The 57,671-nt window shown below is 43.6% G+C and carries 51 protein-coding genes and 1 other RNA gene (2 of these 52 cut by a window edge); 21 read left to right on the top strand and 31 right to left on the bottom strand.

Features of this window, described 5'->3' with window-relative positions:
* A protein-coding gene (gene recN / locus AB4351_RS07405; protein ID WP_017059862.1) for a DNA repair protein RecN crosses the window boundary here: on the top strand, positions 1-508 show its 3' end. It extends 1,157 nt beyond the left edge of the window; the window shows 508 of its 1,665 coding nt (coding positions 1,158-1,665); the start codon falls outside the window, past its left edge; its stop codon occupies positions 506-508.
* A 167-nt stretch (positions 509-675) separates the two neighbouring features.
* The gene (gene bamE / locus AB4351_RS07400; protein WP_010438918.1) at positions 676-1,035 is read left to right on the top strand and encodes an outer membrane protein assembly factor BamE; all 360 of its coding nucleotides are present in this window, start codon (positions 676-678) and stop codon (positions 1,033-1,035) included.
* A 200-nt stretch (positions 1,036-1,235) separates the two neighbouring features.
* On the opposite strand, the gene AB4351_RS07395 is transcribed toward bamE, so the two are convergent.
* Together AB4351_RS07395 and AB4351_RS07390 are read right to left on the bottom strand one after the other, a co-directional pair.
* Positions 1,236-1,547 carry an RnfH family protein gene (locus AB4351_RS07395; protein WP_004735158.1) on the bottom strand — a complete coding sequence of 104 codons (312 nt, stop codon included), beginning with the start codon at positions 1,545-1,547 and terminating at the stop codon, positions 1,236-1,238.
* A gap of 3 nt (positions 1,548-1,550) precedes the next feature.
* Positions 1,551-1,979 (bottom strand): SRPBCC family protein, encoded by a 429-nt coding sequence (locus tag AB4351_RS07390; RefSeq protein ID WP_017069540.1) that lies wholly within the window; start codon positions 1,977-1,979, stop codon positions 1,551-1,553.
* A 119-nt stretch (positions 1,980-2,098) separates the two neighbouring features.
* Between AB4351_RS07390 and smpB the strand changes: the two genes are divergently transcribed.
* From smpB to AB4351_RS07375, 3 genes are all read left to right on the top strand, one after another.
* On the top strand, positions 2,099-2,584 hold the full coding sequence (gene smpB, locus AB4351_RS07385) for an SsrA-binding protein SmpB (protein ID WP_004735156.1): 486 nt from the start codon (positions 2,099-2,101) through the stop codon (positions 2,582-2,584).
* Between the two features lie 66 nt (positions 2,585-2,650).
* Positions 2,651-3,017: a transfer-messenger RNA gene (ssrA, locus tag AB4351_RS07380) on the top strand.
* 165 nt (positions 3,018-3,182) lie between these two features.
* Positions 3,183-4,427 carry an integrase domain-containing protein gene (locus AB4351_RS07375; protein ID WP_372125529.1) on the top strand — a complete coding sequence of 415 codons (1,245 nt, stop codon included), beginning with the start codon at positions 3,183-3,185 and terminating at the stop codon, positions 4,425-4,427.
* Positions 4,428-4,444: 17 nt separating this feature from the next.
* On the opposite strand, the gene AB4351_RS07370 is transcribed toward AB4351_RS07375, so the two are convergent.
* The 9 genes from AB4351_RS07370 to AB4351_RS07330 all read right to left on the bottom strand — a co-directional run bounded on the left by AB4351_RS07370 (position 4,445) and on the right by AB4351_RS07330 (position 16,264).
* Positions 4,445-5,650 (bottom strand): RelA/SpoT domain-containing protein, encoded by a 1,206-nt coding sequence (locus tag AB4351_RS07370; protein ID WP_372125527.1) that lies wholly within the window; start codon positions 5,648-5,650, stop codon positions 4,445-4,447.
* A complete protein-coding gene (locus tag AB4351_RS07365) occupies positions 5,647-6,114 on the bottom strand; it encodes a Panacea domain-containing protein (RefSeq protein WP_372125525.1) in 468 nt (155 codons plus the stop codon). Before AB4351_RS07365 ends, AB4351_RS07370 begins: the two co-directional genes overlap by 4 nt.
* Positions 6,115-6,287: 173 nt before the next feature.
* Positions 6,288-6,995, bottom strand: coding sequence for a hypothetical protein (locus tag AB4351_RS07360; protein WP_372125523.1), 708 nt, complete (start codon positions 6,993-6,995; stop codon positions 6,288-6,290).
* A gap of 26 nt (positions 6,996-7,021) precedes the next feature.
* Positions 7,022-8,659 (bottom strand): RNA-directed DNA polymerase, encoded by a 1,638-nt coding sequence (locus AB4351_RS07355; RefSeq protein WP_372125521.1) that lies wholly within the window; start codon positions 8,657-8,659, stop codon positions 7,022-7,024.
* A 65-nt stretch (positions 8,660-8,724) separates the two neighbouring features.
* On the bottom strand, positions 8,725-10,083 hold the full coding sequence (locus AB4351_RS07350) for a restriction endonuclease subunit S (protein WP_372125519.1): 1,359 nt from the start codon (positions 10,081-10,083) through the stop codon (positions 8,725-8,727).
* Positions 10,083-11,657 carry an N-6 DNA methylase gene (locus tag AB4351_RS07345; RefSeq protein ID WP_372125517.1) on the bottom strand — a complete coding sequence of 525 codons (1,575 nt, stop codon included), beginning with the start codon at positions 11,655-11,657 and terminating at the stop codon, positions 10,083-10,085. The genes AB4351_RS07350 and AB4351_RS07345 overlap by 1 nt, the downstream gene beginning before the upstream one ends.
* A 180-nt stretch (positions 11,658-11,837) precedes the next feature.
* The gene (gene hsdR, locus AB4351_RS07340) at positions 11,838-15,341 is read right to left on the bottom strand and encodes a type I restriction-modification system endonuclease (protein WP_372125515.1); all 3,504 of its coding nucleotides are present in this window, start codon (positions 15,339-15,341) and stop codon (positions 11,838-11,840) included.
* Positions 15,342-15,562: 221 nt separating this feature from the next.
* On the bottom strand, positions 15,563-16,003 hold the full coding sequence (locus AB4351_RS07335) for an RNase H family protein (protein ID WP_372125513.1): 441 nt from the start codon (positions 16,001-16,003) through the stop codon (positions 15,563-15,565).
* 75 nt (positions 16,004-16,078) lie between these two features.
* The gene (locus AB4351_RS07330; RefSeq protein WP_065103595.1) at positions 16,079-16,264 is read right to left on the bottom strand and encodes an AlpA family transcriptional regulator; all 186 of its coding nucleotides are present in this window, start codon (positions 16,262-16,264) and stop codon (positions 16,079-16,081) included.
* Between the two features lie 148 nt (positions 16,265-16,412).
* Here AB4351_RS07330 and radC point away from each other — a divergent pair, with 148 nt between their 5' ends.
* From radC to AB4351_RS07295, 7 genes are all read left to right on the top strand, one after another.
* Positions 16,413-16,883: a DNA repair protein RadC gene (gene radC / locus AB4351_RS07325; RefSeq protein WP_009846898.1), complete on the top strand. Its 471-nt coding sequence runs from the start codon at positions 16,413-16,415 to the stop codon at positions 16,881-16,883.
* Positions 16,880-17,308 (top strand): DUF2787 domain-containing protein, encoded by a 429-nt coding sequence (locus AB4351_RS07320; protein ID WP_372125512.1) that lies wholly within the window; start codon positions 16,880-16,882, stop codon positions 17,306-17,308. The genes radC and AB4351_RS07320 overlap by 4 nt, the downstream gene beginning before the upstream one ends.
* A gap of 49 nt (positions 17,309-17,357) precedes the next feature.
* The gene (locus tag AB4351_RS07315; RefSeq protein ID WP_372125510.1) at positions 17,358-17,798 is read left to right on the top strand and encodes a DUF2787 domain-containing protein; all 441 of its coding nucleotides are present in this window, start codon (positions 17,358-17,360) and stop codon (positions 17,796-17,798) included.
* A 176-nt stretch (positions 17,799-17,974) separates the two neighbouring features.
* A complete protein-coding gene (locus AB4351_RS07310) occupies positions 17,975-18,226 on the top strand; it encodes a hypothetical protein (protein ID WP_372125508.1) in 252 nt (83 codons plus the stop codon).
* Positions 18,227-18,374: 148 nt separating this feature from the next.
* Complete coding sequence (locus AB4351_RS07305) at positions 18,375-18,710, top strand: hypothetical protein (protein ID WP_372125506.1); 336 nt, start codon at positions 18,375-18,377, stop codon at positions 18,708-18,710.
* Between the two features lie 107 nt (positions 18,711-18,817).
* A complete protein-coding gene (locus AB4351_RS07300) occupies positions 18,818-19,561 on the top strand; it encodes a hypothetical protein (RefSeq protein ID WP_372125504.1) in 744 nt (247 codons plus the stop codon).
* Positions 19,548-20,894, top strand: coding sequence for a hypothetical protein (locus tag AB4351_RS07295; protein ID WP_372125503.1), 1,347 nt, complete (start codon positions 19,548-19,550; stop codon positions 20,892-20,894). The genes AB4351_RS07300 and AB4351_RS07295 overlap by 14 nt, the downstream gene beginning before the upstream one ends.
* A gap of 43 nt (positions 20,895-20,937) precedes the next feature.
* Here the strand turns inward: AB4351_RS07295 and AB4351_RS07290 are convergent, their stop codons facing one another.
* Entirely contained in the window at positions 20,938-21,573 is a 636-nt protein-coding gene (locus tag AB4351_RS07290) for an inovirus Gp2 family protein (RefSeq protein WP_371707811.1), read from the bottom strand.
* 308 nt (positions 21,574-21,881) lie between these two features.
* Positions 21,882-23,387 carry a hypothetical protein gene (locus AB4351_RS07285; RefSeq protein WP_372125501.1) on the bottom strand — a complete coding sequence of 502 codons (1,506 nt, stop codon included), beginning with the start codon at positions 23,385-23,387 and terminating at the stop codon, positions 21,882-21,884.
* A 124-nt stretch (positions 23,388-23,511) separates the two neighbouring features.
* Between AB4351_RS07285 and AB4351_RS07280 the strand changes: the two genes are divergently transcribed.
* Positions 23,512-24,108, top strand: coding sequence for a hypothetical protein (locus AB4351_RS07280; protein ID WP_372125498.1), 597 nt, complete (start codon positions 23,512-23,514; stop codon positions 24,106-24,108).
* 336 nt (positions 24,109-24,444) lie between these two features.
* Positions 24,445-25,362 carry a DUF6236 family protein gene (locus tag AB4351_RS07275; RefSeq protein WP_372125496.1) on the top strand — a complete coding sequence of 306 codons (918 nt, stop codon included), beginning with the start codon at positions 24,445-24,447 and terminating at the stop codon, positions 25,360-25,362.
* On the opposite strand, the gene AB4351_RS07270 is transcribed toward AB4351_RS07275, so the two are convergent.
* The gene (locus AB4351_RS07270) at positions 25,359-25,913 is read right to left on the bottom strand and encodes a recombinase family protein (RefSeq protein ID WP_372125495.1); all 555 of its coding nucleotides are present in this window, start codon (positions 25,911-25,913) and stop codon (positions 25,359-25,361) included. The two genes, AB4351_RS07275 and AB4351_RS07270, sit on opposite strands and share 4 nt — an antisense overlap.
* 398 nt (positions 25,914-26,311) lie before the next feature.
* Between AB4351_RS07270 and yfcC the strand changes: the two genes are divergently transcribed.
* Complete coding sequence (yfcC, locus tag AB4351_RS07265) at positions 26,312-27,790, top strand: putative basic amino acid antiporter YfcC (protein WP_017071864.1); 1,479 nt, start codon at positions 26,312-26,314, stop codon at positions 27,788-27,790.
* 128 nt (positions 27,791-27,918) lie between these two features.
* The gene (locus AB4351_RS07260) at positions 27,919-28,926 is read left to right on the top strand and encodes a succinylglutamate desuccinylase/aspartoacylase family protein (protein WP_017059743.1); all 1,008 of its coding nucleotides are present in this window, start codon (positions 27,919-27,921) and stop codon (positions 28,924-28,926) included.
* Positions 28,927-29,039: 113 nt separating this feature from the next.
* Here the strand turns inward: AB4351_RS07260 and AB4351_RS07255 are convergent, their stop codons facing one another.
* The 7 genes from AB4351_RS07255 to AB4351_RS07225 form a co-directional block, all read right to left on the bottom strand.
* Positions 29,040-30,053 carry a DUF2955 domain-containing protein gene (locus tag AB4351_RS07255; protein ID WP_017059742.1) on the bottom strand — a complete coding sequence of 338 codons (1,014 nt, stop codon included), beginning with the start codon at positions 30,051-30,053 and terminating at the stop codon, positions 29,040-29,042.
* Positions 30,043-31,107, bottom strand: a complete 1,065-nt coding sequence (locus AB4351_RS07250; RefSeq protein ID WP_017059741.1) for an HlyD family secretion protein — start codon at positions 31,105-31,107, stop codon at positions 30,043-30,045. Before AB4351_RS07250 ends, AB4351_RS07255 begins: the two co-directional genes overlap by 11 nt.
* Before the next feature lie 244 nt (positions 31,108-31,351).
* Positions 31,352-33,232: an ATP-dependent zinc protease gene (locus AB4351_RS07245; RefSeq protein WP_372125493.1), complete on the bottom strand. Its 1,881-nt coding sequence runs from the start codon at positions 33,230-33,232 to the stop codon at positions 31,352-31,354.
* 305 nt (positions 33,233-33,537) lie between these two features.
* Complete coding sequence (locus tag AB4351_RS07240) at positions 33,538-34,347, bottom strand: M15 family metallopeptidase (RefSeq protein ID WP_372125492.1); 810 nt, start codon at positions 34,345-34,347, stop codon at positions 33,538-33,540.
* Between the two features lie 81 nt (positions 34,348-34,428).
* The gene (locus AB4351_RS07235; protein WP_017062812.1) at positions 34,429-35,157 is read right to left on the bottom strand and encodes a DUF429 domain-containing protein; all 729 of its coding nucleotides are present in this window, start codon (positions 35,155-35,157) and stop codon (positions 34,429-34,431) included.
* Between the two features lie 236 nt (positions 35,158-35,393).
* Entirely contained in the window at positions 35,394-38,288 is a 2,895-nt protein-coding gene (locus AB4351_RS07230; protein WP_102320385.1) for a DEAD/DEAH box helicase family protein, read from the bottom strand.
* Between the two features lie 7 nt (positions 38,289-38,295).
* Complete coding sequence (locus tag AB4351_RS07225; RefSeq protein ID WP_241910585.1) at positions 38,296-38,871, bottom strand: bifunctional 2-polyprenyl-6-hydroxyphenol methylase/3-demethylubiquinol 3-O-methyltransferase UbiG; 576 nt, start codon at positions 38,869-38,871, stop codon at positions 38,296-38,298.
* A gap of 260 nt (positions 38,872-39,131) precedes the next feature.
* On the opposite strand from AB4351_RS07225, the gene AB4351_RS07220 reads away from it, so the two are divergent.
* From AB4351_RS07220 to AB4351_RS07205, 4 genes are all read left to right on the top strand, one after another.
* A complete protein-coding gene (locus tag AB4351_RS07220) occupies positions 39,132-40,070 on the top strand; it encodes a hypothetical protein (protein ID WP_372125491.1) in 939 nt (312 codons plus the stop codon).
* Positions 40,071-40,266: 196 nt separating this feature from the next.
* Positions 40,267-41,034: a 1-acylglycerol-3-phosphate O-acyltransferase gene (locus tag AB4351_RS07215; RefSeq protein WP_065584647.1), complete on the top strand. Its 768-nt coding sequence runs from the start codon at positions 40,267-40,269 to the stop codon at positions 41,032-41,034.
* Between the two features lie 147 nt (positions 41,035-41,181).
* On the top strand, positions 41,182-42,552 hold the full coding sequence (locus AB4351_RS07210) for an MBL fold metallo-hydrolase (protein ID WP_372110124.1): 1,371 nt from the start codon (positions 41,182-41,184) through the stop codon (positions 42,550-42,552).
* 470 nt (positions 42,553-43,022) lie between these two features.
* Positions 43,023-44,570: a sodium:alanine symporter family protein gene (locus AB4351_RS07205; protein WP_017069529.1), complete on the top strand. Its 1,548-nt coding sequence runs from the start codon at positions 43,023-43,025 to the stop codon at positions 44,568-44,570.
* A 145-nt stretch (positions 44,571-44,715) separates the two neighbouring features.
* Here AB4351_RS07205 and AB4351_RS07200 read toward each other — a convergent pair whose 3' ends face one another.
* The 5 genes from AB4351_RS07200 to guaB all read right to left on the bottom strand — a co-directional run bounded on the left by AB4351_RS07200 (position 44,716) and on the right by guaB (position 53,085).
* Positions 44,716-45,309 carry an acetate uptake transporter gene (locus AB4351_RS07200; protein WP_010440610.1) on the bottom strand — a complete coding sequence of 198 codons (594 nt, stop codon included), beginning with the start codon at positions 45,307-45,309 and terminating at the stop codon, positions 44,716-44,718.
* A gap of 531 nt (positions 45,310-45,840) precedes the next feature.
* The gene (locus tag AB4351_RS07195; protein WP_372125489.1) at positions 45,841-47,391 is read right to left on the bottom strand and encodes a Na+/H+ antiporter NhaC family protein; all 1,551 of its coding nucleotides are present in this window, start codon (positions 47,389-47,391) and stop codon (positions 45,841-45,843) included.
* A 274-nt stretch (positions 47,392-47,665) separates the two neighbouring features.
* Entirely contained in the window at positions 47,666-49,378 is a 1,713-nt protein-coding gene (locus tag AB4351_RS07190; protein ID WP_372125487.1) for a glycoside hydrolase family 19 protein, read from the bottom strand.
* 324 nt (positions 49,379-49,702) lie between these two features.
* Positions 49,703-51,256: a glutamine-hydrolyzing GMP synthase gene (gene guaA, locus AB4351_RS07185; protein ID WP_372125484.1), complete on the bottom strand. Its 1,554-nt coding sequence runs from the start codon at positions 51,254-51,256 to the stop codon at positions 49,703-49,705.
* Positions 51,257-51,621: 365 nt separating this feature from the next.
* Positions 51,622-53,085 (bottom strand): IMP dehydrogenase, encoded by a 1,464-nt coding sequence (gene guaB / locus AB4351_RS07180; protein WP_372125482.1) that lies wholly within the window; start codon positions 53,083-53,085, stop codon positions 51,622-51,624.
* A 244-nt stretch (positions 53,086-53,329) separates the two neighbouring features.
* On the opposite strand from guaB, the gene xseA reads away from it, so the two are divergent.
* Positions 53,330-54,676: an exodeoxyribonuclease VII large subunit gene (xseA, locus tag AB4351_RS07175; RefSeq protein WP_372125480.1), complete on the top strand. Its 1,347-nt coding sequence runs from the start codon at positions 53,330-53,332 to the stop codon at positions 54,674-54,676.
* 93 nt (positions 54,677-54,769) lie between these two features.
* Here the strand turns inward: xseA and ureG are convergent, their stop codons facing one another.
* From ureG to ureC, 5 genes are all read right to left on the bottom strand, one after another.
* Complete coding sequence (gene ureG, locus AB4351_RS07170) at positions 54,770-55,408, bottom strand: urease accessory protein UreG (protein WP_017062498.1); 639 nt, start codon at positions 55,406-55,408, stop codon at positions 54,770-54,772.
* A 46-nt stretch (positions 55,409-55,454) separates the two neighbouring features.
* Entirely contained in the window at positions 55,455-56,135 is a 681-nt protein-coding gene (locus AB4351_RS07165) for an urease accessory protein UreF (protein ID WP_065584651.1), read from the bottom strand.
* A gap of 42 nt (positions 56,136-56,177) precedes the next feature.
* The gene (locus tag AB4351_RS07160) at positions 56,178-56,774 is read right to left on the bottom strand and encodes a HupE/UreJ family protein (protein WP_372125478.1); all 597 of its coding nucleotides are present in this window, start codon (positions 56,772-56,774) and stop codon (positions 56,178-56,180) included.
* A gap of 74 nt (positions 56,775-56,848) precedes the next feature.
* The gene (gene ureE / locus AB4351_RS07155) at positions 56,849-57,301 is read right to left on the bottom strand and encodes an urease accessory protein UreE (protein ID WP_017074134.1); all 453 of its coding nucleotides are present in this window, start codon (positions 57,299-57,301) and stop codon (positions 56,849-56,851) included.
* 131 nt (positions 57,302-57,432) lie between these two features.
* Positions 57,433-57,671, bottom strand: partial view of an urease subunit alpha gene (gene ureC / locus AB4351_RS07150; RefSeq protein WP_017084416.1) — the final stretch only. 1,465 nt of this gene lie beyond the right edge of the window; only the last 239 of its 1,704 coding nucleotides appear in the window; its start codon lies beyond the right edge, outside the window — the gene reads right to left on this strand; the stop codon is at positions 57,433-57,435.

Genomic DNA, 57,671 nt, shown 5'->3' with positions numbered 1-57,671 from the left:
GAGCATGGAAAAAGCGCAGTTTGCCATTGAAGTGAACAACACCAACACACACCCTTCTCCATTGGGTATGGATAACGTGACCTTCATTGTTTCGACCAACCCAGGCCAACCAATGCAGCCGATTGCGAAAGTGGCCTCTGGTGGTGAGTTATCACGAATCTCACTGGCGATTCAGGTGATCACAGCGCAAAAAGTGGATACACCAAGCCTGATTTTCGATGAAGTCGATGTGGGTATCAGTGGACCAACCGCTGCGGTTGTCGGAAAAATGCTACGTAAGCTGGGCGAATCGACACAAGTTATGTGCGTGACTCACTTACCTCAAGTTGCCGGTTGCGGTCACCAACAACTTTTTGTAGCGAAGAACACGAAATCAGGTAAAACCGAGACTCAAATGCACACGCTTGATGAGCAACAACGCGTTTCAGAGCTTGCTCGACTGCTTGGTGGCAGCCAGATTACCGAATCGACGCTTGCCAATGCAAAAGAGTTATTAATCGCAGCATAGGTTACATATTCAGCAACTTTCTGATAATTTACCGAAAATTCTTGGCAATTTTGCAACTTAATTCAAAATTGCCAGTCATAACAAGCTCAAAGCGCAAGGAGCTTTTTACTTCTTGCTGGAGCTTGTTTATTATCAGGCAGTATTTTAGCGAAGAAAGATCTCAAACTATGCGAATTAAAAAGTGGTTAGTTGCAGTTCCACTTGCACTAACAATGTTGACCGGTTGCTCTCTATTAGAGAAGTTGGTTTATCGAATTGACATCAATCAGGGTAACTATGTTGAACAGGAAGCTGTCGATCAGCTCAAGTTTGGCATGACAAAAACACAAGTTCGTTACGTTATGGGCTCACCTATGCTTATCGAAAATGGCTACCCAGATACGTGGTACTACATTTACCACCACACAAAAGGCCATGAAGACTCGATTCAAAAAAATCTTGTTGTTAACTTTGATGCAACGGGCACCTTAGTGACGATCAATGGTGATTTTGAAGCCAGTGATGAATTCTTCGAAAGCCTTCGCTAGCTTTCCAGTCAACAAAGCTCTTAGCCGATAAAGCTATCAGTCGACAAAACTATCCGTCGACAAAGCAAGAATCGCAAAAGCCTGCTAACACGAGCAGGCTTTTTAATATCTGCTAACAAATTAGCTGCGTTGTCTAACCAACAGGTACAAAAAAGCTCGCCAATATAGCGAGCTCTCTTCTTAGTCAAACTGGTTTAGCATTACGATTTAGCCGCTGCTGCTTTCGCTTGCTCAGCACGCTTACGGCGAATCTCTTTTGGATCGGCTAACAGTGCACGGTAGATTTCGATACGGTCTTTATCACGAACCGTCGCATCTAGCTTAACGTTACGGCTGAACACGCCAACCTTATTTTTCGCTAAGTCGATTTCTGGATACAGTTCCAAAACACCAGACTGCGCAATAATCTCTTCAACGGTCGCGTTCTTATTTACCACTAAGGTAAATACACGCTGCTCATGTGGAAGCGCAAACACAACTTCTACGTGGATCATATCTGATTCAATAGTCATGGCTTAGTAAACCTGTTTCGCTCGTTGAGTAAATGCACTGACCATATTGCTTGTCAGTTCATTGAAAATCTTGCCAAATGCCATTTCAATCATTCGACTAGAAAATTCAAACTCTAGTTTAAGTTCAACCTTACATGCTTGGTCGTCTAGAGGAGTGAAATACCAGCCCCCCTCCAGCTTCTTAAACGGGCCATCTACCAGCTCCATCAAGATCTCAGCACCATCCGCTAAGCGGTTCGATGTGGTAAATGTTTTGCTGATACCAGCTTTAGAGACATCAACCGAAGCCACCATAGTTGAATCTGAAGATTCGATCACACGTGAACCAGAACACCCTGGCAAAAACTCGTGATAACGAGCAACATCATTGACCAAGTTGAACATCTGGTCGGCACTAAACGACACTAATGCTGAACGAGTAACCTTTGGCATATAGACTCCTGTTAAAGACAGCGTTACATTAACACAAACTGCAATTTTAATTGTATTGGGCCAGAGCGCAAATAAAAAGGATTCCCCATCTAGGGCGCATTCCGTATAATGAGGCCATTATGGCAAAGAATAAATCAAAATCAAAAGCCGGTAGTAATACCATTGCGCTTAATAAGAAAGCTCGCCACGAATATTTCATCGATGATGAGATAGAAGCGGGGCTTGAGCTACAAGGCTGGGAAGTAAAATCCCTACGTGAAGGCAAAACCAATATCGCAGAAAGCTACGTATACATCCGAGATGGCGAAGCATTCATCAGTGGTATGACGATTACTCCGCTAACTCAAGCGAGTACTCATATCGTGGCGAACCCAACACGCATCCGTAAACTATTAATGTCGAGAAAAGAACTCGACAACCTTATCGGTCGTATTAACCGTGAAGGCATGACGCTTGTCGCAACCGCACTTTACTGGTCTCGCTCTTGGGCGAAGATTAAAGTTGGCGTAGCGAAAGGTAAAAAGCTGCACGATAAACGTACTGATATGAAAGAAAAAGATTGGGCGAGAGATAAAGCACGAATTATGAAGAGTAATTTGCGTTAATTTTAAGCACTTAAACGCACAGTGCTAGACAGGGTAAGCTTTTCTGGTACTATGCAAATAACACTTGGGGCTGATTTAGGATTCGACAGGAATTTTGAAGTCTGAGGTGCATGCCGTGGGGCGGTTGGCCACGTTAAAAGCCGCAAAAAAATAGTCGCAAACGACGAAAACTACGCACTAGCAGCTTAATAACCTGCTCAGAGCTCTCTTACCCTAGCTTCCGCTCGTAAGACGGGGACCAATAAGAGATCAAACCCAAACTAGCTAGCGTGGCTTCTCCCACCTGAGAGGAAAAGCGCGAATTATAATTCAGGTTAGCCTTTAACTAGCGTGTCGGTTCGCAGGTTGCTGGTGAAATTAAAGATCGACTAAGCATGTAGTACCAATGATGAATGATTTTTGGACGCGGGTTCAACTCCCGCCAGCTCCACCAATTCAACATTTAAAGACGTCCCATGACGTCTTTTTTTGTGCCTACCGCAACGTAAAATCAATAACTTAGCGTATTACAGAGTTCCATAGCGTCCCATGACTTCTTTGCATTATGGGTACACAGCAGGGTACACTGATTTTAGATCCCTAATTTGGTGTACCTATTATGGCTAAAATAACTACTAGACTATCCGACAAAGAGATAAAAGCATCTAAACCAAGCGATAAAGAATACAACCTGTTCGATGGTGATGGCTTACGTCTACGAATCAAGCCTAATGGTTCTAAGCACTGGTTACTGAACTACTACAGACCAACGAATGGAAAACGAGCTAACCTCAGCCTTGGCAAGTACCCTAACCTATCTCTTGCAAATGCACGTAAAAAGTCGATGGAAGCAAAAGAGCTGATCGCACAAGGGGTCGACCCGCAAGAACATAAAAAGCAGCAGCTCAATGAACATAAAGCGATCCATGAACATACATTCTTAAACGTTGCACATAAGTGGTTTGAGATAAAAAAGGATTCGGTTACTCCAGACTATGCTGTTGATATTTGGCGTTCACTTGAACTTCATGCATTTCCATCCATCTCAAAGTTCCCTGTCAAAGATATCGATGCTCCCTTAATTATCGAACTTCTCAAACCTATTGAGGCGAAAGGAAGTTTAGAAACGGTCAAGCGTCTATCTCAGCGTTTAAATGAGATAATGAATTACGCTGCAAACTGTGGGCTTGTAAAAGCAAACCCTCTGACTGGTATCCGCGCCGCTTTCAAGAAACCAAAAAAAGAGAATATGGCAGCTCTCAAACCAGCAGAGTTACCAGAGTTAATGGGGGCAATTGCGAATGCCAGCATAAAGCGCACTACACGTTGTTTAATTGAGTGGCAACTTCATACTATGACTCGCCCTAGCGAAGCTTCAGGAGCTCGCTGGTGCGAAATTGATATAGATGAAAAGGTATGGACCATTCCCGCTGAACGAATGAAAAAAAGAAGAGAGCATCGTATTCCGTTAACGGAATCGATGCTTGAATTACTTGAGGTAATAAAACCAATTAGTGGTCATAGAGAATTCGTTTTCCCTTCTGACAGGGACCCTAAAAAACCATGTAATAGCCAAACGGCTAATATGGCGCTTAAACGCATGGGATTTGCAGGAAGGCTTGTTAGTCATGGTCTACGCTCACTTGCTAGCACAACGCTTAATGAGCAAGGTTTTGAAGCTGATATAATAGAGGCAGCTCTGGCGCACGTTGATGATAATCAAGTTCGTAGTGCCTATAACCGTACTGATTACTTAGAACGTAGGAAGCCGATGATGTGTTGGTGGAGTGAGCATATAGACGAAGCCTCAAAAGGCAGTCTCTCAGTCACAGGAACTAAACAACTTAAAATTATTGGTCAATAACCATATGAGAAGATTAGTTAATTAAGCTTCATACCTTCTTGAAGTAACAAAATAAATGAAGCACAGTCACCTAAATAATTGGGGTAAGCTTCTGATAGCTGGCCCATATTCTTAGTGGAGATGAGTAGGGTATTTATCCCAGAATGACTACGGGTCATCTTTTCCGCAGCGTTATAAACCGAAATGGCTTTACTGTAATTGTCGAACTCCTCACTAAAGATAAGCTCCAATGAGTTCTCATTGATCATTAACAAAACATGTTCGGTTACATCATTGCAACAGGCTTCAACTTTCTCAGATAGAATTCTAAAGGTTTGAAGCCTACCTAGCGCATTAATCTCGTCATTTAGCTCACGCAGCCTGATTGAGAATTGATCTTTATCTTCTTGACCTAACTCTATAGCCCCTTCAGCATCAGCTATATAACGACTCATGATTGAGAGAAGCTCTTCCCATTTAATTTGTAGGTCGTCTTTATCTTCATTGGCACTATGAGAATGAGTCTTTATCTTAGTTCCTTCCAAGATATCCACTATTTCAACGGTGGTCGCCCAAAGGTGTTGAAGCCTAGTTCTCAATTGAGCTTCTATGTTAAAACTCTTCCCACTCGCATGATCATATCGATAAATCACATGTAAGCTTCTATAACCACAGTCATTTGGCTTTGGGTTAGTGATGTAATTATCAATATCTTTAATTCTAACTCGCCCTACCTTCTCTACAGTTCCTTGCAATTGAGATATTGCCTGCTCTAACGACATCAAATCAGGGAATATCGCTCGACAGCCACCAATATCATTCATGTTGGTTACACATGTTGCATTCGCTGTATTGCCATCAAGTGATTTACGTTGAAGCTTATCAATTATAGTTTCTAAGCGCTTTAATCGAGTTACTGGCTTAACATCTATACCGAGTTCACGACAACAACGACCAACAAGATAGGCAATAGTATTAAGAGGCTTTTCATGGGCGGCACGGAACTGCTGGATAGTGGCGGTGGCTGACTTAAGATCACCTTCTTTTTTACGAAGTCTTCTACCTGCTTTTTTCACTCCATTATTGGAATAAGAAAAATCTTCAGCTGCACTTTCATCTACCGTACGTTCAAGGAAGTCTTGAAAGTTCAGCTCGTAGTCGTCATGGAAGGTTTTGGATGCTTGTTCAGCAGATGGGGTGTCGTCAATTAGGAAACTGACGACACTTTTTTCTTTATTACTCACAGGCTAGTAGTACGTCCTGATTGTTTAATTTGCGCGTAGTGGGATTGAATTAGATGATCTGGGATCACTTTCTGGTGCGTTCCATCCCATACTTGATGCCACGGGCTACCATCTCGGTGTGTTAGGTCCACCAATTGTGGTCCAGTTAAATGACCAAGTTGAGAAACAACATCCTTCACGATAGATTCGCTTTCAGCATCTAGAACCACATCACCCTGTTCGGTAATGACGTTCGCTCCGTACGACTTAAAACGGAAATACACAGATGGCACTACTGGACCAAACTTCCATGCAAATACGTCATCAACCACTAGAGGGCGTTGAAAATGTGCCAAAGACAGACCATGGCAAACATAAGTTAGTTTCTGTAGCTGCAAATTGGAGAAACATTTACCTTGCTCTTTCGCATGCTTAAGCAAGCTCAATGCAACATCTACAGCGCTGTAGGTATGATAAGTTTTCATTTTATTTATCCAATTTCGTCTAAAAGGTTTACATTTTTCAGTCGATGCAACGAAAATAGTGTAAACCATAGCTGTATTTTAAGACAGTGATTTTATTCGCAGTTAGATGCTCGTTCGCAAAGATTAGTAACATGTTAGGTAAAGATGTTACTACGTTAACTGCTGTTCGATAGCTAGATAAGTTTTGCTCTAGCTGACAATATCGTATTTTGAAGCAGCTCTACTGTTTCAATCACATTCCGTCCACCAGCAACTAAGCGATGTAACTCCTCGAAATTGACTTGTACATATTTATTTTTCCTTGGATTAAAAATAATACCGAATTTCCAAGGCAGAATCTCTGGATTAGACAATGAATATGTGAAGTTAAGCAGCCAGTACAGAAGGGTTTGGCGGTAATCACCCGCTGAAAAATTCTTGCTCGTACATTTCACTTCCACCAAGCAATCGCCAAAACAAAAGTCTCCTTGGCTAGAAGATATCCACTCCAGTCCAGCAATAGATGGGGAAATGGTGATCTCTTTTCCCTTTGCCAGCTCACCCAGTCCCAACACTAAATTACTTGCAACTAATTGAATTAACCCTCTGTCTTTATCAGTTAACTGACTAGGTGTTTGAGCATCAAAAAAGCGAGACTGCCTTTTTAAGGCCACATCTAGATAATCCCCCTCAATCAACTCCTCTCCTCGGAGTAAAAACTCGGCTCTAGCACAGGCTATCTCATAAAGCATAGCCGGACTTAAACTCATCTTGCTGAGTTCGACCTCTGAAACTGCTTCTATATCCTCAAGTTTCAACCATGTTTGATTTAGCCCCGCAACTATACCGGGGACCAACCCCGGAAATAGAATCTCGGAAATGCCGGGAATGTCTCTAGCCACAGTTCGGGGATCTGTGAATGGCAGTCTTAAGAATCGCATGATGCAGACCACCCCTTGTAAAGTTCAGCGAATGAATTTGATTCTTTACTCTCAAACCCTAGAGCCCAAGAGTGTTCGATTTTTTTCTTCACCCTGCCTCTAAAGTGATTTCCCTCATCCCCAAATTTGTATGACGCCAGCCAGAACATTCGTTGCAACTCTTCATGGCTAGCATCGTATCTGTTACTCGCTGATAAAAACCGCGACCTGCTTTTCCAATGTCGCCAACAATCAACACTAGCCCGCTTAACTGTGACAAACTCTGAATTGTTAAATCGTTCCTGAACAAAAACAGCTCGTGTTTTCGTTTCTTTAAACCTAATAGCCCGCATGAAATGTAAACAATTAGCCTCTGGTAGCAATAAGTGCTCACAGCTATCGATAACACGATCCAAGCTAGAGTCTATTGCTGCATGAATCGAACTAAAGCGCTCGTCCGACCGTATCTTTGAGATACCCCTCATAATTTTCGACCATGATGCTCTAAATGCATTCAAGTTTTTAGGTTTCAATAAGGTCTGACAAAGCTGAGCTGCTGCTTGTGGGCTTTGAAATTCCAAAGTTCGACTTATTTGAGCGACTAAGTATGAATCAGGCTGACTCTTAAACGTCTCTGCTTGTAATAGGTTTACTACATCAATCTCATTTACCGCCTGCTGTAACTCTTCATATTCTGCGTGAGGGTCATCAGTGTAAGGGTCAAAATACAAATCAATTTCTTTAAGCTTCCCAGCCTCCTCATCATCAGAGCTAAGCTGAGCTGTAACAAAGTTCTTATAGTGTAATGCACTTAAAAAAGTCGTTTTAGTACGGTTAAGGGACAAACCGTAATCTGCAAGGTATCTAGATAATGAAGATAAGGCTTTGTAAGCATCAGATTGGCTGCTAGCGATCAAAGTATAATCATCAACATAACGGTGCCAAGCTATACCTGATGATGCAAGTAGTTCATCAATTGCATGCATTAAAACTTCAGCTAACACACGTGAGCACTGTCCTCCGACAGGAAGCCCAAATGACCTTCCTGAGCTCATTTGGTTAAGTATTCTGTCTAGCTGAGCAGAAACAGTAGAGTGCTCAGAGAAGAGATCACTTATCAGGTTTTCCAAGCGATGGTGATAAATATGTTCATAGAACCCCGATACATCGGTTTGAACGACAACTGACTTATCATCGGCTAACAAAGGCTCCTCAAGCGTTGTTGACTTGTAGGAATACCAAGAATGCTCTTGCAAAAACAATCGACTATCTTCATCTGAGTGTCGATATGAATGCGCTCCATCATGTCTAAGAGGAGCTAGCTTTTCAGAAATAGCAATTGCAAGACCATTTATGTATACATTCCAAAACGGGTGTATTTTAGTTGTGATCCGAAAGCCACTTGTCCCACTTGGTACAAGAAGTCGCTCATGAAAAATGGAAAGAGAGTCAATTGTCTGCCTAGCGCTCTTTTTTCCACCCTTGTCTAAGGTTTGGAAAAGATCGTAAGCAACCTTCGCAATATCGGCATGGCAATCAGAGATAAACCTGTTATCAAGATCAAAAGGGAGAGTATCGTTGTCTCCGTGAGCACCAACTTCTCTAGCAGCCTTGGCAAAATGCTCTAAAGTCACTTCTTTTGACATTTCACTACCTATTCTTGTTATTTGATAAAAAAAAGAGTACGCATAAAGCCGTACTCAATAAAAAGTTACTTTGTTGCTTTCGCTGCGCGTTTTTTGGCAGCTTCCGCTTTCTTAGCTGCTTTGGCTAACGCTTCAGCTTCCTCGCGGGCCTTAGCGATACGCTCTAGTAGCTTGTCGGCGGGTTCATCGTTTGGATCTTGCGGCACTAGCTCACCACGAAAGGCTTTGGCTAGAATACTTTGCGTAAGATTATCCACCTTTGCTTGGGCTTTTTTCACCTGCGCTTCGATTGTTTCAGCAAATGCGAAGTATTGGTCAACTAGGCGGACGATTTCTTTTTGTTCTTTAATTGAGGGGACATAAATCTCTAAGCTTTTAATCACTTTTTGATTCAAGTTAACCATGGTTGATCCAACCGACGCATTGTTGAAGTAACTCACAGCCAAAGGAGAACGAATAGCGTAGCAAAGATAGTCTGAAAGCAATCTCTCATTACCACGCAAAATCATAGAGCCTGTACCACAAAGTAATGGATTCTCTTCAACAGTTCGGATCACAGCAGCCCTCCCCATCTCACCTCTTCGACCAACAACTACATCACTATTCTTTAAATGCCACGCGCTAAGGGAATCGAATTTCGCCTTCGTTATGGACATTTGACTTGCTGGTTGTATCGCTCCGTCATTTATGTGCATTGGGTTTATAACTGATATCCCACCTTCTATGTAGTCAGACTTATGCAAAGCACTACCAAAAGGTCCCGTCTTTACCTCGACACCTGTTTTAGACAGCTCAACTAGCTTGGGAGCTACTTCCTGTTTATTACCCAACTTACCCGATACCGCTGAAGCCAGTACCGATTGGCGGAAGCGTTTGAGTAAATCAGGGATACTATCTAAACGCGCTTTGATGGTGTCGACCTGTGCCAATGCTTCATCGAGTTTTTCTACAATGCGTTTTTGCTCTAGGAGTGGGGCTACAACCATAGGAGCTTTTTTGCCATCTTTGGTTCCTAACCGTGGCATATTAACGCCATAGCTTACCGCATTAACATAGTCTCCAAACTGCCTACCTTTCAACCAGTAAAAGAGGAAGCGACTCTCAAATAGTTCTGAATTTGTTTTGAGGGGTACTATTTCCGTAGTACATATTCCATCTTCGGGTGCAATTAACATCTTATTCAAATACGGGCGTAACTTACCGTAGAGAACATCACCTTTATCAAAACTATTTTTGGAGCTTTTGGGGTGCCTCTCATCAAATGAACAGCGTTTAAGTAACTTAGATGAGTTTTTTTCGATATCCTCCAACTCTAGCACCCAGCTGTCAGCCGAAACTTTTTCGAGGTCTGCTTTTATAGTTTTACCGTAGTCAACAATGCTACCCAAATCCGTACGCACCCACCCTTTAGGTAACTGAACCATTATTCAATCTCCGATTTTTCTTCCAGTCCAAAGGCTTGCTCAAGGAGCTGCTTCTGCTGCTCAGCTTCATCATTTGCCCCAAGGCTTTGCATCAGTTGGTAAATTTCAGACATCGCTTCAGTGAGCTCCGCCATCGCTTCACCCGCTAGTACTTCTGGTTCTGGTAGATTTTCAGCGCTGGTAGCTTCTAGGTCTTTAAGCCATGAGATATCTAGGCTATCGCCTTTAGTGTCTCGGATATACTCTCGACTGAATTTTTTCCAACGGGTGTTTTCCGATGTATTGTCAGCGTCACTCTCAACTTCACCAAGTTGTTGCCACGCACCTTCACTTCGCTGTGATTGACCGTTAGCATCACTACCATAAGCTTCAATAAAGGAAGCGAAGTGTTTTTCAGTCAATGGACGTCGTTTACCAAAAGTATTCATATTGGTACGCATGTCGTACACCCATGTACTGGTCGTGCAGTTTTCTTCTTGGTCTGCATTTTCTGGCGTGCCTTTTTGGAAGAACAGTACGTTGGTCTTCACCCCTTGAGCGTAAAAAATACCAGTAGGTAAACGCAGGATGGTATGAAGGTTACATTTGTTCATTAGGTCCGCTCGAACCTTTTGCCCCACACCGGCTTCAAACAAGACGTTATCAGGGAGTACAACAGCGGCACGACCACCCGGCTTCAAGTGGCGATAAATGTGCTGCAAGAACGCCAGTTGCTTATTACTGGTTTCATAGGTCAAATCATCACGAGTTGGACCACCGCCACCTTTAGATGTACCAAACGGAGGGTTAGAAAGAATAAGGTTCACTTTCGGTAGCTGTGCCCCTTCGCCACTTAGGGTATTACCTTGATGAATAGCACCTTCGCCCTCACCTTCAATACCGTGCAATAGACAGTTCATCAAAGCTAAGCGGCGCGTAGAGGGAACCAGCTCCATGCCGTTATAAGCTTTGCGCTTTTGAAAATCTTGCTCTTTTTCACCTAAATCATAAAGGTCATCGGTTTTATCTTTAATAAACTCATGAGCAGCAATTAAGAAGCCAGCCGTACCTGCTGCGGGATCTTGAATAGTTTCCCCAGCTTTCGGATTCATTAACTTAACAATCGTGTCTATTAGAGAGCGTGGAGTAAAATATTGACCTGCACCCGATTTGGTTTCATTAGCATTCTTCTCTAACAAGCCTTCATACAAGTCACCTAGACCGTCTTCTCGCGCTGAGAACCAATCTAGTTCATCAATACGCGTCACCAATTGACTAAGGTGCTTAGGCTCTTTAAGACTTGTTTGTGCGCCTGCATAAATCGCAGCAAGCAATGGATCATGGTGTTTACCTAGATCAAGCAGCATTTGACGGTAATGGTCATACTGCTTAATACCAGTCTGGGTCGTAATATCTTGCCAACGACACCCTTCAGGCAATACATGCTTTGTGATACCAGCTTCCGCTTGTTCGGTTTCCATTTTAATGAACAACAACAGCACTAATTCGGTCACATAGTCAGTATAAGTAATACCGTCATCACGTAGTACGTCACACAGTTTCCAAAGTTTTTGTACGATTTCATTGTTGTTCATTTTGCTTTTTCCTAGCATGTACACAGCTTGTTTTACGTAAACGAGCTGACAAAATACAAATAAAAATAATTAGGCTGAGTGTATCACTCAGCCTTTAAATTAGCTTTGGCCTTATGACCGTTCATGTACTGATTGACGACAATACCACCAGCACCGCCCTAGAGCGGAATGCAGGTTTTGTTAACCTTGTTGCTGCCAAATGTGCTCATTTAGTGCAGCTAAAACTTGCTCTAGCTGCCCGTTCAAACGCTTATCTAACCCCATAGAGCCACCATCTTGAGCAAAACTTCGATTAATATCATCCGTTTGTAAGACGATTTCTTTCTTAAGTTGCTTAGCAATGCGATCCAACCATTTGAGCTGAGGCTTAGTCCATGAGTGCATGGCATAGATACTATCCATTGCCATATCAATACGTCGCTCATAAGGCATTAGCGCTTCACCTAGCGCCGCCCTGCGTATGTGACCCACTATCGACGCTGCAATATCGCGATTCGTTGTCTTCTTCCATGCGCTTTGTAAATCGGCTTCTTTAAAATCTTGGTTATCCAATAAGATACGAATCTCTTTTAACTGAGCACGAGTTAGCTCTTTGGGCTTACTCACAACGGCATTAAGAGCGGCATTACTATTAAGATTGTCTTTAATGAAGCGTTCAAAGGCGGTGAGATAATCCTCTGGTTTACTGTAAGCGGAAAAGTTCTGCTCTCGAATGATAAACTCATCCTCATGATCAGAAATAATGTATTTCTCACCACTATTTAGCATCCCTCGCACACTCTCAACTCGCTTAGCTAAACTACTGTTCTGCTTTAGCATTTGTGCTGCTTGCTTAGGTCCAGCTTGGTGCAGTTGCTGGTGGATTTTATCAGCAGGACATCCCCACTCTTGTTCAATACTCTCCAGCTCTTGTTTCAGGATTGGGTCTTTTTCTGCTCGTGTCTGCGCCTTGCGCATAACACGCATGACCTTTTGGCTTAGTTCATCAAGAGCATCTTCTGCAAAGCTACGTCCTTCTTCACTACCTGCTAAATCAAGATTACGCTCGTCAGACACTTCATCAATCAATTGCTCAATTGTAATATTCGGTCTTTTAACCACTGGCTTCATGGTGTTCACTTGCTCTAACGAGGCATACAGGTCAACCGGGTCAAAGATTCTAAATACGGTTTTTCCAATTTCATCACAACGACGGGTAGCTCGACCTAACATTTGTTCGTACAAAATGCGCGACTTAACTCTGCGCATAAAGACAAGATTACAAATCTTAGGTACATCAATGCCTGTAGTAAGAAGATCGACCGTGATCGCTACATTAGGAAAGGTTTCGTTTTTAAACTTACGAATGGCTTGCTTCACTTTATCCGTGCTACCCGTAATTTTTTGCACGGCATGAGTAGGAATATCGTCACCGTGAACATTCTGGAGGGCTTCCACCAGTAAGCGTTCAACTCTATCTGCGTGTTGGTCTGTAACACAGAAGATCATGGTTTTCTCTTGGCTGGTTGGATCGATATCCTCAGCTAGAGCTTCACACACCGTACGATCAAAATTCTCGTTAATCACTGTACGGTTGAAATTCTCAACATTAAAATCTAGCTCGTCCTCAAGCTCTACACTATTTACTTCTCCAGATAAGGTATCAACAACGTCGACTTGCTCACCTTGCTTAAATTTAATACCAGCTTGGTTGAGCCTTGTTTTATAGGTGATAGGAGTTTCATGGTCGATAAGATAATCTTCAGCCACCGCCTCACGATACGAATAAGTGTAAACTGGGGGGCCAAAAATCTCTGCGGTATGCGCTGCGGGAGTGGCAGTTAAACCGATTTTTACAGCATCAAAATAATCAAGTACACGACGGTAACTAGAACGATAAAGGTTAGGGTCTCGCGCTACTAACTCAGATTCACCCAACTCTTGATCCAATGTATAACCACGGTGAGCTTCATCAACGATAATACAATCGTATTGATCAACGGGTAGGATCACCGCATTATCATTGTCGCTATCTTTATCTTCAAACAAACGCTTCACCATGGCCTGCACGGTCGCAACATGTACGCGAGTCTCAGCCTCTGGCAACTTATCTGACATTTCTTTTATGTCATAGATTTTGGACAAACGACGCTTTTGCTCTAAAGGTGTTTCATCAAAAGCTTCAGTCGCTTGATCTCCTAAAGCAGAGCGGTCGACGAGAAATAAGATACGTTTAAATCTTTCCGTTTTGAGGAAGCGGTAAAGCAGACCAATGATTGTACGAGTTTTACCAGTACCTGTAGCCATGGCTAATAAGCTTTCACGTTTATTTTGAGCTAGTGCTTCTTCTACCGCGATAACGGCCTTTTTCTGATATGGTCTCAGCCCAAGGTACTCAAACGGCTCAACAACCATCTCTTGCTGTGCTTTATGGTGATCTCGATGCAGTAAGTCCAGCAGCCCTGCGGGGCTAATAAAGCTCTGACAGGCACGTTTTGCATTAGATGCTAAACGACAATCACGGAACCATGTTCCGCTTTGCTCTTGCATTTGACGCAAGAAAGGCTTGCCATTACAAGCAAAGACAAAAGGTAGTTTATAATTGGCCTCACCTTCATACCCTTGCCACGATTCACTGCGCCCAGCCTCTATCCAAGCAGGCTTAATCTCGTCTTCAAGGTCAACGATACTTTGGGAGTCAAACTCTCTGCTATAACGCTCTGCTTGAGCAATTGCACCTGAGACGTTAATGCGTTTTCTTTTCGCTTCAACTGCTGCAATGGGGATTAAGCCAACAAACAAGACATAATCAGCACGATGCTTCTGTCCCTGCATTTCCCACTCTGCAATTGCCATATTACGTCCTTTCTCAGGACGAACACCTTTGCGGTAATCAAGAACAACCGAGTCAGCTTCCCACCCAGCATCTCGTAACTGCTGATCGATAATGAATCGAGTTTGCTCTTCCGTTAAGTCAAAGCGGCTATTTTTAAGTATCTCGACACGCTGCTTGAGCGTTTTAGCTTCTTCAGCTTCATCGAGGTTGGTCGGTTGTTCTTGGCTGCGCTCACGTAATTGGGTTTCTAATTCACGAATGCGAGCTTTGGCTTTCTCTACACTCATTGAATCATTGGCTTCTAATACGGATAGCTGCTGCTTGAATCCAACCAGAGATTTGAATTGACGGTGTGGTAGAGCAAGCTCAACTGATTGCTGCGCTTCCAACTGCTTAATTACTTCTTTTAGCCGCGCAATCTCTTTCTTGGATTGCTCGACCAATTCTGCTGTTTGCTCTTCAACTGGCGGAACATACTTTGGTGGCTGAAAATTAGCTTCACCTGTCTTAACTCGATAGTAAATCGTCGCAGCTTTGTGAGAGATTTCTAAAGCGTGACCTGCTGCAACCGGATTATTGTAATAACCATGAGCAGCTTTGTTGCCATGCTTTCTCAGTGCATGAAATATTGTTAATCGTTCATCATCTAAGAATCCCCGGCTTCCCAACTCTTTTAGCTGGTCAAACGTAGATAAATTCGGGGCGAGCTTAACTAGCTCTGCGATAAAGCCAACGATCTCTTCGGAGAGTAAACGAACCTTAAACAAGGTAGTGTGAGGATCTTGGTGCAAATTGCGCTCAGCAGAAAGCGCAATCGCATACAAGGTGTCATTAACCCCTTGTAAAAAATCAAAGTTTGACGAAGCCATGAGTGTCCCTGAGCCAACTGAAACCTAGATGCAGTTTACATGATTTCATATTTATCCCATTCGTAATTTCATTATTACGTAAGAGAAGACTCACATTTCGCTTAAAAAACATCAAATTGTGACTCAGGAGTGTATCTGTATTTAAGGCTCATCTTTCGTTAGATCTACTGTTCTATAAATAAGTAATATCCATAAAGGATAAGAACGAAGGCTGAGAAACCTCAAAGCACTTCCCTAGCCATATCCCCCGATCTTCCCATCTGTTCAAAATCCCCGACCTTATGCGCACGCCTTACTTCAACAAACTTGCACGCTCGATGCATATCGACCTGTTGCCATAAATGACGGTTAGCTACTGGCTTCTTATCAGATTTTCGCCACCCCTTTGCTTTCCAGTTATCTAACCATTCATTGAATCCTTTCACACAATATTCACTACTCGAATACAGGCAGTCTCCATCTTTGGCATAAGCTATAGCTTCTATCAATGCGATAAGCTCTAACTCAGCACTATCGGCAATCTCACCGACTAATAGATTATTTTCGTCAACTAACTGCCCATCGTAGTTATAAACACTGATCCCAATCCCACCCTGTAGGTTTGATGCGTTTCCTTTTGATGTTGCGATACCGATATAAATTGCACAGTTTTCTTCATTCATGGTCTTGCTCCTTTGTTAGAGTTTTGCCTACCATTTTGGTAATGCCTTAATTGTTGCAGTGGCGTTGATTCAGTCTTAATGGCTTGGTCTTTGAGCCAAGCGCATTTCCATCCAGTTATTCACCTCTTCTTCTACCCAAGCGACAGCCCTATCTCCCAGGCTTACCGATACAGGAAAATCACCCTCGTCCATTTTTCTGTATATCGCCGAGCGGCTTAATGCGGTTTTCTCAATCACTTCTTTTAGCTTTAAAAATCTCATGGGACGTTCTCCTATGCCTGTGGTCCTCATGGGATAAGGAGATAGTGTTAAAAAAAATGAGGCTGGTTCGGCTGACTCTGATTCAAACTTTTTTGAGGTATATGTCATTAAAGTGAATGACCTAAAGCCTGATTAAAGGAGAACCAAAATGAGAACACTTTCACCACCACTACTCTCACAGCAAGAGCATGAACATCGCGTTCTAGAAAAGGCAGCAGAGATATTAGAAGATCGTTATGTACGAGGAGATGTATTTACCAATCCACAAGCTACCCGAGACTATTTACGATTTAAGATAGGCGGCAGTGAACGCGAAGTGTTCGCCGTCATGTTGCTAGATAACCAACACCGATTAATTGAGTTTGAGGAGTTGTTTCAAGGGACGATTGATGCGGCAAGCGTCTATCCAAGGGAGGTTGTAAAGACTGCTCTGAAGGCCAATGCGGCGGCGGTTATCTTTGCTCATAACCATCCATCAGGCGATCCTGAGCCGTCCCAAGCAGACAAGCGCATCACGACGAGATTGCAAGACGCTTTAGCGCTCATTGATGTTCGAGTTCTGGATCATATTGTTGTCGGGGAACAATGCACATCGTTTGCAGAGAGGGGCTGGTTATGATTGAGAAACACTATGGTGACATCACCCTCAATAGCAAACTCCACCAGCAGTTAGAGCAAACCATAGCTCGCTACTCGATCCCTAAAGACACGACACGCATTGCACTCAACTGCCGAAATACAAGCTACTACAAAACAAAGGAAGGGGTCGCCCCTGTAGAGATTCAGTTAAAGCGGGAGAATTCACGCTCTGATTGGAATTTGGTTTTCGTGGCCAATTTTACTTATCAAGACCAAGCCACCGAGTCGCTCGATGTGTATCTCTATTTCCACCTACTTAATCACTGGTGCTATCAACCAGATGCGGGGGCAGCGAGCCTGAGCCACCCTGTCACAACAAAAGTGTTCCAAGCCTGGATGTGCGCTTTCCATGACCATTTAACTCAGCATGTCTTCGATGACATACAGCTCACTCAAGTCCGCTAAGACTAACCAATCACCCTACTCGTTCACCTAAAATCAAGGAGGCATCATTATGTCTACTCTGCTCTTTCATCCATCAAGCTTACCTGTGTCAGACAAACTTCATGCACTGTTAAACAACCATTTTCAACAACAATTAACCCAGAGTGAGTCAATAGCCCAAAGTACTTACCTGACGTTCAACTTTCGAGATAGTTCATACAGCTCAGAGGCTGGTGGATTTCACCCTGTTGAAATCGCGATGACAAAGATCTCCAGTGGTCTATGGAATGTCGAATACATCACTGATTTTGCTTACGTTGGGAATGTGTATCCAGAATTGGCGCGATGTCTAGACTTTGATTTTCGAGACCAAGCGTTCTTTACAGAGTTCGGGGGATGGAGCCCAATCAAGGGTAACTATTCCGCTGTAGAGATGTTCGAGCTTTGGCAGGATAACTTCTTAAGCTACATAGATATGGAAGCGTTTGACTCTATATCTATCACTTCGTAATGAGAGAACACCCCGTCCGGGTCTATGTCACGATACAAAGGCACCGGACCACTACAGCCATCAAAAGTCGTACTTCGGAGAGAGCTAACCTTATATGTAGCAAGGCCTGAATGACTTTTCATCATTGACTCCCTCCCCTCGACTTATCACGACATTATCGATAAGTGATAACAATCATGTCCAATATCTCCCCTTTGAAAGAACAGCTCACAAAAGTGCTTATCAGAGCCGCTCTCGCGAGTTGTCATTACCTTAATGAACAGTATCAGCACTTTAAAAAAGAGGTTGAGCAAAGCTCAGATCACGAACTGTTTGAATTCGTTCAACGCCTTTCTTCCGCCCATCTGAAACGGCTCTTAGCCACTATTGAGTTGATGAACAGAGGTTATCTACTGAGTGAAGTTCTAGAAGCAGCAAAGGATAAATAATGGCCTTTCCCGAGGTCATTTAAATTCAAATATACAGCCCATTTCACATAATCATTATCCGCTATTTGAGTGAGACGTTATTTGTCTCACCCATCCTTATCCTAATGCCATCAGTGATGGTTCATAGACACCCAACTAAGGATTAACAATGACCACAAATAATGTACTGCATCATACCAATGATGAAGAGCTCATCGCTTTAATCCAACGAAAAGAGTCGTTCACCTTAACTCGGGTAAAAAACTTCTCTCAGACGGTGAAAAAGATTGAACGGCTTATAGAGGCTCAAAATCTATCTTGTCGAATATACACAGCAGGTCGCTCTACAACGATGGCTGCCACCTTGGCTTCCGGCCCTGCTGTCATTTTTGGCCTAGCTTCAGCAGCCGCAATATCGGCGCATAATTTAGCCACAAGAAACCCAGACTATGAAATAGCTAAATACCCTTTCGCAGACAAACTCGTCATTAACTACAAGAAGTAATCGTATCAGGCTGTGTGGCCACCAGCCGATCCCTAATCACGTTGATTCTTTAGCTCATCACTTAAATGTGTTGAGGCGATTGATCACGTTTAAATTTTGGTGGTCCCATGCCCTCTAAACCGAACAAGCAACGCATCGAACATATTGAGTTGGTGTTTGAAGTTTACTCTCTCATCCCAACTCAACGAAAGATCACAGCGAACGAAGTTCATCAACGATTAACAAACACGGGCATTGAACGCTCGAAACGCACAGTACAACGCTGCTTGAACATCTTGACGACTTATCTAGATGTGGAAAAAGACGATAGAAGCCTCCCTTATAGCTATCACAGGAGAACCCACCCTATATTCTCCTTGGGACCACAAGAATCTGTGCTTCTTGAATTCGCTTTTGAGAACTTGAAATCAGTTCTTCCTGAAAGCTATCTATCAAGTGTGCAATGCACTTTTATGCCCTTGCTATCAACGAATCATAACCTAAGGCCACGTAGTCATGTTCGACGTAAGCAGCCCTATCACAAAGGCGATTATGACGTAGCTGTCTTTGACAAACTTTGTCTATCCATCTATTACCAACGCGAAGCTCGGCTCCACCTACGTAACGAACAAGTACTTCAATACGTTTGTCCACTTGGGTTGGTGTTAGAGAATGATTGCCTTCAATTGATCTACCAGTTCAAAAAGCGTATTTGCGCGGCTCCTCTCAATCAAATTCAAGACATTTACGTCAGTACGTTCGAGTTCACCTACCCTGAAGGATTTTTACTATCTGAGGCCATTACCTCTAAAGAAAACTCAAGACCAAAATGTTTAACTAACCACACAAGGAATGATCATGAAAAATACTAAGTTACTCAGGACAACTCTCGTCAGCTCTATTGCTTTAGCTCTGACAGCTTGCGGAGGGGGATCCAATAGCAGTACCCCACCTAGCGACCAAACACGCTCAATATCAAGCATGAGTGTTGTTAATGATGGTTTTCAGACCTTTAAGCCTCGCGCTCACGATCTAACTGGTTATCGAGCATACTCTAGAGCAGCCGCGTTCAATATGCCTTTAGATGACGGGCAAAGTGCTTACGTTTATGAGAACTCAGAAAATGGTGAAGTCAGCTCGATTAGCTTTGAAGGCGATGATAATGAGAGTGTTGCGACTCCGACTATCGATATGATCGTCGACCTCAATACCACCTACTCCGCAATCAACATGAGTAATGTCACCGTCACCGTGGATGACGTGGTGTATGAAGGCAATTACACCCTCATACAGGACAAGAATACCGGTGATCTTCATCCATTGGTCGAGAGCGGTGTTCCTATCTATAAGAAGGTGGAAGCTGAGCATGAGGCTTGGGTCACCAATACACGCTTTTCCCACAACGGAGACAGCACACGTATTTACTTAAGGCACAGTGATGAACTCAGCCTGCATAAAGCAGAGCTTATTGATGGTACGTTTGTCATTTCTAAAGTCTTTGATGATTACTTCAGAAACAACGTCATTTTATCAACAGGTGATATTGTCACCGTTCCTTGGAGTGGTGATAGCTTAACGTGGCTAGAACCAGACGGTACCGAGCACAACTTTAGTTACGATACGTCACTGTTGTCTGTTCCATTTCTATACGCAGATAAACTTTATGCAATTCGAGATTCCGATGATGCACTGATCGAGCTTACGTTGAATGGCGCTACCTTAGACCAAACTGATGCTCTATGGACCACCAATGGGTACAGACCGTCCTCCATGAGTGTGGTCCGTAGTGATTATAAAATGCATTCAGATTGCTCTGTGTATCAGTTCGATGATACAACCAAAACCATTACACAACTCGAACCCTCTAAAGCGCATAGTGGCCACGTAGCCAATGCAGGCCAAACCTCACTGTACTGCATGTACTCAAGTGCCGATGATAATAGTGCATTACCTAGTTTCATGCGTTTTGATGTCAATAAGGCTGAACTTAACCAACCCGCTACAACGACACTCGATGCTTCTAGTGGTACTAAACTCGATGCCAATGAACGAATGGCCGTCGTCAGCGATAATGAACTGATGTTCTATCAATATCCAAGTGGGACCTTTACCGAGTACTACATCAACTTTGACGCTGGTACTACAGTGGAAAAAGAAGTGAGTTCAATAACGGCTATTAAGATGCAAACCGTCACTCAAAACTAATTATTTAGAAGGATTAATGAGGGCGATATTCTGCCCTCTTTTTTTAGGTTCGAGAGCACCCAAAACTTCGTGATCTATCGCCGTAGTGCTTGGTCTCAACCTTAGCTAAATAGCTGACTCGTTTAAACAGGCTACCCACCTGTTGGTCAAATTTATCTGAGTTTTGCTCTAACCAATAGGTAGGGTTGTCTGGGAAGTGGACTAAGGTATCACCTTCATTGGCTTTGATATCCAACGCTCGACACCACGCCTTCTTTATCATGTCTGATAAATTGCCTTTTTGATCAAACCTTCCAAGAGAATGGTACACGTCTTTGTTCAATAACAAGACAAGGTGGTAATGGTGACTCAATGACGTGCTTCTTTCTTTACACCAAGCATATCGAACCTTACAACTACGAGCAGTCTGACCTCTACTTTTTTTTCGACTGAGGTCAGCTTGAATCTGAGCATCCAGCGAAGCAATAAAGTTCTTGATGACTCCAGTGTCATCGAACAATAAAGACTTAGCTAAACGTAGGTCTACTCTAATGGCTGTCGTACGAGGGTGTTGTGTGACGGCTTTATCAATCGTGTCATACAGCTTATCAAGGTAGCTAAGAACTAAACCACCTTTTAGCTTTAAGATTGGCAATCCATTGAATGTATCATTGGTCGTTGTTTTAAGTTTTCTCATCATTATACCTTTGGGGTGAATGTCTCTGGTATAGGATGATTGGGAGTGGTTATTTAATGAGGTGAGTATCTTTATTGAATTGGGTTTGGTAAGGGTAAGTTGATGAATGGCATATACGTAATATTACCATACCGCAATAACGATATCTGAACATGCTCCGGACGAATCATTCCATTCTGGTTTTAACCCAAAATACATGATGTCAACGTTACAGCTCAATCAATTCCGGGTAATAAACTCGAAATTCCAGCATTTGAAGTTACTCTGAAATTAAGTTACGTAGCGGCTACATCCCCACCTCTCTAGGATTGCTACTTAGATAATGGGTAAGACTGAACTCTAAGCTCATATTTTACTGTCTTTGGGAAGACTATTTCTTTTTTTAACGAATGGTAATCAGTACTTTCGCCAGACTTTACTTGAGCATCAAGCTCTGACAAATATTGGGCCTTTGTCTTAGTTTCGGGCTTCAAATGTACAAAGAAAAATTTAGAATCAAAATAAAAACCGCATGACAACCCGAAAGACGGAAAGTAGAGACCAAGTTTATCAGAATGATATGACTTCAAGTCATGCAAAATCACATTGATATTTCTAAGTCCATTTGTAACCAAGCATTTTTTACGCAATACCTTCTGTAATGAAAACGATAAATTTAAGGATAGATATAAAATCACTCGTCCTAAAAACACTCTTTCAGATTCTAACTCCTCTAATTTATCTTCTTTCTCGCTTAGATACTTCTCGGAAAACATTGTTCCATTATCAATGTTCTTTTGAAAACACCCATCATCCCAAATGGCCTTCGATACCGCTTCCAATGACGTTTTATCAAAAGTCTCATGATTAAGTGACTGAACTTGATTCCAATAGTTTTCCATAATGAAAACCACTACACGCTCTAATTGCCCCATGATCGGCAAATGAAACTGTGAAACACCGTTGAATGCTTTTGGGTCCAATTGAGCTACCGAGAAATCAAGAATACGCTTTTCATTCCTTTGAGATAATTTTAACGCACCAAACAAAAAAGCCATTTTAAAAGGAAACTCAAAATCAAAATCGATTTCGAGTAACTCTAATTCACTTTCAAACTTAAACGTTAAGAATTTTTCAGGTATCTCATAGGTAAGAGACTCTACGTTATTTATTAAAGTCGCGTCTTTGCTCAAAGGATTGTGTGTACGACCAAAAGGTAGATTATGTAACTCGATAAAGTATCTATTGCTCATTTTACCAAAGTAAGAACGAAAAGATCCGCCTCTTCCAATTGCCTTTATAAAACCAACTTTAAACAAGGCCTCTAACTGTGACTTTAAGCGACTCTCAGAAATCCCCCCCATCAACTCCCTAATTCTTTTATTTGTCAGGTTTCTAACAAAACCGACTTCATTAGAATGCATTACAAAAATGACTATCAAGAGCAAATTGGAGTTTCTCAGCTTAAAACCTCCTTCTGAGTCTTTAAATTTTTCGATTTTCAGTCGTGTATCTAAGGAAAACAGCTCATTCATTATTTTATTCCTAAAGCATGTATTATCTACCGAAAACCTTTCAAGATAATCCAGCTTGAATGTGAACTGCCTTTCTCTCTTAATAGATGAACCAACACTCCCCCGACCTTTTTCTTTAAAAAGCTCAATGACCGTTTGCGTTGTTTTATGAGAAACACCAAAGTCATTTTTCAAACGAGAGGCAGATATATCCACCACTAAATTTGGTGTTCTTATTAAATCTAAATGTAAAGCAAGAGATAGAAATCGACACTCAGGTGAAAGTTCAAGATCTTGGCTCAACAACTCACTAATCAACTTCATAATTCACTACACATACCCTATTTAAAAATCAAAATCTTATAAAACAAACAATAATAAAACAACTTTAAAATACGGTTTTAAATTGATACAGTCAAATGTCATAGTCACATTTGGACATAAACTCATGAGTGAAAAAACTATTGAAGAGAGAATGAAATGGCTTAACCCTGATGATGAACATTTAGCAGATTGGTTCAGAGCTTATGCAGATAGTCGAGAATGGATCTGCAAATATGTATATAAAGAAGAGCAAAACATTGGCCTAATCAGTAGCAGTAACGCTATATTTTGTGAAAAGTTTTTGAAGAATTGGGCAAGTAAAGGAAGCATTACCAGTAAAGATAAACATAGAATAAACCTCCTAAGAAGTGCTTGGTCTAGTCACAAAAATTCGAAAAGCAAAGTAACCCTATCATTAAGCTCTGAGGCAAAAAAATCGTTAACCTTTTTATCTGAAATTAATGGCATTACCAAAACAGAACTAGTGAAGGAACTATTAATAAACGCCCATGAACTGTTCAAAATACAGAAATCTTTAAAGAAGATACTAAGACGTCAACCCAATGCAAATGAGTTCAATAAGAAGTTTGACTTTTTAAGTGAGATACTTAATCACAGTAGTCTTACGGAAGAGGTTAATAACTTAAAATCAGAAAATAGGCTGTTAAAGCTAGAACTAGCTAAGCTGGGGGGTTGTAAGCCAAGTAGCAAAGAGAACTAAAACTGCTTGTGTTTATCGTTACTACTAAACTGATCTTTTGCTGTAATTAAAGATAAAAATATCCATAGGTACACCACAAGGTACACCGACAAAAATTAAACGCAAAAATAATACGTAATATCATAACCTTGTGACATTAATTCAACTTACGCCAGCCCACCAAACGTTTGGAAACAGCGTTATTTCAATAGGTTAGCGCCTTTTGGGATAGCGCTGTTTTTGTATGGGTGCCACAGTAAAGTGCCACACTTCATAAAGTCTATTCTCTTCCTTTCCCCGATTCAACACCTTGCATTATCATAATAACCTAACTATCTGAGTGTAAGGCGATTATCAATGGAAAGAGGTATTGGTCTATCTCCTCAATTTGAGTATCCAGAAACAGGTGGGGCTTTATTTCGTTCTGCTACTGATGATTTTGAGTTACGTAAGTACCTACTTTATTGGGATAAGATTGAAGTTCCTAAATGCTCCTCGATAGAGTTTGATTGCTGGCAGTTCCAAGAACTAGAAAAAGCTGGTGCGTTACAACGAACTCGACATGGAGAAAAACCTCGCTCGCTTGGAATGCGCATGGAACAAAGCAGTGTGATTAATGTATCTAACTTTATGACTGCTGAGATTGTTGATTGCACTGATGTAACCCTAAGCAAAAAGGCTGGAGATGAAATCCTTGCTTCACATGAAGCAATTTTTAAACAGCTCAATGAAGCACATCCAGGCTTATGGTCTAAGGCTCAAATCTCGGATAGCATTCTCACCACAACTCCTGTAGATAAAGAGAGTATTGAACTGGAGCTTCACGGTTTACTACCCGTCCCTACTGTTAGCACACACTTCGATTCTATACTTGAATTTAAGTACAAGCATCATGATGAACTGCTCGCGTTCCGTAGTTACCTAGATGAACTCTACCAGTCAGTGCTAACTGCTGGTGACATACCTAGAGCAAAAAATACCGCAATGATTAAGCTGGAAGCTTCCATTAGAGATGTCAATCGCACCTTAGAACAGTCCAAAATAGACATTAGTGTCGATAGCCTTCGCTCTGTGATTTCAGATACAACTGGTATCCTAGGCTTAACTCTTGCTGCACTAGGTACAGCATCGCAATTTGGTTTTGACCCGTTAAAAGCTGGCTTAGCTGGTGCAGCAATAGGAATTGCACCAAAACTAATACGCCAATCATCCGACTCCACTCCAGCGGAACTCATGTACCTCAAGAGCGTGAGAAGAGAGTTTAAACCAGCTTAATACTCTCTAGCGTCAAGGAGCCGATACAGTGTCGCACGACCTATTCCTAACTCCTTGGCTGCTTTAGCTTTAGGTACACCGTTATCCAATAGCTTCTGCACATCCTCTTTCGTCACCTGTGCTTTCGGTCTACCAATGTGTTTACCAGCTGCCTTCGCTGCTGCTATCCCCTCAGCCTGACGCTCTTTAATCAATTCCCTTTCCATCTGTGCCACTGCTGCCAGTATCCCTAGTACACCTTTCTGCGCTGCACTCATTACACCATCGAATCTCATTCCTTCCTTGTAGAACTGTACCGATACACCTTTCTGGTTCATCTGCTCCACCAGCCCTACAGCATCACCTGCACCGCTACGACAGATACGGTCTAGGCTGTGAACATGCAGCACATCACCATCCCTGACATAATCCAAGCACGCCTGTAGCTGTGGTCTGTCTAGTGTCTTAGCTGATACCTTTTCCTCGAACACCTTATCCAGTTTCACATCTGCTAACTGTCTGCTGGTGGACTGCTCTGCTGTACTAACTCGAATGTAACCTACGTTCGCCATGCTTACTCCTAGTGTCTCAAAACCTCTTAACACTTACAGGATTGCATGTATCAAAACTCTAAGTCAATGCTTTTGAGACAACCTTAGATACAGTCTCATAAGGTATAGTTTTTTATATATCCAGAGTCGCTCTATGAAACTTACCGCACTGCTTAAAAAGCACCTGAGCTAGGACTTTTTACCTCTAAATAAAACCAGGCAATAACAAGTTAAAAATAAAAACCATCATGCCACGCAAAAACAAGAACATAACACCACCAAACAAGCCAAAAACCAACTTAAAATTGACATTATATGCTTAATTAGTGATATTTTATGCCAATCTTAATTATAGCTAAAAACTGACAATGAGCACGACAACCACAACATCGGATACCATCCAAAACAAGACATGGAAAATGCCAGATACTCTGGTGCTAATTTTCTTTATCGCGTTGCTTGCGACTGCAATGACATATGTCATACCTGCAGGCATGTTTGAAACACAAGACATCAGCTATGTTTCTGATGGTGCAGAGAAAACTCGTACCGTTCTAGATCCAGCTTCATTTGCCTATCACACCGACCCCCAAGGCAACCCGATTTACAATACTGTCGGACTATTCGCCAGCGGTGGTGATATCGGCTTAATGAACTTCGTATTTGAAGGTTTAGTGTCTGGATCTAAGTGGGGTTCAGCAATCGGCGTTATCATGTTTATGCTTGTGATTGGCGGTGCTTTCGGCATTGTGATGCGCACAGGTACTATTGATAACGGTATCTTGCGTCTCATAGACAAAACCAAGGGCAGTCAATCTCTTTTCATTCCAGTATTATTTGCACTGTTCTCGCTCGGTGGGGCTGTATTTGGTATGGGTGAAGAAGCCGTCGCCTTTGCCATTATTATCGTGCCGCTAATGGTACGTATTGGCTATGATGGTATTACTACGGTAATGGTGACGTACGTAGCGACTCAGATTGGTTTTGCTGCTTCTTGGATGAACCCATTTTCTGTTGCTGTTGCCCAAGGCATTGCTGGTGTACCTGTCTTATCTGGGGCATCGGTGCGTATCGCTCTATGGGTTTTCTTCACCGCGCTCGGCATCGCTTTTACGATGTGGTATGCGAATTCGGTAAAGAAAGACCCTTCGAAATCTTACAGTAAAGCTGGTGATGTTTACTTCAAGAAGCAACAAGGAGACTTGACTCAATCACGTTGGAATATCGGCGATACGTTGGTGATTCTCACCGTGATAGCGAGCATGACCTGGGTTATTTGGGGTGTAGTGGTTCACGCATGGTACATTCCTGAAATTGCCTCTCAGTTTTTCACTATGGGATTTGTTGCTGGCTTAATCGGTGTTATTTTCCGATTAAATGATATGACCATCAACGACATGGCCGATTCATTTAAGGAAGGCGCAAGTGTGATGCTAGCGCCCGCTATTCTTGTGGGTAGTGCTAAAGGTATCTTGCTGATTTTAGGCGGCGGCAGCGATGCAACCGAGCCAAGCGTACTGAATTCAATCTTAAGCAGTGCGGGCGGTGTGATTAGTGCATTGCCAGAAGCGATGGCTGCTTGGCTGATGTTCGCCTTCCAAGCTATTTTCAACTTCTTTGTAACGTCAGGATCAGGGCAGGCAGCTCTAACGATGCCATTAATGGCGCCACTCGCCGATTTAGCAGGTGTGACTCGTCAAGTCGCGGTTTTAGCATTCCAGCTAGGTGATGGCTTTACCAATATCATCGTCCCAACATCAGCTTCTTTGATGGCAACACTAGGTGTATGCCGTATTGACTGGGGTGATTGGGCAAAATTCTGCTGGCGCTTTATCGTGCTGCTATTCTGCTTGTCGAGCGTTATTATTGTTGCGGCTCACCTGCTGGGTTTTGCATAACAGCGCCTTTCAATATTTACGTGTATCTCAATGGGCAGTTTACTGCCCATTTTTAATCACAGCTTTCAATAACAATCATCCAACACAGACTCAGAATAGATTGTGAACCAGAGACAAAGGAAACTAGTGTGAGAAAAACTACTTATACCAATGATGTTCTAAATGGACACCCTGTAATATCTCAACTCAATGTTGATGACTTACCGATGGGATGCCATCGTTTCTGGTTTGAGGCACAAACTAACGGTGTTGGTCAAAATCATCATTTACCTGTGGTCGTCTATCGCGGTGAGCAAAGTCAAAATGCTCGCAAAATAATGGTAACGGCAGGCGTTCATGGTGATGAATTAAATGGAGTTATTACCGCACAGAAGGTCATTCAAAAGCTCGTAAACGAGGAGATACACGGCACAGTCATCATTATTCCGATGATTAATGTGTCAGGTATGTTGATGCACAGCCGAGATTTTATTTCATCGGATCCGGATGCATCCCCAGCAAACCTTAACCGTATATTCCCTGGAAACCCGAACGGTGATGCCTCACAACGTTTTACACATTCAATTTGGCAGAACCTACTCAGCCATAATGCGGATCTTGCTATCGATCTGCATACCCAAACTCGCGGAGCAGAGTATCCTTTGTATGTCTTTGCCGATTATCGAATCCCCGCAGCAATCAAAATGGCTCGATTGATCAATCCTGACTGTATTTTTGATGATCCAGGTGATGATGGCGTTTTAGAAACGCAGCTCAATAAAAGTGGTACGCCCGCTATCACCGTCGAGGTTGGTTCTGGAAAGGTTTTACAACCCGACCTCATTGAGCGTTCAGTGAATGGCGTGATGAATATCCTGCACTCGGAAAATATCATCTCTACAAAGATAGATCAGCCTCACTATGCCTGCTTTGAAGGCAAAGAAACGGTGACCATTAGAGCCAATGTCGGTGGTTTCGCTCTCCCTCAAGTTAAGGTCAGTGAATCAGTACAATCAAAACAATTGATTTCAATTCAATATGATAGTTTTGGTTCTGAGAAACAACGTTATTACGCCCCTGCTGATGGCTATGTACTCAGTGTCAATCAAGATCCGATGCGTGAACCGGGCGCTTTGTTAGTCAGACTATTGAAGTAACACGTCACTTCATCAAATGGCTCTTTACTGATGGTATTTGAGTCGTTAACCCATATTGTGAAAAGGGGATAACTCGGCAGAGCTATCCCCTTATTATTACTTATAAATATTAATCACTTACTGTGATCGGTATGACTATGATTAGTATTACTGCTGAGAAAGCCCAGTACCACTGCGCCAACCATGACTGCACAAACAATGGCAAATAGACGTGTCATTTGTGCCGAGAGGGACGCAGATCCTGGGTGGCTGATGATCTGATAAGCCAAGGTCGTAAAATTAGTAAACAAGAGCTGATAAATCGTCAGATTCGCCTGCCGCCTGATAGCAAAACACGCAAGTTGCAAACCACACACCAAACTCACGCCATAAATAACCAAGATTGGAGCGCCTGACACCATCATGATCATCACAGGTAACGTAAACAGAATGCCAACGCCAGTGGTGACAAGCTTGTTTCGGCTGAATGTACGGTGGTCGTGATTCGATGGGCTTTTCAACATACTGCCAAGCGTAATCGCAATCAACATCGTTTGTGACACCGAATTTCCTACCAAAATCGCCAGCACAACCACAACCGCGGTCGCTTTAAATGCAACCATGATATAGTCACCAGTAGTGGGCGCATCGGAAACGGCCGCAGTCGGAAGGACATTCACTTCATCCCCCGGGAACAACCAGAACCCCAAGTAAGTGACGATCAAAGCTATCACCAGCTTTTCAAAGAACAATAGGGGCAATCCCGCCATTGGGAGATGCATCTGCTTGTTGACCACCACCATCACGATGACCACGATAATGGTCAGTGTCGCGATGATATCTTTTGTATTCTGATGGCTACGCTGATAACTCCAGAACAGCAATAGCCAGCAATAGAGGACAAAACCGGTTGGCGAGTCGACCAATACACTACCAAAAAACACCACACCAAAGCTGATTAAGATTAATGCAACAATCACCTTTAATATTAAATTAATCGGTGGTTTGGATGGCATCAATGTCATGAACATCACAACAAATATGGGCGACAAAACAGCGAGCATCTGCCCACTTTGTTGATGGTAGAACAATAGCGAAAGCGGCAGTAACACCAATCGAATAATGGAGTTCGCTGAGCTATGAAACATAAGTCCACACGCTTAGAATTCTCATCCAAAGCTGAGCAAGCCACTCACCTGGGGTACTTTGCTCTGTCATGACAGCCACTGTGGCTTGTGAACCAAAACGAATGTTGCTTGGAACCTCACCATGATCAAACACAATATTGACTGGGTAGCGCTGCGCGGCAATAGAATTGGTGTCTGAATTTAAAAAGCCAGTCTCTTGGTCAGTGCTATTGCTGCCACCCGTTCCCCAACCAATGCTATCAACCGTGCCGTATAGCACTCGCCCCGGTAACGCATCCAATACGATCTCAACTCTTTGCCCGACTTGTATATGCTCTAGCGAGTTTTCTCTGTATAACGCAGATATCCACACCTCTCGCGGATCAACAAAGGTCAAAACAGGTGAGCCTGCGGTTGCTCGCTGGCCTACCGTCAGTTGTAGGTTACTCACCACGCCATGAGAAGGAGCCATCACTTGGGTTTTCTGTAAGTTGAGCTGAGCCTGCTCAAGGGCTGCAATCGCCGCCAACACTTGTGGATTATCACTCCCTTCTGGCCCTAACGCTTGTTTTGCCTGAACCAAAGAGGCTTCTGCGGCTTTCAATGACGCTTCAGCACGATCACGATTCTCTATGGCGTTGTCTAATTCAGAGCGGCTAACCAGCCCTTTACTGGCGAGTTCACTCACTCGACTCGCTTGCTCTCGAGAATTATCCCGAGCCGCAACCGCCTCGGTCACTTTCGCTTGTGCAACGTTAACCGCCGCTGTGCTTGCGCCAATATTTTGGCCTACTTGAGCAAGATTCGCTTCAGCGGAACGCAAACTGATCTGATAGTTTCGAGCATCAATTTCAAACAACACTTGGTTCGTTTCAACGACCTGATTATTTTCAGTTTGCACAGACGTGATATTGCCAGAAACTTCAGGAGCAATACGCACAATATAAGAGTGAACACGGGCGATCCCCGTCATTGGTGTGACGCGGTCGGCCCACAAACTGTAAAGCCACACTACTAAAATAACCGAAATAATAATTAAACTAAGCTTACGCGAAGATTTTTCTGCTTTTGACATGCTCTCTCTCTCGATCCGACAGCACGATTTACTCGCCTGCCGAATACGATGTTTTAAAAATTAAAGTGAATTCCACTTCATTGTAGTCTAGTCGATCTGTCTCTTGAGTAAAAACAAACGATTACTTGAAATATTGTCACGGCAACAATCATCAATTAACAATCAACAAAAAGCCACACATCCCATTAATGAAATGTGTGGCTGTTTAGATCTGTTCTGCTACGAACTTAGATAAGTTTAGGGGTTACTCCATATCACCTAACAAGTAATCTTCATCGCTGCTCACTACTGCGCCGTGCTTCAAGAAGTTCTTACCTAGGATCATGCTGTATTCGAAGCGAGAACGGTCTTGAAGGTTTACCCTCACCTCTTTCTCTAGGTCTCCGAGCTTAACCTTCATTTCTACCACAGGGCGAATGTTCACCTTCTCGCCTTTCTTGGCTTTGATACGCATTACATCAATCACTGGCTTGGTGAAATCTTGCTTATCGCCTTGGTTGTTTTGATAGGTAAAGCTCACCATGTCTTGGCCATCTTTCTTAAATCGTTTGATGTTGACTGCGTTCATTGAGCTTACATCGGCACCTGTGTCGAGCTTGGCCGGGAACTTCATGCCGTTCACTTCTACTACTTCAATATGCCCAACTTTAAACAGTGGTTCGGCTTTCAGAAGGTAATCAGAACGCGTATTAACGTAAACGCCCTCTTTTGCCATCTTCTTGCCTAAAATAAAGTACGCTTCTTTCTCATTTGTATTGAGCACATCGATGGCAAACTCTTGCGTGCGCACTTTTCCAGACACCGCAAACTCACCACTTACAACCGGACGAGTATCATCCCCGACTTTAAGCTTCTTAATAATTGGCTTGGTCACCTTCTGCTTCTCACCATTTACATCCGTAAGATAAAATTCAACGGAAGCATCTTTGCCTTTACCTGTCATTTCAAAACTGTCGACCTTCAGCAAAGGCGTATTGACAGTGAAAGAAGCCACAGCCTTAAGCGGGAAATCATCTAGGGTGATGTCCTCTTCCGGAGAGATAATCATAGGCTCACCAGACTCAGCCACATCACTAAAGTTCTCTGAACCTTCGGATAAAATATTCTCAGCACTGGTATCAATCATGAAGAGTTCGCTGGCTGTGTTGGTTCCAAATCTCAACTGCGATTCACTACTCGAGCGCTCACGTAGGTACACCAGAACGTCTTTAGTTGTGTTTTCATCGAGTTGAACAGGCACATACACCAAAGGTCTCTTCTTACCGCTCACGCTTAACATACGAACCAACGGCAATGTCATCTCTTTTTGCTTGCCGTCGTTGTCGAACATATCAAACGTCACTTCACTGTTCTTCTTATCTATATCGATGTCTTTTGCATGAAGGATGCTGTAGCGATTTTTTAATGAGAAGGTCGCGTTCATCGCCATTCCAGAGATAGACACCACCTCTTTTCGGCCAACAACGGTCGCGTTCTCTTGCTCTTGTAAATAGTCATAACCTGCAAACACCAGCGCGTTATCCGCAAGGAAGGTTTTACCAATCAGCACTGGCGCAGAGAAGTGGCTTCTGTCGGTCAGGTTAACGTCGGTTTTTAGCTCTTGGTCTGCAATGGTGAGCGACATTTTTACGGTAGGACGAAGTAAAGGCGTGCTGCTGGTGCGGCTGCGTATCATGCTGACACGCTCTAAAGGCGCTTCGATTAATACCATGTCTCCCGTGCGTGGGTTTTGGACCTTAAAAGACACCACAGCTTCATATTTCGCAAAGGTGCTGCCATCCCAATCATCGTAATCAACATCAGAATTGTTCAACAGGTCTTCGGTTAACGCCGCCATCAACTCTTTGTCTTTGAGATTTTGGTAATCGGGATTAGAGCTCTTCACATGAATGTCTTCAGCATGCATAGAAGTGGTTTCTGCACCGGTATCAATTTTACCAATGAAAGGAACGTCTTTTAGCCCTTTAACGCTAGATAGGTACACGTTCTCAGTGCGACCTAATACCGACTTACCATCGAGTTCGTAAGTGGGATTTTGAGTGGTAGGTGAAGTGTCAGTAGCCAAAGTGTATTGTGAAAAAAGTAGAGTGCTTAAAAGAGTTAGAGCCAAAGGTATCTTTTTCATTAGTTGGTCCGTTGTGATCAGTTCACTAATAATACTGGCGTTTGCGCGAAGAGTTCCCCCACCAGCAATGGTTCTCACATAACGTTAACGCTATGAGTTTTTAAATGACAAACCGATGACTTTGCGCTGCATTCGCTTATCGATTATTGACTAATGGATACCCAATAACCTTTTCAATGCTCGGTGTTCTATTGAAGAAATGAATACAAAAAAGGCCAACGACGAGCGCTGACCTTAGCTATTCAAAACACACCTGAAGCGAGTTTAACTTGCTAAAACACAAACGGTTCTAGATAAACATAGCACTAAAAAGTCCCGACTGTTTTCTTTGCACAGATAGCTCGAGCTTTTTCTGCGTCCTCACCTTTATTTTTGAGATAGCACTGTCGATAAGATTTGACGTAGCGCTCAAATAACACCTCGGCTTCAGGTTGTGGTTTAGAGAGCAGTTGGTTAACGAACTTTCTTGATCCAACCTCAAAATGCTGAGTATCGATTGGGCTATTCCAATCCCCTCCCCAGATCATAAATCCGTGATGGGCAAACAGCTCCACCACATCTTCAGCCATGCCGCGGCGTTCTATTTCATCTCGCGCACGAAAGCGAGTACGGTTCACATAACGAGTCGCAGATTGTGAAGGCTTTACCGTAATTGTTCCGTTGCTATCGAACTCTAAGAAAGGGTTTTGAACTGGGTTGATGTCTATCGCCACGCCATAAGCATGTTTCGACCAACCTCCTCCGCCTGTAATAGGACGAGCGTTAAAGGCGCTGCTGTTGTTCGCATCCATTGAGGCGCTATCATCACCTCTGAATTCACGCATTAGGCGAGCGGAATGAAGAGGAAAATTGCGCTGTTTGAGCTCTGAAAAGATTTGTTCAACAGCAGGCGCAATAACATCAAGCACGATCATATTGCCCTGTTGCGTTTCCCCTTTGAAACTAATGAAATCGAAATCCACTTTGGATAGTCGCTCACAACCAACGGGCGCACCACTACTCAAGACATTGTTCTTTTTCATCATGTCGCATTGCCATTGAGATATAGGAGCGACTTGGGCATAACTCACTGCACTGAGCACAGTGGCCAGACAGCCGACAATAAAACGTTTCATATCAAAAACTCAAAATAGTAAGAGTGAAAAGTAGCAGAAGTTGGAAAATAGCATATTAAGCCAAGTTGAGCGCACGCTTTGTTAGCGTGTTTTGTTCCAGTAAACAATCTCTCTAACTCGTCCGTTCTGATCCTTGTCAGCTTCTCCACCAACATCAGAAAGTTCAGGTAAGGTCGATAATTGCGGAGCGTAATAGGCAACTAACATAAGTACGAACGCATCGTAAATATCGTCTATCGCGGCGTCTTTACGTTTGGTATTTGAAATGGCCAACGACAAGCGGTCACACCATTGAGGGGATAGCTGCTGAATAATAGAAAGCCGTTCCTCTTTGCCTTCTTGCGTTCGTTTTGAAAACGTCAGCGGTTCGTCTTTCAATGCTGCAAACACCACTTCAGGATGTGATTCCCTGATAGAAAGATTGGGATGAGTTTCAATGAGCTCATCAAGCTCGCGAATCTTGGGCACAATTCCCCAAGTCTGTTTAGAAAACTTCTTATCAAGCTGCTCCACATTGGCACTGCACGCCGCAATGTAATCGGTTTGGTAAACCGCCTCACGACACGGAACCGGAAACACCGAAGAACCACGTTTGCTGGTTAGAAAACGCCTTGCTGCTTTGTCACACAAGCGATCTGGAGTTTGTGCATCACTAAAACCAATAGGCATATCGATAAGCGCCGTTGAACCGATAAGATCACTCGCTAGCTCATCGAGGGTGTTTACCACTTTAAACGCAGGTATCTCATTGTCAGAGACAATCCAAGCGATCCAACCCGACTTGCAGCCATCAATTCCGATGTATTTCATTGTTTGTAGAGATGCCTTCAGTCCACCTTCGAATATTTCCACTCAACTCATTCCCGCAATTGCAAAAGCCTTTAGCTTAGAAAACAAAAACTGGAACCTCGTTACGCTGTTTAAGAAAGAGTTCCGCTTATCATTCTTCACTACCCTGAATTTTATATTGTGTAATGGCCGAACAAATACAAACGTCACAATAGATGGCAACGACTAAAGCACAGTTACCGATTACCCATTACCCATTACCCAACATCAATAACGCGTTTTAATCTCGCAAAAGTTTTCATGCTCTCATTTGCTTCAATAACTTCGTAATCTGGGTTATTTGCCTTCAGATAATAATTTCCTTGAGAATCTTTTTGAATCACCCGCAGTAGATATTGATTGTCACCGCTCTGATCTTGGATCTCTATAGCCATTGTATTGCCTGTTATAGAGCCGGCAGAAACCGGACTAACCAACTCTAAAAGTAATAGCTGTCCATCCAAAATAGGCGATTTTCCACCATTCATTGAGTTACCAGATGCACGAGCTAAAAAGTGTTTTTGAGGGTCTACGTTATGTAGATCAACTTCCATCAACTCCAAATCATCATGGGTTCCCGTTTTAAAGTGGCCACAGGCAATCTTTAGATTAGGATAATAAGGCAGTTGAATAAGTTGCGCGGAAGATTGATCGCTTTCTAATACTGTCTCTGTATTTTTCCTTCTGTCTGCATATTTCGCTAACTGCAAATCCACTAACTCTTTAACTAAATCTCCTAATGCACTGATGTGATTCGGCTCAATTGGAAAGTTATTTTTAAAACGCCCATCTTCAACGACAAACCATGGAGTGGCATTTTTTCGGTTTCCCCCAATAAATGCATTGATAGGATTACTTTTCCAATACTGCAACCAAGTTGTCGACTCAACATCAAGCATCTGTTGTTTACTCGGTAAATCAGCGTCTCTAATCGAAGGGTAACGCGCCAAGACTTGACCACTTTTCGTTGCAAGATCTTGTAATGTTGGTGGAATTTGAAAACCGTCTAGTTCCAAAAATGCCTCTAACAGAATCGCTTTAAAGCTTTTCGTCATACTCATTTTTTGTATCGCATTCAGCAGGAACGTTTTATGTTCATGAGTCACAGCTTGAATGGCAGGTTCACTAATCTGCTCAGAGACTAATTCAAACCAACTTCCATGTTGCTTATTCACTTTGTTAAAATCGTAACCTGCACGATAAAACTCAACTGCTCTAGGTCTATGCCCTAAATGATTCATTAAATAAACAAACTCTTGGGACGAGGAGTGTCGCAACTGCTTCGATAGCTCTTGCCAGAATTCAGTCACTTCAGGGTCTATAGTGATATAACACCCCTCACCGAGTTCAGGAGATCGCGTTGATGTTGAGAGCTTGCTTAGCGATGAGGTCAAGTCCTGCAAGCCTAATACTTCTTGCTTATTCAAGAATGAACGATGGTTACCAATGAAATCAATGACCACTAAATGAGTCTTGTTAACGTGCCTCCTCAATCCTCTCCCAAGCTGCTGAATAAAGATAATGTTTGACTCGGTTGGCCGTATCATTAACACGGTATCAATTGACGGTAGATCCGTACCCTCATTAAAAAGATCAACCGTAAACAGAACTTGTACTTCACCTTGGTCAAGTAACCGCAACGCTTCATTGCGGCGTACAGAGGATTGACTGTGGACAGAGAGTGCTCTAAACCCTTCTTTCTCAAACGTTAAATTAAATTGCTCAGCCATATAATTAGCGTGAGTGATGGATACACAAAAAGCGAGAGTTCTAGATTGACGTCGCAGCTTCCAGTGTTCAAAAACGTGCTTCGCACGACGAGTCGTGGCAAATTGTGCATCGAGTGCAGAAGGCTCAAACTTACCGTTTCGCCAAGGAATCTCTTGATAATCAACAGAATCATCCCAAATTCCGTAATAGTGAAATGGCACCAAAATTTGGCTATCTATGCCATGAACGAGGTTTCTTTCGAAAACGAGATTATCATGGCAAAGAGATAATATATTGGCTTGGTCAGGCCGCTCTGGCGTTGCAGTCAACCCGAGCAAAAACTTAGGTTCGAAGTGATTCAGTATATTTAAGTAAGTGTTAGCGCTGGCATGATGAAATTCATCTACAACAATATAATCAAAGTAATTTGATGCAAACTTCTCTAAGTGATGCTCTCGGCCAAGGCTTTGTACTGACGCGAAAAGCATCTCTTTGTCCTGATCTTTGACTTTACCATGATAGTAGCCCGCAGACTTTTCTGGCCAAAGCTTAGAATAGGTATGAAAAGCTTGTCTCAGAATCTCTTCCCGATGTGCAACAAACAGAACTCTTTTGGCGTTCATCTGTTGAGCATCAAATGCTGATAACCACGTCTTGCCCATTCCGGTTCCCATAACCACAAGGCCGCGAACGTTCCCTTTGTTGCGACTAGCACTAAGTGCTAGTAATGCCTCAACCTGTGCCGAGTTAGGCGAATATGTTTCTTCATCAGTTAAAGAGCGATCTCCCACGGCTTTTAATTCTGGAGGTTGGCGGCGTTTAATATAGTCACTAATCCACTCATCTGAGATTCGAATAGCAGAAGGGTGGTGAAACAGCTTGTCAAATTGCTCTCTAATTTTGAAAAATTGTTGAGCGGGTTCTGAATCTAAAGGAGGTTGATAATCTAACCTTAAGCACCATTCATAGGCATTGGTTAATGCAGTTCTACTGATATTATTTGAGCCAACAAATGCAGTGCCATTATAGAAGCTCTGCTCCTCATCACTTCTCACAAAAATATAAGATTTGAGGTGAAAACTACGATTATTGGACTCAAAAATCTTAACCTCAACACCGTCATTATTTAGTGATGCGAGCGACCGTAAAGCGATTGGATGAGTAATATGAAGGTAATCGGAGGTTAGAATTCGTAGCTTAAGCGTGGTTCCTGCGCTGCGATGCCTTTCAATAGCTTCATAAATACTTGGAAGCAGTAAATCTAACCCTGATGGTTGTATAAAGGAAACCGCGATTTCAATCTCAGTGGCATAGTTGATGGCATGAACCAACTGGGGAAGCAACGGATCGTCATCCCCTACAGTTAAAAGATCCTGTTTTATGGTTAATGATTGCTTTGGCATAAAAATATTACCCTTTCTTAATCAGCAACGCATTTAGCCAACGTTCTTCGACCCTATCTGGCCGCTGATCACCGGTCTGCCAAACTTCCTTAACCTCCAACTGAGTTCCTTCTAAAACGGTCAGCAAACTGCTTTCCGTCAAATTGGTAAACCGGCGCCCCCCTTTTACGACTTCCTTGTCTCCATACTTAAAAGAACAATAAAACACGGCTTTGGGTTTAAGGTAGGAGGATAAGTGCTCCAGAGTTTCAGGTAGCTCAGATAACGAAACATGCAGCAGAGAAGCACACGCCCAGATACCATCATATTGCGTAGTACTTTCAAAGCGAGTAAACGCACATTGCTGAATCGGAAGCGATGTATGTTGCCTCGCGAGCTCCACAAGTTGCTCGCTGAGATCAAAGGCTGTGACTGCAAACCCTGCTTTGTGAAAATACAAGGTGTCACGACCAGATCCGCAGCCCGCATCAAGAATGCTTGCGCCGTCATTGAGTAACGGTATAAACCTTTGATAAACAGGGGCCATGTCAACCTCAACCGTTCCTGAAAAAAATAGTTCAGCATTCTGATCGTAATAAGTCACGAGTCCACTCTCAGTGTGTCATTTAATTCACCCATTCTAACATATTGAAAAAGAGGAAGTGTTGTTGTGTATCAGCTCGATATTCATCCTTAACAACCTAAGCCCAAATAGCATATTGACCGTCTCTCTCATCACCCTATCAATAACCACTACAAACTAAACTCCGCAGAAAAATGAAACAAACCAGGTGCAAGGTGACACGTGAACAGGGATAATTATTTTGATGCTACCCCAACCTCACCCCCTGCAGAATTAGACTAATGAACACATACTCACATATAGATACCCCGTTCAACCTACGCCACACCTGTTGGTTTTGTGGTGAGCCTTCCAGTAACCTTGTTGAATTTCCTAAGACAGCGCAGGCAGTTGCCAAGATTGGCCATTCACCGATAGCACTGCCGGCTTGTAATGAGTGTGCGAGAATTAACTATTCAAAGAATCTAACCTCAATTTGGTCAGTGCGCGATCAGATAAAACACACTCTGATAGACAAGTACGCTAAGCACCTTGGCATCGGTGAGAACTGGACGGAGCAAGAGCTTATTGATTCTGATTTCTCGGGTTCGACGCTCGGTGGGTTTGGGCGCAGCGCTTGGAAGATGTATCAAATCGCCAAGCAACGCGTCGATTATAAAGGCTGGCCTTTGTCGGTTGATGACATCCCACTTGAGGTATACGACGAAACCAGTGGCTTTGAGTTTGACGGTACTCGTTATGCCTCAATCAATTCATGTATCGACTATTTCACCAAGGCAGCAGGCGTAGACAAAGAGCTGTTGTCGCAGCTTGTCGACATCGTTTCATCAGAAAGGTTTAGCTACGCACTGCGAATCGCCAAGCTGAACAAGAATGTCTCTAATACCAAGCGCTCGGAGATCGTCGAAGAGGTACTACAACAAGAGTCTGAACAAGAAGAGATACTGCTTGAGCAAGCTAATTCAATGTTTAACCCAAACGTCGAAGAGGTGAATATTTCAGGCTCAATAGCGCCTGTATTTGCCATTCAGTGGGCGCTGGCTAACAAGGTTAAAGATTTAGCCCACCTTTGTGCTCTCGAAGATGAGTATTTTGACTATTTCGAGCACCTCGGCGGCCCTGCAGCTTTCATGTCCTATAACGGCCTACAACTCTATTTAGAGTCGCGTCAAGATCCTGAATGGGTAAAAGAGTTGGATCCAAATAAACAGCATTGGTGAACATGCCTCGCTACAGGTGAACACGTGTAAGCTCGATAATCGTGTCAAACACCCATTGTTAGTCCTTGTTTTATATAAAGATCTAAAAACAGAACCCTATAACAGTTAATTGTTGCAATTCGGTTAAATAGAGTGAAAACTTCAAGCATCTAAAACTATTTAATCACTGCCATCTGCGGTGAGTAAGGAGTGAATTGTGCTTGCTGTTCTTCGTATTATTTTGGCTACGGTGTTTATTATTTTCACCACTCTATGTGCTTTTGTTTACTGCTTGTTTAGCCCCAAGAACCCCAAGCATGTGTACGTTTTCTGTCGTTGGTTCAACCAACTCCAAAAGATCATCGGTGTAAAACTGGTGCAACGCGGCCTAGACAATGCCCCGACACCAGAAAACAGCGTCTACATCTCTAACCACCAAAGCATATTGGATTTTGTGACCGATCCAGGAATGCTAAGACCACGCACTGTTTCATTGGGCAAACGCGATTTGTTGTACGTGCCTTTCTTTGGCCTGCTGTATTGGATCACCGGTAACATCATGATTAACCGCGAAGACAAATCCAAAGCACGCGATACCATCAAGCAAGTGGCGGAAGCGATTCATCAGAGAGATCTGTCTGTTTGGGTTTACCCGGAAGGAACCCGTAGTAAAGGGCGTGGACTACTGCCATTCAAAACAGGCGCTTTCCGAATGGCAATTGAAGCTGGTGTGCCTATCACCCCGATGTGTACTAGCACCACGCACAATAAGATCGACTTTAATCGTGCCAATAATGGCATTGTGATCACCGAGATGTTGGAACCTATCGATGTATCCGGATACAAGCTTAGCGATGCGAGAGAGTTGGCCAATCGCTGTCACGCACTCATGGCAGAGAAAATAGCAGAGCTTGATGCCGAAGTGGCTCGTTTAGAGGCGCAGCAAAAAACAGAGTTGGATTCAGATCGTTCTTCTACGAACTAACTCGCAACGAAACCACTGAGTCATCGCTCAGTTACTTAAAAAGACACTCAACGATCGCAACTCTCATTGTTCTTGTTTTACTTGCTGGCGCTTATCCGCAAAATAAAAACAGGCGTTATCTGCCTTATAGAGCAATGGGAGTAAACGATGGAAGTGATTCACCATGGTGGCAAACATACTGTCACAGGATCTTGTCACGAATTAAGAGATTCAGGCCAAGCGGTACTCATCGATTGTGGCTTATTTCAAGGTTTAGATCTTCAAGGTAAAAAGCTTCAAGGAGAAGATGCACGCCCTCTTGATATTGAATTTGAAACGTCCCACCTCAACGCTCTGCTGCTGACCCATACTCACATTGATCATATTGGTCGATTACCTTGGTTACTCGCCAGTGGATTTAACCAGCCAATTTATTGCACGCAAGCCACCGCCGAACTCGCTCCTTTAATGATTGAGGATGGCTTAAAACTGCAAGGGCTCAGCAATAAACAATCGAAGCTGATACTCAAAAAGATTCATTCGCTAATTGCTCCCAAGCCTTACGGGGAATGGTTTCCAATCACGTCTAAACAGCAAAACAACGGAAAGGATCATCATAGGCCAAATACTCTACATGCTCGCTTTCAACCTGCGGGGCACATCTTAGGTTCTGCCTATATCGAGATTAAATTACCCAACCAAGAGGTGGTAGTCTTCTCTGGCGATTTGGGCCCAAGTAACACACCACTACTGCCCGATCCTAAGCCACCACGACAAGCCGACTATCTGTTTATCGAATCCACTTATGGCACCAGTACTCATGATGATATCGCTACGCGAGCTGAGCGCCTCAAAGCAATAATTGATCGTTCACTGCTCGACGGTGGCGTTATTCTAATTCCGGCCTTCAGTATCGGCAGAACTCAGGAACTGCTGTTTGATATCGAGCACCTGATCTTTGAGCATCAACTCAGTAGCGATATTCCTATTATTCTCGATTCTCCGATGGCTCAGAAAGTGACACGTTCATACCGACGCTTTAAAGAGTTGTGGGGACAAGAAGCAAAGCAGCGTCTTGAACTGGAACGCCACCCACTCGCTTTTGAGCAGTGCATTACCGTCGATGGACATAGAATGCACAAGAAAATCGTGAATCGCCTCAAGTCGACAGGTGAACCCGCGATTGTGGTCGCAGCTTCTGGGATGTGTCAGGGTGGTAGGATAATGAACTACTTATCTGCCTTGCTTCCCGATAAACGAACCGATGTAATTTTAGCGAGCTATCAAGCGCACGGGACGCTCGGACGAGAGCTGCAACAAGGCGAAAAACAGGTTTCCATCGATAACCAACACGTTGAGGTGAAGGCTCAGATCCATAGTATGTCTGGCTACTCTGCTCATGCTGATAAAGATGATCTCAATCGATTTATAGAAGAAATAACCGTGCCACCCAAAGAGGTACATTTGATTCACGGAGATCCAAACACTCAGTCTGAGTTCGCTCAAGCTTTGGTTGGGAAAGGATTTAAAGTCGTTTAAAACAGGCGATTGATTCACGATTTCTGATTGCGGTAATCCTTACGGAAAGTTCTAAAAATTACTACTGATATTTTAAATAATACCTCCCCTTAAACCTGCCTAATTTCACTATATCGGTGATATATTCTTGCGTCTTTGCCGTCGTAATGTGTTAACAGTCATGAGTACTGAACAACGTTTCCTCTCATTTTTCTTCTATTTTCCCTTCTGACACATATTGTGAGTTTCGAAAATTTGTATTAATCACTATTTATTCACTTTACAAACCGACACTAAAAACAACTAATTGCATATCAATTTTAATGGAACGATTATCAAATTAGCACTAAGCGTTAACAAACACCCCCTGTAACATGCTTTATGTCACAGTAATCCTAATAGGCAGTTAAATAATTTAACACTCGGGTTACAAGTGAAGTATTGTGTTGTTCGAAAAACAATCATAAGCAAAACTAACAGGGAAAATACTCATGCAGTCATTCGTTGATTTTTTGAATGGAATAATCTGGAGTCCAGTACTTATCTACCTATGTTTAGGTGCAGGTTTGTTCTACTCCATCATGACTCGATTTGTTCAAATCCGTCACTTCTTTGAAATGTGGCGCTTGCTACTATCGGGTAAAAGCTCATCAAAAGGCATCTCGTCTTTCCAAGCTCTGGCCGTTTCTCTATCTGGCCGTGTCGGTACAGGTAACATTGCTGGTGTTGCTGCCGCTATCGGTTTCGGCGGCCCAGGTGCCGTATTCTGGATGTGGGTTGTAGCCTTCTTTGGCGCCGCGACTGCTTATGCAGAATCTACGCTAGCGCAAATCTACAAAGAAGAAGACGAAGGCCAGTTCCGTGGTGGTCCGGCTTACTACATTGAAAAAGCAATGGGTCAGAAGTGGTACGCATGGATCTTCGCTATCGCGACTATTTTTGCATGTGGTATTTTGCTTCCAGGTGTTCAGTCAAACAGTATTGGTAATGCTGTAGAAGCTGCATTTGGCTCAGGTGACATGATTGAAACAGCTGTCGGTACATTCAGTTTCGCTAAAATTTTCACCGGTACTGTTGTTGCTATCATCCTTGCTTTCATCATCTTTGGTGGTGTTAAACGTATTGCGAACTTCACACAAATCGTTGTTCCTTTCATGGCATTGGCTTACATCATCATCGCGTTCGTTATCATTCTGCTAAACATCAGCCAAGTGCCAACGGTTTTCGCAATGATTGTTGGTGATGCATTCACACCTATGGCAGGCTTCGGTGCTGCAATTGGTTGGGGTGTTAAACGTGGTGTTTACTCAAACGAAGCGGGTCAAGGTACTGGTCCTCACGCGGCAGCGGCTGCAAGTGTTGATCACCCAGCTCAGCAAGGTTTGGTACAAGCATTCTCTATCTACATCGATACTCTTCTAGTATGTTCTGCTACAGCGTTCATGATCATCATCACTGGTGCTTACAACGTTCACGGCGGCGCTGAGGGTGTGTTCCTTGTTCAGAACCTAGCAGCAAACATCGGTGCGAATGGTCCTGTATTTACACAGCTTGCTATTGAAAGTGCACTACCAGGCATTGGTAAGCCATTCATCGCATTTGCTCTGTTCTTCTTCGCATTTACAACGATTCTTGCTTACTACTACATCGCAGAAACGAATATTGCTTACCTACGTCGTACCATCAAGATCCCTGGCATGATGTTCGTACTTAAGCTTGTTCTTATCACTGCCGTTTTCTATGGCACAGTTAAAACAGCGAACCTTGCATGGGCAATGGGTGATGTTGGTGTTGGCTTGATGGCATGGTTAAACATCGTTGGTATTCTGATCATCTTCTTCATGTCTAAGCCTGCGCTTAAAGCTCTAGCTGACTACGAAGAACAGCAGAAACAAGGCGTAACTGAGTACACATTCAACCCTGTAAAACTAGGCATTAAAGGTGCAACTTACTGGGAAGAGAAGTACAAGCGTAAAACAGGCAAGTCTCCTGAAGCAGAAGCTGCAGACACTAAACCTGTAGAGCAACCTTCAGCTTAAGCTTTCCTTAGCAAATAGATCGCTTTAACAAATAGTGCTATTAATAACGCATAAAAAAGGGGTTAGCTATTTCGGCTAACCCCTTTTGTTTTATTCATAACCAATAAATGGCTTATAACAAACTAACTGTTCCCGAGTTAGAGTATTAAGCAGCGATTTCTTGTGTTGCCATTTGAGGGGCTTTCTTCTCACCGATAGGCAGTACTGTGCGGCCGTATTCGTTGTTGATTACTTGTGCCATTGCAAAGTAGATAGCTGAAGCGCCACAGAAGATACCTTCAAAACCAGCGATAGTGCCGATTAGTTCGCTGCCAGTGAAATCACGAGCTGCAAGTAGGAAGAACAAGATAGTTAGTGAACCGAATACTACTTGCTTCGCCACTGGGTAGCATAGAGAGCCAATGAACATGAAGCCTGTGAAGATGCCCCATAGTAGTAGGTACCAACCCATGAATGCTGCAGGGCTTGCAGGTAGACCCATGTAAGGCATCACGATTAAACCAACCAAAGACAACCAGAATAGGCCGTAAGAAGTAAACGCAGTTGTACCGAACGTGTCACCACGTTTGAAACACATTGTGCCCACGATAACTTGGCTCAAACCACCGTAAAAAATACCCATAGCAAGAATCATCGAATCGATTGGAAAGAAACCTGCGTTGTGGATATTAAGAAGAATAGTGGTCATACCGAAACCCATTAAGCCTAGTGGCGCTGGGTTAGCTAGTTTGGTCGACATTGCGAATTTACCTTATTAAAGTGGTTGATTAAAAAAAAACAATAAAAGTTGTCAGAAAATTTTAATCTATAAACCGTACAACTAGGTAATCCAGTTATCGAAAACTAAGATTGTGTAAATGATCTTATGGAAAATTAGTTTCATAATGAATCTATTCAATTCACCGAAACTATCAATAAACAGGTTCCCTATCACGTTCGTTCCTCACTGTAAGGAATGACGAGTGAGGTAAGTGTTGAGGCAATGAGACAAAGCCTGGTGCTACGTCACTCTAGAATCGAGGGACGGGATATCTGGAATCTACTCTTCGATATGAGCACTTGCGGCACACAAGAGCCCTCTGTCACGTTCGTTACTTACTGTGGGGAATGACGAGTTTTTTTTAGGTACGATAAACGAGATGGGGATGCGAAAAGAGTCTTTAGATTTGAGTAAGCGCCCCCTTAATAGCAAACGTAGGCAACAGATGGCGAGCTTTTCGTTACTCGTTTACTCGCATCCCGTATCTACTCACTCACCCGTTATCTTAAATTATGCTTGTTGAGCTTTAGACTCAGACACTTGAGATTGAACGTCTGAAGAAGCGTTTTTACTCGCATCGCGCTTGGCTAACAACGTCACGACAATCAACTGAGCAACAAGAGCGCCTAACACAACCAATGCACTTCCCGTAAAGCCTGCGACTACAAAACTAATCAGAGCAATAGAGCCGTTCATCAATGCGTAAGGAAGCTGCGTCTTAAAGTGTTCAAACTGATCACACCCTGCCCCGGTTGAAGAAAGAATCGTGGTTTCAGAAATCGGTGAGCAATGGTCACCAAACAAGCCACCAGACAACACAGCGCCAATTGCGACGAGAAGGGGAGCATCTATCGCAATCGCGGTTGGAATAACCAATGGCATCATTATCGCGAAGGTTCCCCACGACGATCCCGTTGCGAATGAAATGATAGCCGATAATAAAAACGCGACCGCAGGTACTAACCAATATGGAAAGCCGCTCTGTGCTTGCTCAGCAATATAAGCTGCCGCACCCAACTCTTTACCAACGGTGCTTAATGCCCAAGCCAATACCAAGATGATCGCGACTGGCATCATGTTTCCCATGCCTTTTAAGTACACAGAAACACCATCAGACAACTTTCTTACACCGTAGTAAGCCATTAACGAAATTAATGTAATCGCCGCAAAGAAATAAGCCGATGATAACGCCGCTCTAAATGATGAACCTGCGACCTTTTGGAACGGGAAGCCTTGTGGAACCAACATGGCACACAACACCACCAGCATCACTAACAATGGTGCCCAGACAAAAGATGCCTTTGCATTTTTATGCGAGAACGGATTTAGTGATTCGTTATTCACGCCAGAGTTAATTCCCGCCTGGCAATCACGCTCGGCTTTTGCCATTGGCCCAAAGTCTAAACCTTTAACGGACACAAGCGGAACGATGAAAATCGCAAGAAATGCGTAGAACTGAAAAGGAATCGCACCGATGAAGGCATCCCAATCGGACATGTTGACATTCAACGCCGTGAACTCTTTCTGAATAAGGCTCATGATGTAAACACCCCATCCAATGAAAGGGATAAGAATAGCAACGGGCGACGAGGTTGAATCAATGATGAATGCTAGCTTCTGTCTAGAAAGTTTCAGTTTATCGAAAAGGGGACGAAAAACAGGGCCAACAATTAAAGGGGTGCCTAAGTCTGAGAAAAATATAACGATTCCACCCAACCATGCTGACAATTGAGCTTGGCATTTATTGCTTACCCACTGAGTCACTTGCTTTGCAAACGCGACGCCACCACCGGACTTTTCCATCAATGCGACAAAGCCACCGATGAATACCAACAGCATGATCACACCAGCGTTATAGCTGTCGGTAAGTTGAGGGACTAGGTAACCTTTCACCATGGTACCAAACGTATCAAGCGGGTTAAGTTCGCTAAACATGCCAGTCAGCATTGCAACACCACTCAGCACACCAGCAAAAAGGCCTATCACCACATTCCTTGTCGCCAATGACAACACCAAAGTAATCACAATGGGGATGAGTGACGTGACATCTGTCTGTTCCATAGGTACACCTTAACCCTAAAATAAGAGAATAAATATAAATTAAATTTGAATATAAATTCACAAGCATCATTTGTACAGAACTTTATCCTCTAACTGGATAATTAGTCTTTAAATGCGCTTCAACATAGCCAAATAGACCAATCACCCTGCTTAAATAGCCAAGTTCGAAACGGAAAAAAGCCGAAAGTAGAAACTTTCGGCTTTTGATTATTTATATCGCTATGGTCGTACTACTGAGCTCGTAACTTAGGCCACCTCTTCAGTATTCAGACTATCAATTACAGCTGATTTCATCCCAGAACCAATTCGATTGAACTGGGCTTTCCCAAACACCTGGGCCGTTTTTAGCCACGAAGCACTTACCGTTATGCGTCACTTTATCGCCATTACTCACTTGGCTAACACCGGCTTGCCACGTAATAAATTCAGATGGATCGACAACCACTGGCGGTTCTGTCACAGGTGGTTCAACGGGTGCAGGGTCTACTGGTTCTGGATCGACAGGGGCAGGATCAACAGGCGTTGGATCTGTCACAACTGGTGGTGTTGGCTCGCCCGCTACTAGTTTCCAAGGGCCACCATTGGCAGGGTCATCCCCTTGTGTCCACCATTTCGCTTCATAGGTTGCGCCGTTATGCGTCACTTGGTCACCCGCGTTGTAAACCTTGGTCGCACTCCAACCATTACCACCCGGATCAGTACCAGGATCTACCGGATCCAGCTTATCGACAACTTTCACTTCAGGCCAACTCGCATGAGAACCATAGAAGTTGGTCACACACTTCTCGTAATCACCAGCCACCAGTGCGGAATAAGCCGTTTGGAAACCAACAAGCTCACACTCAAACGAGTAACCTTCTGGGCGGTCTGCGTAGTATTTCCAGTTACCATCCCAGTTGGTGTACAACACATCCGTTGCTCCGTTGAGGTTTAAGCTTCCGTAAGGCGTTTGCTGCCAACAAGTATTGGCTTCATCCGCTTCTACCGGAATTTCATAGTGCGCTGCTAACCCTTCCCAATAACGAATACGGTTAACGGGTTGGCCTTTGTCTTTGTTCTGCTCGCCACATTCAATACCACCATTGATCACGTTGATTGTGGTACCAAAGCCATAACCAATACCCGCATCCAATTCGCGTTGAGATGGCGTCCAAGTGCGGTCGATGACATGCAGCATAGCTGGTTTAGGTGCTTGAGGGGTAAGGAAAAACCAAATAGCAGAAGCTAAGTTCAACCAAGAGTCCGCCACTAAGCCCGGATTGTTGAGAAGCACCGTCGCGTCACCATCAAACATCACTTCAGAGAACGCGCCATAATTAAAATGGTAAGAAAGCTGTTTAGCACCACGTCCGAAGTAGCCCTGTCCCGCAGCACATGGCCAACGGGCATTCTGCCAATCGTTCTGACCACAACCGGTGGTGTAACCTTCTTGGCCTTCAGACCAACCCATTTCGCGAACATGCACCAGCGCTTGCTGCCACTCTTCTAGAGCTAATGGATTATCAGAGGTGTTGTCTATCGCGATGTGCCCACCCGTCTCTTGTGAAAAGTGAGCAAAGGCCGTGATGATGGATTTCTTACAGATGGCATCGGAGTCACGGCCATCGGTGTACTCTCCACAGAACGCTGGGAATTTACCGATCGCACGTAAGAAGCGAGTGTAGGTGTATTCTGGCGCTGCCATCTGAGTGAGGAAGTCCCATTCAGATTGAGGGAACACGCGCTCTACACGCTTTATGTTTTCAGGATTCGAGGGGGAACCGGGTTCAATCGCTTCAACGATTGTATTCGGGCGAGTTTGAAGGGCCTGTGACCAGATCGCATACATAGGATCGGATGTTTTCGCTTGTTCAGCAGCTTGTAGAGCCGACTTTTCAACAAGGTAACCATTCGGATTTTGCGGATCAGGTTGAATGTTCAAAGACGCATGACTTTGCGCTGCTAAAGTGCAGCCCAGTACTGTCGCCAAATATTTGATTTTTAACATGATGGATTCTCTTATCTGTCCTTAATAAGTCCATCAAAGAGTATGCTTCACATGTGAAATGGCCTAGCTGTAGCTGTGTGAATTTATAAAAAGTGCGAGTGATCTTTTTGATACATGGCTCAGCACAACAAAGCGTCTCATGGTTTCTTGAGCTGATATCTAGTTTCCAACTCATTTGGTTTCTAGTTATTGTTCATTTGATTTCGAGGTATTGCTCATAAGCCTTTAATGTAATGAATCAATATAATCAATCGAAAAGAAAAAAGCCCCGAACTGAGTTCGAGGCTTAAGATCTTAATCAAAGCTGGTTAAATCTCTAAGAGATTATTCCCACTCGATAGTTGCTGGTGGCTTACCAGAAATATCGTAAACAACACGTGAAATGCCGTTAACTTCGTTGATAATACGGTTAGAAACCTTACCTAGGAAGTCGTATGGTAGGTGTGCCCAGTGAGCAGTCATGAAGTCGATAGTTTCTACGGCACGTAGAGATACAACCCAATCGTACTTACGGCCATCGCCCATTACGCCAACTGAACGTACTGGTAGGAATACCGTGAATGCTTGAGATACTTTGTGGTAAAGGTCAGCAGCGTGAAGCTCTTCAATGAAAATAGCATCTGCGCGACGCAGTAGATCACAGTACTCTTTCTTGATTTCGCCAAGAACACGAACACCTAGACCAGGACCCGGGAATGGGTGGCGGTAAAGCATGTTGTATGGAAGACCAAGCTCAAGGCCGATCTTACGTACTTCATCTTTAAACAGCTCACGTAGAGGTTCAACAAGACCCATTTCCATATCATCAGGAAGGCCACCAACGTTGTGGTGAGATTTGATTACGTGTGCTTTACCTGTCTTAGATGCTGCAGACTCGATTACGTCTGGGTAGATAGTACCCTGAGCAAGCCATTTAGCATTAGATAGTTTCTTAGACTCTTCATCGAAGATATCTACGAATACGTGACCGATGATTTTACGCTTAGCTTCTGGTTCAGCTTCGCCTTCCAGAGCTTTAAGGAAACGTTCTTCAGCATCAACTTTAATGATGTTAAGGCCGAATTTGTCACCAAACATGTCCATAACCTGCTCGCCTTCGTTTAAACGAAGAAGGCCGTTATCAACAAATACACATGTTAGTTTGTCGCCGATAGCGCGGTGAGCAAGCATCGCAACTACAGATGAATCCACACCACCAGAAAGGCCAAGGATAACTTCGTCGTCACCTACTTGTTCTTTAATACGTGCAACTGCATCTTCAATGATAGACGCTGAAGTCCACAGACCTTCACAACCACACGCGTTAAGAACGAAGTTCTCAAGCATTTTTAGGCCGTTTTTAGTGTGTGTTACTTCTGGGTGGAATTGAACACCGTAGTATTTCTTATCTTCGTTTGCCATTGCTGCGTATGGGCAAGTGTCTGTCTCTGCGATTTTTGTAAAATCGGCTGGAATCTCAACTACTTTGTCGCCGTGGCTCATCCAAACATCTTGAGTAGACTCAAGGTCAGCGAAAAGTGCTGATTCGCCAGTCACTTGTACCGCTGCGTAGCCGAACTCGCGCTCAGTAGACGTTGCTACTTTACCGCCAAGTTGCTCAGCCATAGTTTGCATGCCGTAGCAGATACCGAATACAGGAACACCTGAATCAAATACGTACTGAGGTGCACGTGGAGAGTTCTCCTCCGTTACACTTTCAGGACCACCAGATAGGATGATGCCGTCTGGATTGAATTCACGAATATCCGCTTCTTCTACGTCCCAGCTCCAAAGTTCACAGTAAACACCGATCTCACGAATACGACGAGCTACTAGCTGTGTGTATTGAGAACCGAAGTCCAGAATTAGAATACGTTGGTCATGAATATTTTTAGTCATTGTAAGCAGTCTTATTGGCTATGTGATAAAACGGAGGTGAGTTTACTCACCTCTGATTAACTCTTCAAGAAATAAAGCAAACGTTTTCGTTAGATATCTTTAACCACGTGTTTTGAGACAATCGGACTTTTAACAAAACAGGCGGTAGATATAATACCAATCACAGTAAGTAAGTGTTCAGGAATAGCGTAGGAAAAAAGCCTGAGAACGAGGCAGGATTTTCTGATAAGTAGTTATTCTACAATCAAAAATTCTAACGAAGTTATCGAGGTTTTTAACAAGCTAGGATGACCAGTTATTTACTACGATTGGTATATTAATGTGCCGACTAAATCAGCACATTATTCAAACGTTTGGACGTATTATTAACCTAAACGGTAGTTAGGTGCTTCTTTCGTGATTTGAACATCGTGTACGTGAGATTCTTTCATGCCCGCACCAGAGATACGAACAAACTCAGCTTTAGTACGCATGTCTTCAACAGTTGCAGAACCCGTTAAGCCCATGCTTGAGCGTAGACCGCCCATCTGTTGGTGAACGATCTCTTTTAGACGACCTTTGTATGCGATACGACCTTCAATACCTTCTGGAACAAGCTTGTCTGCAGCGTTGTCAGATTGGAAGTAACGGTCAGAAGAGCCTTGAGACATAGCGCCAAGAGAACCCATACCACGGTAAGACTTGTAAGAACGACCGTTGTAAAGGATAACTTCACCCGGTGCTTCTTCAGTACCAGCGAACATTGAACCAACCATCACACAAGATGCGCCAGCAACGATAGCTTTACAGATATCGCCAGAGAAGCGGATACCGCCATCTGCGATTACTGGAATACCGTATTCGTTTGCAACTTCCGCTGCGTCTGCGATGGCTGTTACTTGAGGAACACCAACACCAGTAACGATACGAGTCGTACAGATTGAACCTGGGCCGATACCAACTTTAACTGCACTAACACCAGCTTCGATAAGAGCACGTGCGCCAGAACCAGTTGCTACGTTACCACCGATGATTTGTAGATCAGGGTATGCAGCGCGAGTTTCGCGGATACGGTTAAGTACGCCTTCAGAGTGACCGTGTGAAGAGTCAATAAGTAGAACGTCTACGCCAGCTTCAACTAGAGCAGCAACGCGCTCTTCGTTACCAGCACCAGCACCAACAGCTGCACCTACACGTAGGCTGCCGCGCTCATCTTTACAAGCGTTTGGTTTACGTTCTGCTTTGTGGAAATCTTTTGCAGTGATCATTCCAGTAAGTTGGAAGTCATCATTTACAACAAGAACTTTTTCAACACGCGCTTCGTGCATTTTCTCTTGAACTTCTTCACGAGTTGCACCTTCTTTAACAGAAGCAAGGCGAGCTTTAGGTGTCATTACTACATCAACTTTCTTAGAAAGGTCAGTAACAAAGCGCACGTCACGGCCAGTAATAATACCAACCAATTCGTTTGTTTCAGTAACAACAGGGAAACCGGCAAAGCCGTGTTTTTGGGTAAGGGCTACAACATCAGCGATTGTTGCGTCAGGGCTTACAGTTACTGGGTGAGAAACCACACCAGCTTCGTAAATTTTAACCTGGCGAACCATTTCAGCTTGCTGCTCGATTGACATATTCTTATGAATAAAGCCAATACCACCTTCTTGCGCAAGGGCAATTGCTAGGCGTGCTTCCGTAACAGTATCCATCGATGCAGAGATCATTGGGATGTTTAAAGAAATGTTTTTCGTTAACTGAGTGCGAAGATCAGCTGTGTTCGGAAGAACGGTTGAGTGTGCTGGGACGAGTAAAACGTCATCAAAAGTTAAAGCTTCTTTTGCGATTCGTAGCATTTGCAATATCTCACAACAAAGGTGTTAAAAGGAGTAAACCCAACTTTATCGTTTCGCATAATAAAGTGATTTGGATTTGATATTGCAGACGGATTATACGCACGGCGAAATCGCTTGGCTACACATTTTTGTATTTTTAATTTGCATTTACCCCCTTGCTATGTATTATATTGCCGCTATCTTCCATACTCACGCCCTGTGAGATTCCAAGAAAGACCTTCCTTCAAGGAAAGATAGTGCTTCTATGACTAATCCAAACATCTTTACTGTTTCTCGCCTCAACTCAGAGGTTCGTCTCCTATTAGAAAACGAAATGGGAATAGTCTGGCTCGTTGGTGAAATCTCAAACTTCTCTGCACCTGTCTCTGGTCACTGGTACCTCACGCTAAAAGACTCTCGCGCTCAAGTTAAATGCGCCATGTTTCGTGGCAATAACCGCCGTGTGACCTTTAAGCCTCAGAACGGCAATCAAGTTTTAGTCAAAGCTCGCCTATCTCTTTACGAGCCACGCGGTGACTACCAACTGATCATCGAAAGCATGCAGCCAGAGGGTGACGGTAAACTTCAGCAAGAATTTGAAAAGCTGAAGATGAACCTTGCCGCAGAAGGACTGTTTGCTCAATCAAGTAAGCAAGCTCTTCCTGAACACCCAAAACGTGTTGGCGTTATCACATCTAAAACCGGTGCAGCGCTGTTTGATATTCTTGATGTACTAAAAAGGCGCGATCCTTCGCTACCGGTTGTGGTTTACCCGACCATGGTTCAAGGCGAAGAGGCGGCGATTCAGATTGCCCAAGCGATTGGACGCGCTAACGAACGCAATGAATGTGATGTGTTAATCGTCGGCCGTGGTGGCGGCTCACTGGAAGACCTATGGTGCTTCAATAACGAGATCGTAGCTCGCACAATCGCAGCAAGCCAAATCCCGATTATCAGCGCCGTTGGCCACGAAGTGGATGTCACTATCGCTGATTTCGTTGCCGATATGCGTGCCCCAACGCCATCAGCTGCCGCAGAATTGGTTAGCCGTGATAACAGTCATAAAGAACAAGCTTTCGCGTCTAAACGTGCTCGCTTAGTCAGTGCGATTCGTCATGTGTTAATCAAACAGGCGCAATCAACTCAAACGTTGAAATACCGCTTAGAGAAGCAACACCCTAGCTACCAACTTCAAAAGCAGAGTCAGCAGCTTGATGACCTAGATATGCGTTTGCGTCGTGGTATGACTCAATACCTAAAACAGCATGCACAGCGTGTTGAACGTAAACAGCACCAGCTTCAATTGAACTCGCCAGTGAAACGCCTTGGCGAACAGAAACTGCATCTGCAACGTTCAGAGCAAAAGCTATTGGATGCAATGGACAAGATATTACTAACCACTCGCCACCAGCTCGCTATGGCTGCAGAGAAGTTAGAGACCGTTAGTCCACTGGCAACCCTAAAGCGTGGCTACAGCATTACTCATTCAGAATCGAGCAAGACGGTATCATCGATTAACGATGTCGAAGTCGGTGAAGTGATCACCACTCAAGTTGAAGACGGTGTGATTGAGTCGCAAGTGACCACAAGAGTGACTAAGAGCGAGCTTTAAGTTCGACCTAACGTTTCAAACCAGAAAGCCCTATCGATAATCGACAGGGCTTTTTAGTATCTAACGCTTTCAAAAAACTAACCTATTCCAACCCTACTCAGTAGTAGAAGGCTCCTTCATGGTTAGCATCCCTTCAGTCACAATAAAGTTGATGATGAAGTCTAGCCCTTGGCTCTCTTTGAGGTTGGTGAACACGTATGGCTTGGTTGGACGCATGCGTTGTGTGTCTTGCTCCATCACCTCAAGTGACGCACCCACATATGGTGCTAAATCGATCTTATTGATAACCAGCAGATCAGAACGCGTAATACCCGGTCCGCCTTTACGTGGGATCTTCTCCCCTTCCGCTACATCAATCACGTAGATGGTAAGATCGGCTAATTCAGGGCTGAACGTCGCACTCAAGTTATCACCGCCACTTTCGACGAATACCACATCGAGGTTCTTATGCAGCTTGGCAAGCTCTTCTACCGCAGCTAAGTTCATCGACGCATCTTCACGGATCGCCGTGTGCGGACAGCCACCCGTTTCAACACCAATAATACGATCTGGTTCTAGAGCCTCTGCTCGCGTAAGTATCTTGGCATCTTCTTGAGTGTAGATGTCGTTGGTTACCACTGCGATATTGAGCTTGTCGCGAATCGCTTTACAAAGCACTTCTAATAGCGCTGTTTTACCAGACCCTACCGGGCCGCCAATACCAATTCGAAGTGGTTGCTTATAACTTTCCATTGTCTACTTCCTTATATTCTTTTTGCTACATCGTTCGCGCTAACCGCTACGAACGAAATAGTCGTGTGTATTGTGTTTCGTGCAATGAACTCGCTAATGCCATCGAAGGCGAAAAGCTGCCTATCATCCAATCTTCTATCGTGCGGGCCTTTTCGATCACCTCAGGAAAGGTGTTGGTGATATTAATCAATGCCAACTGACCATCGGTTTGACCTAAAGGCACTAACTTGACCCCTGCGGTAACGATGTTTTCAAGCCAACTCCATAAATAACCCTGCTTGAGGCTCTCTAAATCAATACCCCAATGCTGAGCCGCCATACACATGCCCAACAATTGGTTTGGATGACTATCAACAGAATCCACCAGCGAAATATCGATATCCAAGCGCTTCAACAAGGTGTTCAATGCATGCCCACGCTGCTTTTCTTCCGCTCGCAATTCACTGGTTTCACGGCTTGAGTATAAGTAGTTACACCAATGCTCAATCTCATCGATTTCACCCTTTTCTAGCGCGTGATAAAGACGCTCTAAGATAGGTAATTCCAAAGTTGCGACACTGGAACTGACGATGGTATTAAGCCACTGTTCCATGCTGTTGCGATCGGTCACCCACCCCGCTTCAACCGCTAACTCTAAGCCTTGCGAATAAGTGAACCCACCAATCGGCAACGATGGACTGATCAATTGAAACAGACGATAGACGGCTACATTTTCTGTTGTGGTCATAATCGTGCCCTCAGTCTTCCAGAATCAAATAAGTTCGAGAGCCTACGCGCCTAACAGCAATAGTGCGCTTGCTGAAGCCACGCCGACTGACAACCATTTAGAGTAAACCGCGCGACCAACAAAAGTACCGATAACCATCAGAGCCAAAGCACTGATACTCATGCCTGTTGCGAACTGAGTCAGGTTGCTCGCGGCTTCAACGCCGTGTGCGTAACCATGGAAAAACAACATAGCAATCGAAGCAACTAATACGCTGTTTACACGCTTGGTTGATGGTGAGAATACATGCCATAAACATAAGCTGACGACAAACAGAGAAGCGATAATGGCAGGCTCAACAATCACAGAGAAACCTAGGGCTTGGCCTGCGATAAGCCCTACCACTAAAGACACCAATCCACCGCCAATCAGAGCTGCTTTTGTCTTGGTGGAAAATGAAAGTGCGCCAATTAACAGACCGAAAGCGATCAGCATGATCAGATGATCCATGCCAGTCACAGGGTGAGTTAAGCCAGACATAAACGAGTGAGACTCATGAACTGAATGCGCCCCATGTCCTGGGTGAGCGAAAGCCATCGTTGATGTTGTTAGAGAAGCCAGTGTGAAAGTACATAAGCCTGCAGCTGTTTTAAAGTTCATCGCGAGTTCCTTGCGTTTATAGTTATTAATATTTGTTGTTATATAAATCGTTTAGTGAGTCATCAATGACTCGATTAATGATGGTGATGATGTCCACCAGAGCGACCGCCATAAGCACCGCCTTCTGGTTCAAACGGTTGTTTCTCAGTGGTCACTTTCGCGCCTAAGCCTTCAACCATTTCATCTAAAACATGGTCGTGTTGATAACGAACCCAACCCGCTTCCACTTGCAGCGGAACATGACGGTTACCAAGGTGATACGCCACTCGCGTTAACAGGAGCAAGTCTTCACAGTAAACAGTCGAAACGGTTTCTGGTGCCGCTTTCACTTCCACTACCAAGCCACATTCACTCGACAGTTGTTCGCCACCACGCAAGATATGACCTCGCGGTAGAAACAGGCCGGCATTACGTCCGTCATCTAACATCACCTTAAGACGGCTTTTGATTCGGCTATCGATCGGCAGGCTTAAGTAGCCATCCGGTGCATTTTGCATTTGAGTATTCAGTTGAGTCAGTTCAATCATTGCTATTACCTCAATCTCCTTGTGAGATTTATAACGTTTAAATTAGGAGCCTTCAGCCTAAAAGCCCTTAGCTAAGAGCTAGAACAAGAGCCTTCAGCTCAGCGCTAAAATAAAAGCCTTCAGCCGAGCTCTTAAAATAGAAAATACCGTTGTGCCATTGGTAGTTCTTCAGCAGGCTCACAAGTTAGCAGTTCCCCATCGGCGCGTACTTGATACGTCTGAGAATCCACCTCAATTTTTGGCATCCAATCATTGAGCTTCATGTCGGCTTTACTGATATTTCGGCAGTTGCTCACTACACCAATCAAACTCTGCAAACCCAATTGCTTATCGATGTTCTGCGCTTTGGCTTCTTTAGAGACAAACAACA

This window comes from Vibrio sp. 10N.261.51.F11, from assembly GCF_041471665.1.
Lineage (GTDB): Bacteria > Pseudomonadota > Gammaproteobacteria > Enterobacterales > Vibrionaceae > Vibrio > Vibrio crassostreae_C.
The sequence above is the reverse complement of the archived record's forward strand: the minus strand, read 5'-3'. Positions and strand labels throughout refer to the sequence as shown.

What these genes read in the sequence shown, in the direction of transcription:
- bamE (WP_010438918.1), top strand. Translation starts at nt 676, where the DNA reads ATGCGAATTAAAAAGTGGTTAGTTGCAGTTCCACTTGCACTAACAATG.
- AB4351_RS07395 (WP_004735158.1), bottom strand. Translation starts at nt 1,547, where the DNA reads ATGACTATTGAATCAGATATGATCCACGTAGAAGTTGTGTTTGCGCTT.
- AB4351_RS07390 (WP_017069540.1), bottom strand. Translation starts at nt 1,979, where the DNA reads ATGCCAAAGGTTACTCGTTCAGCATTAGTGTCGTTTAGTGCCGACCAG.
- smpB (WP_004735156.1), top strand. Translation starts at nt 2,099, where the DNA reads ATGGCAAAGAATAAATCAAAATCAAAAGCCGGTAGTAATACCATTGCG.
- AB4351_RS07375 (WP_372125529.1), top strand. Translation starts at nt 3,183, where the DNA reads ATGGCTAAAATAACTACTAGACTATCCGACAAAGAGATAAAAGCATCT.
- AB4351_RS07365 (WP_372125525.1), bottom strand. Translation starts at nt 6,114, where the DNA reads ATGAAAACTTATCATACCTACAGCGCTGTAGATGTTGCATTGAGCTTG.
- AB4351_RS07355 (WP_372125521.1), bottom strand. Translation starts at nt 8,659, where the DNA reads ATGTCAAAAGAAGTGACTTTAGAGCATTTTGCCAAGGCTGCTAGAGAA.
- AB4351_RS07350 (WP_372125519.1), bottom strand. Translation starts at nt 10,083, where the DNA reads ATGGTTCAGTTACCTAAAGGGTGGGTGCGTACGGATTTGGGTAGCATT.
- AB4351_RS07345 (WP_372125517.1), bottom strand. Translation starts at nt 11,657, where the DNA reads ATGAACAACAATGAAATCGTACAAAAACTTTGGAAACTGTGTGACGTA.
- hsdR (WP_372125515.1), bottom strand. Translation starts at nt 15,341, where the DNA reads ATGGCTTCGTCAAACTTTGATTTTTTACAAGGGGTTAATGACACCTTG.
- AB4351_RS07335 (WP_372125513.1), bottom strand. Translation starts at nt 16,003, where the DNA reads ATGAATGAAGAAAACTGTGCAATTTATATCGGTATCGCAACATCAAAA.
- AB4351_RS07330 (WP_065103595.1), bottom strand. Translation starts at nt 16,264, where the DNA reads ATGAGATTTTTAAAGCTAAAAGAAGTGATTGAGAAAACCGCATTAAGC.
- radC (WP_009846898.1), top strand. Translation starts at nt 16,413, where the DNA reads ATGAGAACACTTTCACCACCACTACTCTCACAGCAAGAGCATGAACAT.
- AB4351_RS07320 (WP_372125512.1), top strand. Translation starts at nt 16,880, where the DNA reads ATGATTGAGAAACACTATGGTGACATCACCCTCAATAGCAAACTCCAC.
- AB4351_RS07315 (WP_372125510.1), top strand. Translation starts at nt 17,358, where the DNA reads ATGTCTACTCTGCTCTTTCATCCATCAAGCTTACCTGTGTCAGACAAA.
- AB4351_RS07310 (WP_372125508.1), top strand. Translation starts at nt 17,975, where the DNA reads ATGTCCAATATCTCCCCTTTGAAAGAACAGCTCACAAAAGTGCTTATC.
- AB4351_RS07305 (WP_372125506.1), top strand. Translation starts at nt 18,375, where the DNA reads ATGACCACAAATAATGTACTGCATCATACCAATGATGAAGAGCTCATC.
- AB4351_RS07300 (WP_372125504.1), top strand. Translation starts at nt 18,818, where the DNA reads ATGCCCTCTAAACCGAACAAGCAACGCATCGAACATATTGAGTTGGTG.
- AB4351_RS07295 (WP_372125503.1), top strand. Translation starts at nt 19,548, where the DNA reads ATGAAAAATACTAAGTTACTCAGGACAACTCTCGTCAGCTCTATTGCT.
- AB4351_RS07290 (WP_371707811.1), bottom strand. Translation starts at nt 21,573, where the DNA reads ATGATGAGAAAACTTAAAACAACGACCAATGATACATTCAATGGATTG.
- AB4351_RS07285 (WP_372125501.1), bottom strand. Translation starts at nt 23,387, where the DNA reads ATGAAGTTGATTAGTGAGTTGTTGAGCCAAGATCTTGAACTTTCACCT.
- AB4351_RS07280 (WP_372125498.1), top strand. Translation starts at nt 23,512, where the DNA reads ATGAGTGAAAAAACTATTGAAGAGAGAATGAAATGGCTTAACCCTGAT.
- AB4351_RS07275 (WP_372125496.1), top strand. Translation starts at nt 24,445, where the DNA reads ATGGAAAGAGGTATTGGTCTATCTCCTCAATTTGAGTATCCAGAAACA.
- AB4351_RS07270 (WP_372125495.1), bottom strand. Translation starts at nt 25,913, where the DNA reads ATGGCGAACGTAGGTTACATTCGAGTTAGTACAGCAGAGCAGTCCACC.
- yfcC (WP_017071864.1), top strand. Translation starts at nt 26,312, where the DNA reads ATGCCAGATACTCTGGTGCTAATTTTCTTTATCGCGTTGCTTGCGACT.
- AB4351_RS07255 (WP_017059742.1), bottom strand. Translation starts at nt 30,053, where the DNA reads ATGTTTCATAGCTCAGCGAACTCCATTATTCGATTGGTGTTACTGCCG.
- AB4351_RS07250 (WP_017059741.1), bottom strand. Translation starts at nt 31,107, where the DNA reads ATGTCAAAAGCAGAAAAATCTTCGCGTAAGCTTAGTTTAATTATTATT.
- AB4351_RS07245 (WP_372125493.1), bottom strand. Translation starts at nt 33,232, where the DNA reads ATGAAAAAGATACCTTTGGCTCTAACTCTTTTAAGCACTCTACTTTTT.
- AB4351_RS07240 (WP_372125492.1), bottom strand. Translation starts at nt 34,347, where the DNA reads ATGAAACGTTTTATTGTCGGCTGTCTGGCCACTGTGCTCAGTGCAGTG.
- AB4351_RS07235 (WP_017062812.1), bottom strand. Translation starts at nt 35,157, where the DNA reads ATGAAATACATCGGAATTGATGGCTGCAAGTCGGGTTGGATCGCTTGG.
- AB4351_RS07230 (WP_102320385.1), bottom strand. Translation starts at nt 38,288, where the DNA reads ATGCCAAAGCAATCATTAACCATAAAACAGGATCTTTTAACTGTAGGG.
- AB4351_RS07220 (WP_372125491.1), top strand. Translation starts at nt 39,132, where the DNA reads ATGAACACATACTCACATATAGATACCCCGTTCAACCTACGCCACACC.
- AB4351_RS07210 (WP_372110124.1), top strand. Translation starts at nt 41,182, where the DNA reads ATGGAAGTGATTCACCATGGTGGCAAACATACTGTCACAGGATCTTGT.
- AB4351_RS07205 (WP_017069529.1), top strand. Translation starts at nt 43,023, where the DNA reads ATGCAGTCATTCGTTGATTTTTTGAATGGAATAATCTGGAGTCCAGTA.
- AB4351_RS07200 (WP_010440610.1), bottom strand. Translation starts at nt 45,309, where the DNA reads ATGTCGACCAAACTAGCTAACCCAGCGCCACTAGGCTTAATGGGTTTC.
- AB4351_RS07195 (WP_372125489.1), bottom strand. Translation starts at nt 47,391, where the DNA reads ATGGAACAGACAGATGTCACGTCACTCATCCCCATTGTGATTACTTTG.
- AB4351_RS07190 (WP_372125487.1), bottom strand. Translation starts at nt 49,378, where the DNA reads ATGTTAAAAATCAAATATTTGGCGACAGTACTGGGCTGCACTTTAGCA.
- guaA (WP_372125484.1), bottom strand. Translation starts at nt 51,256, where the DNA reads ATGACTAAAAATATTCATGACCAACGTATTCTAATTCTGGACTTCGGT.
- guaB (WP_372125482.1), bottom strand. Translation starts at nt 53,085, where the DNA reads ATGCTACGAATCGCAAAAGAAGCTTTAACTTTTGATGACGTTTTACTC.
- xseA (WP_372125480.1), top strand. Translation starts at nt 53,330, where the DNA reads ATGACTAATCCAAACATCTTTACTGTTTCTCGCCTCAACTCAGAGGTT.
- ureG (WP_017062498.1), bottom strand. Translation starts at nt 55,408, where the DNA reads ATGGAAAGTTATAAGCAACCACTTCGAATTGGTATTGGCGGCCCGGTA.
- AB4351_RS07165 (WP_065584651.1), bottom strand. Translation starts at nt 56,135, where the DNA reads ATGACCACAACAGAAAATGTAGCCGTCTATCGTCTGTTTCAATTGATC.
- AB4351_RS07160 (WP_372125478.1), bottom strand. Translation starts at nt 56,774, where the DNA reads ATGAACTTTAAAACAGCTGCAGGCTTATGTACTTTCACACTGGCTTCT.
- ureE (WP_017074134.1), bottom strand. Translation starts at nt 57,301, where the DNA reads ATGATTGAACTGACTCAACTGAATACTCAAATGCAAAATGCACCGGAT.